Annotated in this window: 53 protein-coding genes and 1 tRNA gene (2 of these 54 running past the window's edge); 27 read left to right on the forward strand and 27 right to left on the reverse strand. The window is 64.6% G+C overall.

The window, feature by feature from the left end; all coding sequences use genetic code 11:
- On the forward strand, positions 1-484 hold the 3' portion of the coding sequence (lepB, locus tag GPL20_RS27270) for a signal peptidase I (protein WP_157333455.1). Its footprint begins 260 nt before the window's first position; the window shows 484 of its 744 coding nt (coding positions 261-744); its start codon lies beyond the left edge, outside the window; it ends in the stop codon at positions 482-484.
- A gap of 307 nt (positions 485-791) precedes the next feature.
- Here the strand turns inward: lepB and groL are convergent, their stop codons facing one another.
- Positions 792-2,432 carry a chaperonin GroEL gene (gene groL, locus GPL20_RS27275; RefSeq protein ID WP_157333457.1) on the reverse strand — a complete coding sequence of 547 codons (1,641 nt, stop codon included), beginning with the start codon at positions 2,430-2,432 and terminating at the stop codon, positions 792-794.
- A gap of 43 nt (positions 2,433-2,475) precedes the next feature.
- Entirely contained in the window at positions 2,476-2,790 is a 315-nt protein-coding gene (locus GPL20_RS27280) for a co-chaperone GroES (RefSeq protein ID WP_157333459.1), read from the reverse strand.
- A gap of 379 nt (positions 2,791-3,169) precedes the next feature.
- Between GPL20_RS27280 and GPL20_RS27285 the strand changes: the two genes are divergently transcribed.
- From GPL20_RS27285 to GPL20_RS27295, 3 genes are all read left to right on the forward strand, one after another.
- Positions 3,170-3,457, forward strand: coding sequence for an usg protein (locus GPL20_RS27285; protein WP_157333461.1), 288 nt, complete (start codon positions 3,170-3,172; stop codon positions 3,455-3,457).
- 149 nt (positions 3,458-3,606) lie between these two features.
- A complete protein-coding gene (locus GPL20_RS27290) occupies positions 3,607-4,134 on the forward strand; it encodes a cupin domain-containing protein (protein WP_157333463.1) in 528 nt (175 codons plus the stop codon).
- A 311-nt stretch (positions 4,135-4,445) separates the two neighbouring features.
- Positions 4,446-5,657: a rhomboid family intramembrane serine protease gene (locus GPL20_RS27295; RefSeq protein ID WP_246251027.1), complete on the forward strand. Its 1,212-nt coding sequence runs from the start codon at positions 4,446-4,448 to the stop codon at positions 5,655-5,657.
- Positions 5,658-5,787: 130 nt separating this feature from the next.
- On the opposite strand, the gene GPL20_RS27300 is transcribed toward GPL20_RS27295, so the two are convergent.
- The gene (locus GPL20_RS27300; RefSeq protein WP_157333465.1) at positions 5,788-7,038 is read right to left on the reverse strand and encodes a NupC/NupG family nucleoside CNT transporter; all 1,251 of its coding nucleotides are present in this window, start codon (positions 7,036-7,038) and stop codon (positions 5,788-5,790) included.
- A 223-nt stretch (positions 7,039-7,261) separates the two neighbouring features.
- Here GPL20_RS27300 and GPL20_RS27305 point away from each other — a divergent pair, with 223 nt between their 5' ends.
- On the forward strand, positions 7,262-8,482 hold the full coding sequence (locus GPL20_RS27305; RefSeq protein WP_254125064.1) for an MFS transporter: 1,221 nt from the start codon (positions 7,262-7,264) through the stop codon (positions 8,480-8,482).
- Positions 8,483-8,638: 156 nt separating this feature from the next.
- On the opposite strand, the gene GPL20_RS27310 is transcribed toward GPL20_RS27305, so the two are convergent.
- The 6 genes from GPL20_RS27310 to GPL20_RS27335 form a co-directional block, all read right to left on the reverse strand.
- Complete coding sequence (locus GPL20_RS27310; protein ID WP_157333467.1) at positions 8,639-9,397, reverse strand: SDR family oxidoreductase; 759 nt, start codon at positions 9,395-9,397, stop codon at positions 8,639-8,641.
- 26 nt (positions 9,398-9,423) lie between these two features.
- Entirely contained in the window at positions 9,424-10,182 is a 759-nt protein-coding gene (locus tag GPL20_RS27315) for a proteasome-type protease (RefSeq protein WP_157333469.1), read from the reverse strand.
- A gap of 218 nt (positions 10,183-10,400) precedes the next feature.
- Positions 10,401-10,808, reverse strand: a complete 408-nt coding sequence (locus GPL20_RS27320; RefSeq protein ID WP_157333471.1) for a carboxymuconolactone decarboxylase family protein — start codon at positions 10,806-10,808, stop codon at positions 10,401-10,403.
- 89 nt (positions 10,809-10,897) lie between these two features.
- A complete protein-coding gene (locus GPL20_RS27325) occupies positions 10,898-11,746 on the reverse strand; it encodes a transglutaminase family protein (RefSeq protein WP_157333473.1) in 849 nt (282 codons plus the stop codon).
- A 122-nt stretch (positions 11,747-11,868) separates the two neighbouring features.
- Positions 11,869-12,813 (reverse strand): alpha-E domain-containing protein, encoded by a 945-nt coding sequence (locus GPL20_RS27330; RefSeq protein WP_157333475.1) that lies wholly within the window; start codon positions 12,811-12,813, stop codon positions 11,869-11,871.
- A 4-nt stretch (positions 12,814-12,817) separates the two neighbouring features.
- The gene (locus tag GPL20_RS27335) at positions 12,818-14,236 is read right to left on the reverse strand and encodes a circularly permuted type 2 ATP-grasp protein (RefSeq protein WP_157333477.1); all 1,419 of its coding nucleotides are present in this window, start codon (positions 14,234-14,236) and stop codon (positions 12,818-12,820) included.
- A gap of 274 nt (positions 14,237-14,510) precedes the next feature.
- Here GPL20_RS27335 and GPL20_RS27340 point away from each other — a divergent pair, with 274 nt between their 5' ends.
- From GPL20_RS27340 to GPL20_RS27350, 3 genes are all read left to right on the forward strand, one after another.
- Complete coding sequence (locus GPL20_RS27340; protein WP_157333479.1) at positions 14,511-15,248, forward strand: competence/damage-inducible protein A; 738 nt, start codon at positions 14,511-14,513, stop codon at positions 15,246-15,248.
- Between the two features lie 36 nt (positions 15,249-15,284).
- Positions 15,285-15,812 carry a xanthine phosphoribosyltransferase gene (gene gpt / locus GPL20_RS27345; RefSeq protein ID WP_157333480.1) on the forward strand — a complete coding sequence of 176 codons (528 nt, stop codon included), beginning with the start codon at positions 15,285-15,287 and terminating at the stop codon, positions 15,810-15,812.
- A 106-nt stretch (positions 15,813-15,918) separates the two neighbouring features.
- Entirely contained in the window at positions 15,919-16,536 is a 618-nt protein-coding gene (locus GPL20_RS27350) for a hypothetical protein (protein WP_157333482.1), read from the forward strand.
- Between the two features lie 121 nt (positions 16,537-16,657).
- Here GPL20_RS27350 and GPL20_RS27355 read toward each other — a convergent pair whose 3' ends face one another.
- The gene (locus GPL20_RS27355) at positions 16,658-17,680 is read right to left on the reverse strand and encodes a methionine synthase (protein WP_157333484.1); all 1,023 of its coding nucleotides are present in this window, start codon (positions 17,678-17,680) and stop codon (positions 16,658-16,660) included.
- Positions 17,681-17,931: 251 nt separating this feature from the next.
- Here GPL20_RS27355 and GPL20_RS27360 point away from each other — a divergent pair, with 251 nt between their 5' ends.
- Together GPL20_RS27360 and GPL20_RS27365 are read left to right on the forward strand one after the other, a co-directional pair.
- On the forward strand, positions 17,932-18,540 hold the full coding sequence (locus GPL20_RS27360; RefSeq protein WP_157333486.1) for a 2-hydroxychromene-2-carboxylate isomerase: 609 nt from the start codon (positions 17,932-17,934) through the stop codon (positions 18,538-18,540).
- Positions 18,540-19,517: an NADPH:quinone oxidoreductase family protein gene (locus GPL20_RS27365; protein ID WP_157333488.1), complete on the forward strand. Its 978-nt coding sequence runs from the start codon at positions 18,540-18,542 to the stop codon at positions 19,515-19,517. Before GPL20_RS27360 ends, GPL20_RS27365 begins: the two co-directional genes overlap by 1 nt.
- Before the next feature lie 116 nt (positions 19,518-19,633).
- On the opposite strand, the gene GPL20_RS27370 is transcribed toward GPL20_RS27365, so the two are convergent.
- From GPL20_RS27370 to GPL20_RS27405, 8 genes are all read right to left on the reverse strand, one after another.
- Complete coding sequence (locus tag GPL20_RS27370) at positions 19,634-20,524, reverse strand: crotonase/enoyl-CoA hydratase family protein (protein ID WP_157333490.1); 891 nt, start codon at positions 20,522-20,524, stop codon at positions 19,634-19,636.
- A 117-nt stretch (positions 20,525-20,641) separates the two neighbouring features.
- Entirely contained in the window at positions 20,642-22,060 is a 1,419-nt protein-coding gene (locus tag GPL20_RS27375) for an amidase (RefSeq protein WP_157333492.1), read from the reverse strand.
- Positions 22,053-23,225, reverse strand: coding sequence for a M20 aminoacylase family protein (locus tag GPL20_RS27380; protein ID WP_157333494.1), 1,173 nt, complete (start codon positions 23,223-23,225; stop codon positions 22,053-22,055). The genes GPL20_RS27375 and GPL20_RS27380 overlap by 8 nt, the downstream gene beginning before the upstream one ends.
- A 13-nt stretch (positions 23,226-23,238) precedes the next feature.
- Positions 23,239-24,744, reverse strand: coding sequence for a M81 family metallopeptidase (locus GPL20_RS27385; protein WP_157333496.1), 1,506 nt, complete (start codon positions 24,742-24,744; stop codon positions 23,239-23,241).
- 258 nt (positions 24,745-25,002) lie between these two features.
- Positions 25,003-26,652: an ABC transporter ATP-binding protein gene (locus GPL20_RS27390; RefSeq protein ID WP_347340046.1), complete on the reverse strand. Its 1,650-nt coding sequence runs from the start codon at positions 26,650-26,652 to the stop codon at positions 25,003-25,005.
- Positions 26,653-26,785: 133 nt separating this feature from the next.
- Entirely contained in the window at positions 26,786-27,673 is an 888-nt protein-coding gene (locus GPL20_RS27395) for an ABC transporter permease (protein ID WP_157333500.1), read from the reverse strand.
- Between the two features lie 19 nt (positions 27,674-27,692).
- Positions 27,693-28,634, reverse strand: coding sequence for an ABC transporter permease (locus GPL20_RS27400; RefSeq protein ID WP_167533234.1), 942 nt, complete (start codon positions 28,632-28,634; stop codon positions 27,693-27,695).
- 214 nt (positions 28,635-28,848) lie between these two features.
- Positions 28,849-29,979, reverse strand: coding sequence for a M20/M25/M40 family metallo-hydrolase (locus GPL20_RS27405; protein WP_157333502.1), 1,131 nt, complete (start codon positions 29,977-29,979; stop codon positions 28,849-28,851).
- 267 nt (positions 29,980-30,246) lie between these two features.
- Here GPL20_RS27405 and GPL20_RS27410 point away from each other — a divergent pair, with 267 nt between their 5' ends.
- The 4 genes from GPL20_RS27410 (at position 30,247) to GPL20_RS27425 (ending at position 35,588) form a co-directional block, all read left to right on the forward strand.
- On the forward strand, positions 30,247-31,857 hold the full coding sequence (locus GPL20_RS27410) for an ABC transporter substrate-binding protein (protein WP_157333503.1): 1,611 nt from the start codon (positions 30,247-30,249) through the stop codon (positions 31,855-31,857).
- Between the two features lie 137 nt (positions 31,858-31,994).
- Positions 31,995-33,602, forward strand: a complete 1,608-nt coding sequence (locus GPL20_RS27415; protein ID WP_254125069.1) for an ABC transporter substrate-binding protein — start codon at positions 31,995-31,997, stop codon at positions 33,600-33,602.
- A 197-nt stretch (positions 33,603-33,799) separates the two neighbouring features.
- Positions 33,800-35,431, forward strand: coding sequence for a glycosyltransferase family 39 protein (locus tag GPL20_RS27420; protein WP_254125106.1), 1,632 nt, complete (start codon positions 33,800-33,802; stop codon positions 35,429-35,431).
- Between the two features lie 16 nt (positions 35,432-35,447).
- A complete protein-coding gene (locus tag GPL20_RS27425) occupies positions 35,448-35,588 on the forward strand; it encodes a hypothetical protein (RefSeq protein ID WP_157333507.1) in 141 nt (46 codons plus the stop codon).
- A 51-nt stretch (positions 35,589-35,639) separates the two neighbouring features.
- On the opposite strand, the gene GPL20_RS27430 is transcribed toward GPL20_RS27425, so the two are convergent.
- Positions 35,640-36,890, reverse strand: a complete 1,251-nt coding sequence (locus tag GPL20_RS27430; protein WP_157333509.1) for a multidrug effflux MFS transporter — start codon at positions 36,888-36,890, stop codon at positions 35,640-35,642.
- A 299-nt stretch (positions 36,891-37,189) separates the two neighbouring features.
- Here GPL20_RS27430 and GPL20_RS27435 point away from each other — a divergent pair, with 299 nt between their 5' ends.
- Positions 37,190-37,759: a TetR/AcrR family transcriptional regulator gene (locus GPL20_RS27435; RefSeq protein ID WP_157333511.1), complete on the forward strand. Its 570-nt coding sequence runs from the start codon at positions 37,190-37,192 to the stop codon at positions 37,757-37,759.
- Between the two features lie 57 nt (positions 37,760-37,816).
- Complete coding sequence (locus GPL20_RS27440; RefSeq protein ID WP_157333513.1) at positions 37,817-38,728, forward strand: oxidoreductase; 912 nt, start codon at positions 37,817-37,819, stop codon at positions 38,726-38,728.
- An 18-nt stretch (positions 38,729-38,746) separates the two neighbouring features.
- On the opposite strand, the gene GPL20_RS27445 is transcribed toward GPL20_RS27440, so the two are convergent.
- A complete protein-coding gene (locus tag GPL20_RS27445; protein ID WP_157333577.1) occupies positions 38,747-39,145 on the reverse strand; it encodes a winged helix-turn-helix transcriptional regulator in 399 nt (132 codons plus the stop codon).
- A gap of 123 nt (positions 39,146-39,268) precedes the next feature.
- On the opposite strand from GPL20_RS27445, the gene GPL20_RS27450 reads away from it, so the two are divergent.
- From GPL20_RS27450 to GPL20_RS27465, 4 genes are read left to right on the forward strand one after another with little or no spacing between them, the layout of a single operon-like run.
- Positions 39,269-40,117 carry an SDR family oxidoreductase gene (locus GPL20_RS27450; protein WP_157333515.1) on the forward strand — a complete coding sequence of 283 codons (849 nt, stop codon included), beginning with the start codon at positions 39,269-39,271 and terminating at the stop codon, positions 40,115-40,117.
- A 17-nt stretch (positions 40,118-40,134) separates the two neighbouring features.
- Positions 40,135-40,554 carry a DoxX family protein gene (locus GPL20_RS27455; RefSeq protein ID WP_157333517.1) on the forward strand — a complete coding sequence of 140 codons (420 nt, stop codon included), beginning with the start codon at positions 40,135-40,137 and terminating at the stop codon, positions 40,552-40,554.
- Positions 40,551-41,492, forward strand: coding sequence for an NAD(P)-dependent alcohol dehydrogenase (locus GPL20_RS27460; protein WP_157333519.1), 942 nt, complete (start codon positions 40,551-40,553; stop codon positions 41,490-41,492). Before GPL20_RS27455 ends, GPL20_RS27460 begins: the two co-directional genes overlap by 4 nt.
- The gene (locus GPL20_RS27465) at positions 41,489-42,418 is read left to right on the forward strand and encodes an alpha/beta hydrolase (RefSeq protein WP_157333521.1); all 930 of its coding nucleotides are present in this window, start codon (positions 41,489-41,491) and stop codon (positions 42,416-42,418) included. Before GPL20_RS27460 ends, GPL20_RS27465 begins: the two co-directional genes overlap by 4 nt.
- A gap of 122 nt (positions 42,419-42,540) precedes the next feature.
- Here GPL20_RS27465 and GPL20_RS27470 read toward each other — a convergent pair.
- A tRNA-Leu gene (locus GPL20_RS27470) sits at positions 42,541-42,629 on the reverse strand.
- Between the two features lie 173 nt (positions 42,630-42,802).
- On the opposite strand from GPL20_RS27470, the gene GPL20_RS27475 reads away from it, so the two are divergent.
- On the forward strand, positions 42,803-43,228 hold the full coding sequence (locus GPL20_RS27475) for a twin-arginine translocation pathway signal (protein ID WP_157333523.1): 426 nt from the start codon (positions 42,803-42,805) through the stop codon (positions 43,226-43,228).
- Between the two features lie 21 nt (positions 43,229-43,249).
- Here the strand turns inward: GPL20_RS27475 and GPL20_RS27480 are convergent, their stop codons facing one another.
- Positions 43,250-44,452, reverse strand: coding sequence for an FAD-dependent monooxygenase (locus tag GPL20_RS27480; RefSeq protein WP_254125071.1), 1,203 nt, complete (start codon positions 44,450-44,452; stop codon positions 43,250-43,252).
- Positions 44,453-44,471: 19 nt separating this feature from the next.
- Entirely contained in the window at positions 44,472-44,717 is a 246-nt protein-coding gene (locus GPL20_RS27485; protein ID WP_007602543.1) for a zinc-finger domain-containing protein, read from the reverse strand.
- A gap of 308 nt (positions 44,718-45,025) precedes the next feature.
- Between GPL20_RS27485 and GPL20_RS27490 the strand changes: the two genes are divergently transcribed.
- On the forward strand, positions 45,026-46,162 hold the full coding sequence (locus GPL20_RS27490) for a hypothetical protein (protein ID WP_157333526.1): 1,137 nt from the start codon (positions 45,026-45,028) through the stop codon (positions 46,160-46,162).
- Positions 46,163-46,286: 124 nt separating this feature from the next.
- On the forward strand, positions 46,287-47,042 hold the full coding sequence (locus tag GPL20_RS27495; RefSeq protein ID WP_157333581.1) for an alpha/beta fold hydrolase: 756 nt from the start codon (positions 46,287-46,289) through the stop codon (positions 47,040-47,042).
- Here GPL20_RS27495 and GPL20_RS27500 read toward each other — a convergent pair.
- Positions 47,028-48,404 (reverse strand): hypothetical protein, encoded by a 1,377-nt coding sequence (locus GPL20_RS27500; RefSeq protein ID WP_167533235.1) that lies wholly within the window; start codon positions 48,402-48,404, stop codon positions 47,028-47,030. The two genes, GPL20_RS27495 and GPL20_RS27500, sit on opposite strands and share 15 nt — an antisense overlap.
- Positions 48,405-48,680: 276 nt before the next feature.
- Here GPL20_RS27500 and cysE point away from each other — a divergent pair, with 276 nt between their 5' ends.
- On the forward strand, positions 48,681-49,505 hold the full coding sequence (cysE, locus tag GPL20_RS27505; RefSeq protein WP_157333527.1) for a serine O-acetyltransferase: 825 nt from the start codon (positions 48,681-48,683) through the stop codon (positions 49,503-49,505).
- Positions 49,506-49,628: 123 nt separating this feature from the next.
- A complete protein-coding gene (locus tag GPL20_RS27510) occupies positions 49,629-49,847 on the forward strand; it encodes a DUF3126 family protein (protein WP_007602550.1) in 219 nt (72 codons plus the stop codon).
- Between the two features lie 463 nt (positions 49,848-50,310).
- On the opposite strand, the gene GPL20_RS27515 is transcribed toward GPL20_RS27510, so the two are convergent.
- From GPL20_RS27515 to GPL20_RS27525, 3 genes are all read right to left on the reverse strand, one after another.
- Entirely contained in the window at positions 50,311-52,080 is a 1,770-nt protein-coding gene (locus tag GPL20_RS27515; RefSeq protein WP_157333529.1) for a caspase family protein, read from the reverse strand.
- A 124-nt stretch (positions 52,081-52,204) separates the two neighbouring features.
- A complete protein-coding gene (locus GPL20_RS27520) occupies positions 52,205-54,031 on the reverse strand; it encodes a caspase family protein (RefSeq protein WP_157333531.1) in 1,827 nt (608 codons plus the stop codon).
- A gap of 310 nt (positions 54,032-54,341) precedes the next feature.
- Positions 54,342-55,049 carry a hypothetical protein gene (locus GPL20_RS27525; RefSeq protein ID WP_157333533.1) on the reverse strand — a complete coding sequence of 236 codons (708 nt, stop codon included), beginning with the start codon at positions 55,047-55,049 and terminating at the stop codon, positions 54,342-54,344.
- 221 nt (positions 55,050-55,270) lie between these two features.
- Between GPL20_RS27525 and GPL20_RS27530 the strand changes: the two genes are divergently transcribed.
- Together GPL20_RS27530 and GPL20_RS27535 are read left to right on the forward strand one after the other, a co-directional pair.
- Entirely contained in the window at positions 55,271-55,600 is a 330-nt protein-coding gene (locus tag GPL20_RS27530) for a DUF6949 family protein (protein ID WP_157333535.1), read from the forward strand.
- 97 nt (positions 55,601-55,697) lie between these two features.
- Positions 55,698-55,947: the start of a gamma carbonic anhydrase family protein gene (locus GPL20_RS27535; protein WP_157333537.1), read on the forward strand. It continues 281 nt past the right edge of the window; only the first 250 of its 531 coding nucleotides appear in the window; its start codon is at positions 55,698-55,700; its stop codon lies off the right edge, out of view.

A 55,947-nucleotide genomic window follows, 5' to 3' on the forward strand; every position in this document is an offset into this window, starting at 1 on the left:
CATCTTTGCCGCCGAGCCCGAATATGGCGACATCGTCGTGTTCCGGACGCCGAAGGACACCTCGGTCGACTACGTCAAGCGCGTGGTCGGGCTGCCCGGCGACCGCATCCAGATGCGGCAGGGGCAGCTCTTACTGAACGACAGGCCGGTGACGCGCGTCGCGCTCGAGATGGGGCTCGCCGGCACCGCCTGTGGAGGCGACCTCAAGGTCAAGCGCTGGCGCGAGACGCTGCCGAGCGGTGCGTCTTATGTAACCTACGACTGCGTCGACAACGGCTTTCTCGACAACACGAACGTCTACACCGTGCCTCCCGGCCATTTCTTCGTGCTCGGCGACAACCGCGACAATTCCACCGATAGCCGCATGGCGTCGTCCATGGGATTCATCCCGATGGACAATCTCGTCGGCAAGGTGACGCGGATCTTCTGGTCGCTCGACGAAGACGGCGAGCCGCACATGGAGCGGCTGGGGAAGGTGGAATGAGGGTCCGGCTGTCATTCCGGGGCGGCGCGAAGCGCCGAGCTATGGTGCGCAATTGCGCACCTGAGAATCCATAACCACAGGCGGATGGAATGGCCCACTATGTCCATCGTCCGCGGCTGATCGAGGAGCAGAACCCGAACTGGGATGATCTCTACCCCGGGATAACCAACTGAGGTTCGTGGTTATGGATTCCGGGCTCGCGCGCAAGGGGCGCGCGCCCCGGAATGACGGGAGGAGAGCGTTTGCCCCCAAAACAAAAACCCCGGCATCGCTGCCGGGGTTTCGTAGTCCTTGAGGTGGCCGGACCTTAGAAGTCCATGCCGCCCATGCCGCCGCCCGGGGGCATTGCGGGGCCGGCGCCGCCCTTCTTGGGCAGCTCGGCGACCATGGCTTCCGTGGTGATCAGCAGAGCTGCAACCGAGGCTGCGTTCTGGATCGCGGTACGGACCACCTTGGTCGGGTCGATGATGCCCTTCTTGACGAGGTCGGCATAGTCGCCGGTCTGGGAGTCGAAGCCGTAATTGTAGGCCTTGTTCTCCAGGATCTTGCCGACGATCACCGAGCCGTCTTCACCGGCGTTGATCGCGATCTGGCGGGCGGGTGCCGACAGCGCCTTGCGCACGATCTCGACGCCGGTCTTCTGGTCGTCGTTCTTGGTGCGCAGGCCCTTGAGCTGCTCGGAGGCACGGAGCAGGGCGACGCCGCCGCCCGGAACGATGCCTTCTTCCACAGCCGCACGGGTCGCATGCATCGCGTCATCAACGCGATCCTTGCGCTCCTTCACCTCGACCTCGGTCGCGCCGCCGACGCGGATCACCGCGACGCCGCCCGCGAGCTTGGCGAGACGCTCCTGGAGCTTCTCACGGTCGTAGTCCGAGGTGGTCTCCTCGATCTGCGCCTTGATCTGGGCGACGCGCGCCTCGATGTCGGCCTTCTTGCCGGCGCCGTTGACGATCGTGGTGTTCTCCTTGTCGATCATCACCTTCTTGGCGCGACCGAGCATGTTGAGCGTGACGTTCTCGAGCTTGATGCCGAGATCTTCCGAGATCGCCTGGCCGCCGGTCAGGATCGCGATGTCCTGCAGCATGGCCTTGCGGCGATCGCCGAAGCCCGGAGCCTTGACGGCCGCAACCTTCAGGCCGCCGCGCAGGCGGTTCACGACGAGGGTGGCGAGGGCTTCGCCTTCGACGTCCTCGGCGACGATGACCAGCGGCTTGCCGGTCTGCACCACGGCCTCGAGCAGCGGCAGCAGCTCGTTCAGCGAGGAGAGCTTCTTCTCGTTGATGAGGATGTAGGCGTCGTCCATCTCAACGCGCATCTTGTCGGCGTTGGTGACGAAGTAGGGCGAGATGTAGCCGCGGTCGAACTGCATGCCCTCGACGACGTCGAGCTCGGTCTCGAGCGACTTGGCTTCCTCGACGGTGATGACACCCTCGTTGCCGACCTTCTTCATGGCGTCAGCGAGGAACTTGCCGATCTCCGCGTCGCCGTTGGCCGAGATGGTGCCGACCTGGGCGATCTCGTCGTTCGAGGTGACCTTCTTCGAGTTCTTCTCGAGGTCGGCCACGACGGCCTCGACCGCGAGGTCGATACCGCGCTTGAGGTCCATCGGGTTCATGCCGGCGGCAACCGACTTGGCGCCTTCCTTCACGATCGCCTGGGCCAGCACGGTGGCGGTGGTGGTGCCGTCGCCGGCCGCGTCAGCGGACTTGGAGGCGACTTCGCGCACCATCTGGGCGCCCATGTTCTCGAACTTGTCGTCGAGCTCGATCTCCTTGGCGACGGTGACGCCGTCCTTGGTGATGCGAGGAGCGCCGAACGACTTGTCGAGCACGACGTTGCGGCCCTTCGGACCGAGCGTGACCTTCACCGCGTTGGCGAGAACGTCGACGCCGCGCAGCATCTTGTCGCGCGCCTCAACCGAGAATTTGACTTCTTTGGCTGCCATCTGGATTTTTCCTTGAGGATTGACTGGAGGGAGGGAGGGGCTCTTAAGCCGCCTTCTTCTTGGAATCGCTGACCTCGAGAACGCCCATCACGTCGCTCTCCTTCATGATCAGCAGGTCCTGGCCGTCGATCTTGACCTCGGTGCCGGACCACTTGCCGAACAGCACGCGGTCGCCGACCTTCAGGTCGATCGGGATCAGCTTGCCAGCTTCGTCGCGGCCACCCGGGCCAACGGCGACGATCTCGCCCTGGGAGGGCTTTTCCTTGGCAGTGTCGGGAATGATGATGCCGCCAGCGGTCTTCTCTTCTGCGTCGATGCGCTTGACCACGACGCGGTCGTGAAGCGGACGGAATTTCATGCAGTCCTCCTAAACATTTGCACGAGTTGAGGATTTTGGATTATTAGCAGTCGATGCCCACGAGTGCTAGCGCGCAGGCGAGGCAGAAATAGGACAGGATTTTTGCGGGGGCAAGGGCTTGTAGCAGAAAAATCAGCAGTCGAAAGCGCGGAGTGCCAGGTTCTCTCCCGCATCGTTAACCCCGAGTCCGGCCCCGTATTAGCACGGTGTCGCCTCTGCTGCTAACGCATTGAATTTCAACAGCTTGTTAAACTTTTGGGCTTGAGATGAATTGTCAGTTTGCGTCACATTTCTCTCATGTGAGCGCATCGTTTCCGGGTGGCTCCCCGGGGCACGGATCAAGCCACCCCCTGAATGCGCTCCTGCAAAGGAGGTTGGCATGGGACTGCGAGTTGGGGGCGTTTCTGATGACTTCCGGAAACAAGTGCTGGGTTACGGGCTGACGACGGCGCAAATTCTCTACCGGATGCCGGATCATCCCTCGCTGCTCCAGACCTATGTCTGGCAGAACTACGATCTCTTCCCGAAATTCCCGGCGCTGACCGATTTCCTGGCCTTCTGGCAGGAGAAGCTCGACGGCCCGCTGTTCTCGGTGACGGTCGCGCATTCCAAGCTGATCAAGCCGGCCGAGCTGCGCGCCGTGGACGGCGTGTTCCGGCTGCATTGAGGCGGGATGCGTAGGGTGGGTTAGCGCAGCGTAACCCACCACTGTGTGTCTCCGCGGAAGCGAAAGAGGTGGGTTACGCCTGCGGCTAACCCACCCTACGCAAACCATTCTGTGCTAACCTCTCCCCATAACAACAACGGGAGGCGGGCATGGCCAAGAAAACAAAATCGCGCAGCGCAGCGCAAGCCGCAGTGAAGAAGCGGAGCGGAGCGAAGGCCGCGGCACGATCCCCGGCGCGCAAGGCGGTGAAGGCGAAGGCGCGCACGGTCGCTGCGAAAAAGCCCGCCCGCCCGAAGCAGCGCATCGCCATCAGCCATCATCGCGACGAGGATTTCAAAGCCGACGGCCTGCGCGCCTACGCCAAGTACCGCGACCTCGGCATTGCCGATGCGACGCACGGCCTCGCGCAAGCGCACGTCATCCGCCTGCAAGGCCCCTGCAATCCGGACGAGGTGTCCAAGCTGCACTTCCACGACGTCGAATTCCAGATGGTCTACGTCCTCAAGGGCTGGGTGAAGACCTACATGGAGGGCCAGGGCGAGACCCTGATGAAGGAGGGCAGCGCCTGGACCCAGCCGCCGAAGATCAAGCACATGATCCTGGATTATTCGGACGATGTGGAGCTGCTGGAGGTGATCCTGCCGGCTGAGTTCAAGACGGTGGAGCTGAAGGCGTAGGCGCTGTCGGGAGAGGCGCGCACGCCTCTCCACTCGTCATTGCGAGGAGCCCGCGACAAAATTGCGAAGCAATTTTGCGCTGGCGACGAAGCAATCCAGATTATCTCCGCGGATGCATTTCTGGATTGCTTCGCTTGGCTCGCAATGACGGCGGAGAGATTTACGGGACATACGATCTCTAAAAATCGACCGATCCGCGAAACCGGGAAGTTACCCCTCGGATGGTTTCAGCCGCTCCACAGGGCGGCGCTAACCAGTCGAAAACATCCTTCGCGTCAACTCAGGGCTGTGAAAATGCAGGACATGCTTTCATGGCAATCAACACGTTTGGCCGACGCGGCGTTGTGGCGCCGCCTCCAAGAGGGGCGTTGCAACCTGCATCGTTTCAACCGGTCGCCGCGCCGATCGCTCCCCGGCCCTTGTCCACCGAGGGGACGCTCTTTCGCGACAACAAGCTGCTGGCCGATATCCCTTTCCTCACCATTGGCCTGATCTTCGGTCTGCTGCTGATCTTCGCCCTGCAACGCAGTCTGGCCATCGACATTGCGCCGGACGGTTCACTCAATGTCCGCTCGCTGATAGCCCAGGGCGCGTCCGGTTACGATCTGGTTGTCGAAAGGGGAGAGTGGTGGCGGATCGGCCTTGCGCCGCTGCTGCATGGCAGCGGGTGGCACCTCATCAGCAACTGCGTTGCGCTGTTCATCGTCGGCGTCAGGCTCGAGAGCCTGATCGGTCGCGGCTGGTTTTCGCTGATCTTCGTTGCCAGCGCCGTGGCCGGTGAGGCCGGCTCGCTGCTGGGCAATGGCTCCGGCACGGTGGGCGTCGGCGCATCCGGCGCCATTACCGGGCTCATCGCTGCGCTGTTCGTCGCGAGCTTCGATCCCGAAGCGGACGCCGATCAAACAATATCGAGATTGAAGACGTCGCTCTTCTTCGGCGTTCCGGCGCTGCTGCCGCTGGCCTTTGGAGCCTCCGGCAACGTCAACTATTATGCCCATGCAGGTGGTGCTCTGGCCGGCGCCGCGCTTGCCATCATGCCGTGGCTCGCCTTCTGGTCCTATGACAGCCTGCCGCGGAGTGCCAGCATGACGCTGCTCGCAGGATTCATCGGATCTCTGATCTGCGCCGGCTTCGCCGCCGCTCATTATTCGTCCTACATGGCCGATGCCGTGCACTATATCCGCGCGTCGGAAGTGCCGTCGAAGGCTGACGAGATAGTCAGTCGGTCTTCCGATCTCGTCACCCGCTACCCGAAAGATCCGCGGGCTCATCTGTTCCGAGCGATCTCCTTCCTTGAACAAGCGAACCTCAGTGCCGCCGAGACGGAAACACGAACCGCGATGTCGCTCGCCGCTTCGGATGTGGCGGGCGGGCCGGTGCGCGTCGGGGCGCAGGGCTTGATGGCAGTGTTGATGTGGGCGCAGGGACGAAACAGCGAGGCGAAAGCCATGGCGGTCGAGCCGTGCCGTGCCAAGCTGGCCGACGTGCGTCGCATCTTGCAGAAGCAGAAGCTGTGCGGTTGAGCGGGACGGTAGAGGCCTAGATCTCGCCGCATCGTCATTGCGAGCGCAGCGAAGCAATCCAGAGTCTTTCCGCGGAAAGTTTCTGGATTCCTTCGTCGCAAGGGCTCCTCGCAATGACGAGCGGAGAGAGTCAACTCAGCACCCCCACCACCGCCCCCATCAAGCACGTCGTCAGCGTCCCCGACACGATCGACTTCAGCCCGAGCGCGTTGATCTCCTGGCGCCGCTCCGGGGCCATCACGCCGAGACCGCCGATCATGATGCCAAGGCTGGCGAAATTGGCGAAGCCGCACATTGCGTAGAGCATGATCAGGCGCGAGCGCGCATCCAGCGCCTCGGGCGCCAGCTTCGAGAAGTCGACATAGGCGATCAGCTCGTTGAGCACGGTCTTGGTGCCCATCAGGCTGCCGGCGGTCACCGCCTGCTCCCAGGGCAGCCCCATCAGCCAGCACACCGGCGCCATCAAGAGACCAAGCAGGCGCTGCAAAGAGATCGCGGCGCCGCCGATATTCGGCAGCAGGCCGAGGATCGCATTGACGAGATAGACGAGGGCCACCAGCACCAGCAGCATGGCGACGATATTGAGCAATAGCTCGAGACCAGCGGTGGTGCCCTTCACGATCGCGTCCATCGTGCTGGCGACCTCCATCTCCGGGTCCTCCAGCGCGCCGCCGGTGCGCTTGTCGGATGTCTCCGGCACCATGATCAGGCTGACGAGGATCGCGGCGGGCGCGCCCAGCACGGAGGCGATGACGAAATGCGCGGCGGCGTCGGGGATGAGGGGAGCAAGGAGCGTCGCATAGAGCACCAGCACCGTGCCGGCGATCCCGGCCATGCCGCCGGTCATCACCAGGAACAGTTCGCTGCGGGTCATCTGCGCCAGATACGGCCGCACGAACAGCGGAGCCTCGACCATGCCGAGGAAGATGTTGGCGGCGGTCGACAGCCCGACCGCGCCGCCGACGCCAAGCGTGCGCTCGAGCAGCCAGGCCATGCCGCGCACGACCGGCGGCAGCACCCGCCAGTAGAACAGCAGCGTCGTCAGCACGCTCATCACCAGCACGATCGGCAGCGCCTGGAACGCCAGGATGAAATCGGCGCCCGGCACCTTCAGATCGAAGGGCAGGGGGCCGCCGCCGATATAGCCGAACACGAAGGCGGAGCCGGCGCGCGAGGCCGCCGAGATCGCGCCGACGGCGTCGTTGATGGTGCCGAAGGCATGCGCAACCACGGGCAGCTTCAACAGCACGATGGCGGTGACGAAGGTCACGACGAGGCCGATCGCCGCCTGCCGCAGCGACACGGCGCGACGATTCTCTGCCAACGCGAAGGCGATCAGCAGCAATGCGAAAATGCCGAGTGCCGATTGCAGCCGCAGCATGATGTCCCCAATCCCTCAATGATTATGGCCGCGCCTGCGTTGCAAACGCAATGCCGGAACACCATCGAAGCCGTCCGCTGTTGACAAGCAGGTCCGCCTCAGTCACGCGGGGGCACGTCGAGATCAGGGGGCGATCGGTCCGGGGGTGACCCAAGAGGCGGTCCAAGAAACGGTCCAAGAAACGGTCCAAGTGACGATCCAAGAGGCGAAGCCAGAGCAGCCAGTGTCAGCGAATCCGCCGGTCAGTGCCCGCGCGCTCCTTGCTCATCGCGCCTTCCTGTTCTTCCTGCTCTCGCGCAGCCTGTCGCGCTTCTCCAGCCAGATCGCGGCGGTCGCGATCGGCTGGCAGATCTACGATCTCACCGGCTCGGCCTTCGACCTCGGCATGGTCGGCCTCGTGCAGTTCCTGCCCACGGCGCTGCTGGTGTTCGTCGCCGGCCATGCCGCCGACCGCTATGAGCGCAAACGCGTGGTCCAGCTCTGCCAGCTCGTGGAAGCAGCCACTGCGCTCTATCTCGCCGTCATCACCTATCTTGGCCTGGTCAGTGAAGTTCAGATCTTCATCGCGACCTTCGTGCTCGGCATCGCCGGTGCCTTCGAGAGCCCGACCACGGCGGCGCTCCTGCCGCTGATCGCGCCGCAGGGCTCGCTCCAGCGCGCCACGGCGGTTTCCAGTGGCGCGGCGCAGGTTGCGACCATCACGGGGCCGGCGCTCGGCGGCTTCGCCTATGCCGTGGCGCCGCATCTCGCTTATGCCGTGATGGTGCTGTTCTGGATCGCTGGGATGATCCTGACCGGCTTCATGCGGCCGCGCCCGCAGGCGGTCGCCAGGGATTCGGGCACGGACAATATCTTCGCCGGTGTCCGCTTCATCCGCCGCAATCCGGCGATCCTCGGCACCATCTCGCTCGATCTGTTCGCGGTGCTGTTCGGCGGCGTCACCGCGCTGCTGCCGATCTACGCCCGCGACATCCTCCAGACCGGTCCGGTCGGGCTCGGCGTGCTGCGCGCCGCGCCTGCGGTCGGCGCGCTGCTGATGACCATGGTGCTGGCGCGTCACGCCATCTCGCGGCACGTGGGTCTGCGTATGTTTCAGGCCGTGATCGTGTTCGGCGTCGCCACGATCGTGTTCGCGCTGTCGTCCTGGATGTGGCTCTCGGTGCTCGCGCTCGCCGTGCTTGGCGCGGCCGACACGATCAGCGTCGTGATCCGCTTCTCGCTGGTGCAGCTCTCAACCCCCGACGAGATGCGCGGCCGGGTCGGCGCGGTGAATTTCCTCTTCATCAACGCCTCCAACCAGCTTGGCCAGTTCGAGAGCGGGCTGACGGCCGCCCTGTTCGGCGCCATGCCCGCCGCCGTGCTTGGCGGCGTCTGCACCGTCGCGGTGGCGCTCTTGTGGATGAGGCTGTTCCCGAGCCTGCGGAAGGTGGAGAGTTTGGAATAGGGGTTCCTTCGCCTCTCCCCGCTTGCGGGGAGAGGCCGACACGCGAAGCGTGGCGGGTGAGGGGGATTCTCCGCGAGTCCAATTCTCACCGTGATTGCGGCAGCAGCCCCTCACCCCAACCCTCTCCCCGTAAGAACGGGGAGAGGGAGAGGACCTTCAGCCCCGCCCGACGAACGGCATCTTCGTCGCCATCACCGTCATGGTCAGCACGTTGGCGTCGAGCGGCAGGCCGGCCATGTAGGCGACGGCATCGCCGACCGCCTTCGCATCCATGCGCGGTTCGTGCTTGGTGGTGCCGTCGGGCTGGAGCACGCCGGGGCCGTTGACCATGCGGTCGGTCATCGGGGTCGCGGCATTGCCGATGTCGACCTGACCGACCGCGATGTCGTACATGCGGCCGTCGAGATTGGAGGCCTTGGTCAGGCCGGTGATGGCGTGCTTGGTCGAGGTGTAGGCCGCCGAGAACGGCCGCGGCGCATGCGCCGAGATCGAGCCATTGTTGATGATGCGGCCGCCGCGCGGGGTCTGGTCCTTCATGATGCGGAAGGCGTGCTGGGTGCACAGGAACGGGCCGGTGAGGTTGGTGTTCACCACGGCCTGCCACTGCTCGAGGCTGAGATCCTCGAAGTTCACGGCGGGCGCGCCCATGCCGGCATTGTTGAAGAGCACGTCGAGCCGGCCATAGGTCTCCTTGACCTTGGCGAACAGCGCGGCAATCGAGTCCGACTTGGTCATATCGGCGGTGACGCACAGGCTTTTTCCCGCAGGGCCGAGCTTCGCGGTCTCCTCCAGCATGTCGAGCCGGCGGCCGGCGAGCACCACGGTGAAGCCGGCGTTCATCAGCGCCAGCGACGCCGCGCGCCCGACACCGGTGCCGGCGCCCGTCACCACTGCGATCTTCTTTGCTTCACTCATCGTTTCCTGCCTTTTCTCTTGAGCTGTCAGGTTTTGGGTTCTTTTTCGTTCTTGTAGGGCGGCCGCGGAATGTTCTGATGCGCCGCGCGCAAGGCCGCCGACCAGCGCGAGCGCAGATCGTGGAAATAGGGCTCGCCCGCCTCGATGCGGTGGTTGAGATCGGCATCGCAGGCGTCGCTGCGCACCACCAGCACGTCGATCGGCAGGCCGACACCGAGATTGGAGCGCATCGTCGAGTCCATCGAGATCAGGCCGGTCTTCAGCGCCTCGTAGAGCTCGACGTCGTAGTGCATGGCGCGGTCGAGCACGGGCTTGCCGTATTTGTGCTCGCCGATCTGCAAGTAGGGCGTGTCGGTGGTGCACTCGATGAAGTTGCCGGCGGTGTAGATCATGAACAGGCGCATCCGGGAGCCCTTGATCTGGCCGCCGAACAGGAAGGAGACGTCGAACGAGACGTCCTCGGATTTCAGCGCCGGCCCTTCGGTCGCGTGCACCGCCCGGATCGCCCGGCCTATGCGCTGGGCCGCCTGGAACATGGTCGGCGCGTTCATCAGCGTCTCGACCTCACCCGTGTTGGGGTCTTCCAGGCCCTCGGTCAGCGTGGACAGCACCGACTGGCTGATGGCGAGGTTGCCGGCGCTGGCGATCGCCATGATGCGCTCGCCGGGCTTGGAGAAGATGTGCAGCTTGCGGAAGGTCGAGACGTTGTCGAGGCCGGCATTGGTGCGCGTGTCGGCGATCATCACCAGACCGTCCCGAACCAGGATTCCGCAACAATAGGTCATTTCCAGTCCCCGAACGCGTTTGCGCGGAATTACTAGCCAATTTCAGGGGCCGCTCCAACCCCCGATTCCAGCGGGGAAGTCGTCATTCCGGGGCGCGCGCCAGCGCGAGCCCGGAATCCATTGGGCGGCAGAGTCGGTGGATGAATGGATTCCGGGCTCGCGACTTCGTCGCGCCCCGGAATGACAGGTGAGTTCTGCCGCCGCGACCGCGATGACCCTCAATCAGCGGCATCGACGAGGAACGCCTCGTCGACGGGCACGCCGAGCGCCGTGACCAGCCGGTTCGTCTCCGCGGCCATGCCGACGATGGCGAGCAGCTCGCCATACTCGGCCTCCGTCATGCCCTTGGCTCGTGCGCCGGCGGTGTGCGAATGGATGCAGTAGCTGCAGCCATGCGCGATCGAAACCGCGACATAGAGCATTTCCTTGACCTTGGGATCGAGCGCGCCGGGAGCCATCACCTCCTTGATGCTTTCCCAGGTCCGCCGCAGCGTCTTCGGATCATGCGCCAGCGCGCGCCAGAAATTGTTGACGAAATCCGACTGCCGCACCTTGCGGATGTCGTCGAAAACGGCGCGCGCTTCGCCGGAGAGCTCATCATCCGAAAGCAGTTTCACAGTCGCCATGGGTCACCTCGCAGGTCTGGTCTGATCCTGCGACTGTAGCACGCCCCGTGTGGTCAATCGGCGGCGCCTCGTGGCGCGTGCGGCTGCTGCTAGCTCTGTCGTTGTGACTGCGACTGCGATTGCCCGCCGCGGCCGGCCTGCTCGACCTTGACCGCAACCGTCAGCGTCTCCGTGCCGCCGCCATAGCGGGTGCCACGCACCGGGGCTGCGCCGAGGTAGTCGAGCCCGATCGCGACGCGGACATGGGCGTCGGTGGCGCAGATGCTGTTGGCGGGATCGAAGCCGACCCAGCCGAGATCGGGCACGTAAGCCTCGGCCCAGGCATGGCCGGCGTCCTGGTGCACCGTGCCGTCGGAGCGCAGGAAATGGCCGGAGACGAAGCGCGCCGGCACACCGCCGGTGCGGGCGCAGGCGATGAAGATATGCGCGTAGTCCTGGCAGACGCCGCGCTTGAGCGCGAAGGCTTCGGCCGCCGATGTGCCGCTATTGGTCGGGTCCTCGTCGAAGGTCATGTGCTCGCTGATCTGCGTCATCAGTGTGTGCAGGAAGCCGAGCGTGTCGCTCTCGGCCTCGCTGCGCAGCTGCCGTGCGACCGCCGCCATCGCCGGATTGACGGAGGTGAGGTCGGTGGCACGCAGAAACATGCCGGCCGGAAAGCGCTCGTCCGCGCCGCGCAGCACGCCGCCGGTGTCGTGGGTCTCGATCAGGCCCTCGGCGGTGATCTTGATGTCGCCGACCGGTCCGCAGGACAGCACGTGGGTGACGTTGCCGAAGGCGTCCTCATGCGTGTCGAGCCTGGTGTCGGTCGAGACGTCGATCTGCCAGTCCGCCACATATTGCCCGTCATGGCTGCCGGGCGTCATGCGCAGGATCTGGATCACGCTGGTGGCCGGCGGCTCGTAGCGATAGGTCGTGGTGTGCAGGATTCGCAGGCGCATGGTGATTAACTTGCTCCGTCATTCCGGGATGGTCCGAAGGACCAGACCCGGAATCTCGAGATTCTCAGGTGCGCAATTGCGCACCATAGTTCACCCTTCGGGTGCCCCGGAATGACCGAAGGTCAGATCAAATACTGCTTCGTGATGATTTCGCCCAGCCTGGAATTGTCCGCGATGAATTCCTGAATGAATTCATGCACGCCATGCTGGAAAATGTCGTTCATATTGCTGTGTTCGAGTCGGTTGCGGATGCCGCGGGCGTGGCGCTGGGCCGGGCCCTGGCGGCCATAGGCGACGCCGATCTGGTCCAGGTTGCGCACGAGATTGCCGTAGCAGCTCGCCAGCGAGCGCGGCAGGGTGTCGTTGAGGATCAATAGGTCCGCGATCAGCCAGGGTTTCAGCGTCTCGCGATAGACCCAGTGATAGGCGGTCAGCGCCGAGACCGAGCGCAGGATCGAGCTCCACTGATAGAAGTCGAGCGGGCCGCCGACATGCTCTTCCTCGGGCAATAGCACGTGGTACTTCACGTCGAGAATGCGCGCGGTGTTGTCGGCCCGCTCCAGATGCACGCCCATCCGCGAGAACCAGTAGGCGTCGTTGCGCAGCATGGTCCGGTAGGCGGAGCCGTCGAAGCGTAGCGAGGTCTCCTGCACGAAGCGCAGGAATTTTGCCAGATCCTCGCGCGTCGAGGCGCCCTTGCTCCAGGCTGCCTGGAGCTCGATCCAGGCCGAGTTGATGGTGTCCCACATCTCGCTGGTCAGCGCCGTGCGCACCGAACGCGAGTTCAGCCGCGCGGCCTCGATGCAGTTCCTGATCGAGGACGGATTGTTCGTCGAGAACGAGAGATAGTCGACGACGTTGTGCTCGTTGGCTTCCTCATACTGCTGATAGAAGCTCGCGGCGACGCCGGCGGTGAGCAGCGCCGAGTCCCATTCATTGGTCTTGCCGATATAGGCGGCGGGAAGCGCGGTGACGCGCAGCGTCGCATCGATGGTGCGCGCGAGGTATTCGGCCCGTTCGACGTAGCGGGCGAGCCAGTAGAGGTTTTCGGCGGTACGCGACAGCATCTGTCTACTCGTCCAGGATCCAGGTGTCTTTGGTGCCGCCGCCCTGGCTCGAATTCACCACCAGGGAGCCTTCCTTGAGCGCGACGCGGGTCAGCCCGCCAGGCACGATCGTGGTGCGCTTGCTGCCGGTGAGCACGAACGGCCGCAGGTCGACGTGGCGCGGGGCGAGGCCGCTTGCGGTGCAGGTCGGGCAGGTCGAGAGCGCCAGCGTCGGCTGGGCGATGAAGCCTTCCGGCTCGCGCTTGAGCTTCTCGCGGAAGGCCTCGATGGTGGCCTTGGTCGCGGCGGGGCCGATCAGCATGCCGTAGCCGCCGGAGCCGTGAACTTCCTTGACGACGAGCTCGCCGAGATTGTCCAGCACATAGGCGAGATCCTTCGGCTCGCGGCAGCGCCAGGTCGGCACGTTCTTCAGGATCGGCTCCTCGCCGAGATAGAATTTCACGATGTCCGGCATGTAGGAGTAGATCGCCTTGTCATCGGCGATGCCGGTGCCGACCGCGTTGGCCAGCGTGATGTTGCCGGCCGCATAGGCGGACATCAGGCCGGGCACGCCGAGCACGGAATCGGGGCGGAAGGTGAGGGGATCGAGGAAGTCGTCGTCGACGCGGCGATAGATCACGTCGACGCGCTTCAAGCCCTCCGTCGTGCGCATGAACACTTCGTTGTTCTTGACGATGAGATCGCGGCCCTCGACGAGCTCGATGCCGAGCTTGTCGGCGAGGAAGGAGTGTTCGTAATAGGCGGAGTTGTAGACGCCGGGCGTCAGCAGGGCGACCGTCGGCTCGCTCGAGGCACTCAGCGGCGCGACCGAACGCAGGGCCGCGAGCAGCTCGTCCGGATAGCGCTCGACCGGCGCCACCTTGTGGCGGGCGAACAGATCCGGAAACAGCCGCATCATGATCTCGCGGTTTTCCAGCATGTAGGACACGCCCGATGGCGTCCGCGCGTTGTCCTCCAGCACGATGAAGTCCTCGGCGTCGACCCGGACGATGTCGATGCCGGCGATGTGCACGTAGACGTCGTGCGGCACCTGCTGGCCGTTCATCTCTGGGCGGAACACCGGGTTCTGGAAGATCAGATCGTCGGGCACGATCTCGGCACGCAGGATGTCGCGGCCGTGATAGATGTCGCGCAGGAACATGTTGAGCGCGCGCACGCGCTGCTTCAGGCCCTTCTCCAGCAGCGCCCATTCCTTGCCGGACATGATCCGCGGGATCACGTCGAACGGGATCAGGCGCTCGGTGGATTCGGAGTCCCCATAGACCGCGAAGGTGATGCCGATGCGGCGGAACAGGAGCTCGGCCTCCTGTCGGCGATATTCGAGCGCCTCGGGAGGCGTCTCCTTGAGCCAGCGTGCCAGCTCCTGATAGGCAGGGCGAAGGTCCCCGCCGGGAATATTCATTTCATCAAACGCGACTGCCATAGATCCCGACTTGTCTCCGCAAGGCGTTGCGCCATTGGACAGGTCGCCAAGCCCTTTGAGACCGCAACGTCCTGGCCATGCGGCAAGAGTGCATGACTCTGGGGAGGTAGCAAGGGCCGGGCCAGCGCGATAAGCATGGACTGGCAGCATTTGCCGGGGATAGCCGGCAGCATGCCTGAAAAAATGGCTGAGGACTGCTTATTTCGGCAGCAAAACCGCGTGACTTCAACGCGTTACCTCGGCAAAGTCGGCGCCACAGGTGAGGGATAGTTTTATGAGCGAGATCGTCACGGCGGGCATTCTGGTCATAGGGGACGAAATCCTGTCCGGCCGGACCAAGGACAAGAACATTGGCTTCATTGCCGAATATCTGACCAATATCGGCATCGACCTGAAGGAGGTCCGGGTCGTCTCCGACGACGAGGACGACATCGTCGCCGCATTGAATGCATTGCGGCAACGCTACACCTATGTCTTCACCACCGGCGGCATCGGCCCGACCCATGACGACATCACCGCCGACAGCGTCGCCAAGGCGTTCGGCGTCGGCATCGATCATCACCCGGAGGTGGTCGCGCGCTTCCGCGAGCGCTGGAGCGAGCAGGACCTCAACGAAGCCCGCCTGCGCATGGCCCGCATTCCCGATGGTGCCGAGTTGATCCAGAGCGCGACCATCCTCGCCCCCGGCTTCAAGATCGGGAATGTCATCGTGATGGCGGGCGTACCCTCGATCATGCAGGCGATGATGGACATCGTCTCGCCCAAGCTGAAATCCGGCGTGCGCATGCTCTCCGATTCGGTCCGCGCCAATGCACGGGAAGGCGACATCGGCGGCCCGCTGCGGGCGATCGCCGCCGCCCATCCGGACACCATCATCGGCAGCTATCCGTTCATGGACGAGGACTCGAGGCCGAACACCAATCTGGTGGTGCGCTCGCGCGACGCGGACAAGCTCGCGGCGGCGATGGCCGCGGTGAAGGAAATGCTGGCGGGATTGAACATCGCCCGTTAGCACAGACCTTGTCGGCAGACGAAGCAGGAGACGACAATGGCTGGTGAAGCACCGGAACCGAATGCACAGGAGAAGGCGGGCAAGGCCTTCCCGGTTTCGTGGGATCAGTTCCACCGGGACTGCCGGGCGCTGACCTGGCGGCTCAACGAGGTCGGTCCGTTCCATGCGGTGATCGCGATCACCCGCGGCGGTCTGGTGCCGGCCGCGATCGTGGCGCGCGAGCTCGGCGTGCGCGTGATCGACACGGTCTGCATCGCGAGCTACGACCATACCAAGCAGGGCGACCTCCAGGTTCTCAAGGGCATTTCCGAGGCCGCGATGAAGCTCGGCGGCGGCACCGGCAAGGGGCTCCTGATCGTCGACGACCTCGTCGACACCGGCAAGACCGGCAAGCTGGTGCGCGAGATGCTGCCGGACGCGCATTTCGCCACCGTCTACGCCAAGCCGAAGGGGCGACCGCTGGTCGATACCTTCATCACGGAAGTCTCGCAGGACACCTGGATCTTCTTCCCCTGGGACACTGCGCTATCCTACCATCCCCCGCTCCGCGACGGGGCGGCGTAGTAATCACCGTCATTGCGAGGAGCGAAGCGACGAAGCAATCCAGACTGCCGCGGTGGAGACGGTCTGGATTGCTTCGCTTCGCTCGCAATGACGGGTGGAGGCAGCCATGCCCCTGCAAAACCGCGTCACACCGACCGGCGACATCATCGCCACGCCGCATCGCGGCCTGTTCACCGGCAATCGCGGCATCATCCACGATCCCGCGACGAAGACGCTGCTGCGAAAGCGCTGGTCGTCGCCGGCCTGGCTCACCTGCACTTGCGAATTCCGCGGCCGCCGCCGCGAGGTGATGGCACAGCGAAGCTGGACCGAGCTGTTCTTTCTGGACGAGGCCACCGCGCTCGCCGCCGGCCATCGCCCCTGCTTCTATTGCCGCCGCGACGATGCCAATCGCTTCCGGGCTGCTTGGGAGAAGGGCAATCGCGTGCATGACGTCCGCATGCACGACATCGACACGGTGCTGCATCACGAGCGGCTCGATCATGGCAGGAAACGGCTGCACGCGCTGCTGGTGCCGCTCGAACAGCTACCCGACGGTGCGATGGTTCAACAGGGCGACGAGAGCATTCTGCTGACGCAGGGCAGGGCGCTGTTGTGGTCGCCGGCAGGCTATATTGCGCTCGAGCGTCAGCTTGGCGACGCGGCGTTGCTGACGCCGCCCTCGACGCTGCGCGCGATGAGTGCTGGCTACGCGCCAGTGCTGCATCCGACGGCGTTGCCTTAGAGCATGATCCGGAAAAGTGCGCAGCGGTTTTCCGAAAAGATCATGCTCAAACAATAACCTAAAGCGCGATGACGATTCATCCTAAACTCATCGCGCTTTAGCGCAGCGCTCGCCCTTGCCGTTATCCCAGCGTCTCGCGCGCCAGTGCTACGCCGGCGCCGAGCGCCATCAGCTTGGCTTCCGCAATGTCCCGCCGCATCGGCGCCATACCGCAATTGGTGGTGGCGATGATGTTGCTCTTGGGCACGAATTTCGACACCGCGTCGATCACCTGCACGACGTCCTCGGCGGTCTCCACCGTGTCGCTGGCGACGTCGATCACGCCGGCCTGCACGATCTTGGTCTTGAGCAGCGCCAGCAGGTCGAGCGGCACCTTCGAATTGCGGCACTCGATCGCGACCTGCTGGATCGGGCTGGCGTCGATCGCCGGAAAGATCTGCTCATACTGCCGCCACTGCGCGCCAAGCGTCTCCTTCCAGTCGGTGTTGGCCTTGATGCCGTAACCGTAACAGATGTGCACGGCGGTGGCGCAGGTCAGGCCTTCCGCGGCGCGTTCCAGCGCCTTGATGCCCCAGTCGTTGACCTCGTCCATGTAGACGTTGAAGGCGGGCTCGTCGAACTGCACGAGATCGACGCCGTCGGCTTGCAGCGCCTTGGCCTCCTGGTTCAACAGCTCGGCGAAAGCGAACGCCATCTTGACGCGGTCGCCATAGTAGCGGTCCGCAATCGTGTCGATGATGGTCATCGGGCCGGGCAGGGTGAATTTCAGCTTCCTCTTCGTGTGCGTGCGGGCAACGCCTGCCTCGAAGTCGTGGACCCGACCCTTCAGCCGGAGCGGGGCGACCACCTGCGGCACCATCGCCTTGTAGCGGTCCTTGCGGATGCCCATCTCGACCTTGTGGGCGAAGTCGATGCCTTCGACCTTCTCCAGGAAGCCGTGCACGAAATGCTGGCGGGCCTGCTCGCCCTCGGTGACGATGTCGATGCCGGCGTCCTCCTGGATCTTCAGCCAGATCAGCGTCGCGTCGCGCTTGGCGTGCAAGAGCTCATCGCCTTGCGACTTCCAGGGCGCCCACAGCATGTTGGGCTCGGCGAGCCATTCCGGCTTCGGCAGGGAGCCGGCGATCGTGGTTGGAAACAGCATGGCGGCTCTCCCGACGGGGTTGTGATTGCGCCCCTTCCTGCCATGTCCTAACGTCGAGGTACAGAACAACAAAAGTCGCCCCCTGGAGCACGATCGGGAAGCGTGACGCTTGGGGCCGACGCAGGGAAGTTTCGAAGAGGCAGTCGTGCCACCTCCATTCGTCATTGCGAGCCAACGGGTCCGCGCGAAGCGCGGCCCCGTTGGCTCGCAATGACGGAGGAGAGAGCAAAGTAACAAAACAAGGAAACGCCATGATCGAATTCTTCTTCGACTGTTCCAGCCCCTGGACCTATCTCGCCTTCCACAACATCCAGCCGCTGGCCAGGGAGCTCGGGGCCGAGATCATCTGGCGGCCGATCCTGGTCGGCGGCATCTTCAACACGGTCAACCCGAGCGTCTATGCGCAGCGGGAGACGCCGGTGCCGCTGAAGGCGCGCTACATGAAGAAGGACCTCGCCGACTGGGCGCGCTCGGCGGGGCTTGCGATCAAGATGCCGCCGACGGTGTTTCCGGTGAACAGCGTGAAGGCGATGCGCGGCTGCATCTGGCTCGGCAACGACATGGTGCCGTTCGCCACCGCCGTGTTCGAGGCCTATTGGAGCGAGGACAAGGATATCTCGCAGGACGCGGTGCTTGCCGGAATCTGCAGGAAGATCGGCATCGACGAGCAGAAATTCCTTGCAGGGATTTCGGAACAGGAGATCAAGGACCAGCTCAAGACCAACACCGAAGAGGTCGTGGCGCGCGGCGGCTTCGGCTCGCCGACGATCTTTGTCAACAAGACCGACATGTATTTCGGCAACGACCGTCTGCCGCTGATCCGCGAGGCGCTTAAGCGCAGCAGGGCGAGCGCAGCCTGATGGTGCGGGCCGTCGTCTGCCGCGCGCTCGGGGCGCCCGAGCGTTTGCTCCTGGAGCAGTTTCCGTCGCGTGCCCTGCAGCCCGGCGAGGTGCGCGTCGCGATCCGCGCCGCCGGACTGAACTTTCCGGACGTGCTGATGGCCGCCGGCGAGTATCAGCTCAAGCCGGAGTTGCCCTTCACGCCCGGCATGGAAGCCGCCGGCGATGTGACGGAGGTCGGTGCGGAGACCTGTGGCGTCGCCGTCGGCGACAAGGTCATCGTGAAGATGCGTCACGGCGCGTTCACGGATGAAGCTGTCGTCACGCCCTCGCAGCTCACGCCGATGCCCTCGACCTTCGACTATGCGGAGGCTGCGACCTATCTCGCCGGTCACGGCACCGCCTATCACGCGCTGATCGATCGCGGCCGGGTGGAACCGGGCGAGGTGCTGCTGGTGCATGGCGCTGGCGGCGGCGTCGGCCTCGCGGCGGTCGAGATCGGCAAGATGCTGGGCGCGACCGTGATCGCGACGGCGTCCAGCGACGAGAAGCTTGCCATCGCCAAATCACGCGGCGCCGATCATCTCGTGCGCTACGACCGCGAGCCGTTTCGCGATGCCGTCAAGCGCATCACCGACGGCCGCGGCGCGGACGTCGTGTTCGATCCGGTCGGCGGCCAGGTTTTTGAGGACTCGATGCGCTGCATCGCCTGGGGCGCGCGGCTGCTGGTGATCGGCTTCACCGGCGGCATCGGCTCGGCCAAGACCAATCTGCTGCTGATCAAGGGCGCCAGCGTGCTGGGCGTGCGCGCCGGCGAAGCGGTGCGGAGGAATCCGGCGCTCGGTGAGGTTCGCCTGAAGGCACTGCTGCAATGGGCGGAGCAGGGCAAGCTGCGCCCCAACGTCTCGCACCGCCTGCCGCTGAAGGATTACGCAAAGGCGATGCGGCTGCTGATCGAGCGCAAGGCCATCGGCCGGGTGGCACTGGTGATGGAGTAATCTCTACCAACGTCATTCCGGGGCGCCCGAAGGGCGAACTCTGGTGCGCAATTGCGCACCAAAGAATCTCGAGATTCCGGGTTCTCGCTTCGCGAGCCCCGGAATGACGCTTCGCGTCACTTATACTCCCGCTCGGTCCACCACGGGAAATAGTCCGGCATATCGCTGGACACCTTGTTCTTGAACTGCGCGGGACGCTTCTCCAGGAACGACACGACGCCTTCCTTCACGTCGTCGGAGCGGCCGCGGGCGTAGATGCCGCGGCTGTCGACCTTGTGGGCTTCCATCGGATCGTCCGCGCCCATCATGCGCCACATCATCTGCCGGATCAGCGCCACCGACACCGGCGCGGTCTTGGCCGCAAACTCCTTGGCGAGCGCGCGTGCGGTCGGCAGCAGATCATCCGGGGCGACGACCTTGCTGACGAGGCGGCCGGCGAGCGCTTCCTGCGCCGGGAAGACGCGACCGGAATAGCACCATTCCAGTGCCTGCGAGATGCCGACGATGCGCGGTAGGAACCAGCTCGAGGCGGCCTCCGGCACGATGCCGCGCTGGGAGAACACGAAGCCGAACCGCGCGGCCTCGGACGCGATGCGGATGTCCATCGCGAGCTGCATGGTGACGCCGATGCCGACCGCGGGGCCGTTCACCGCGGCGATGACAGGCTTGAGGCATTTGAAGATGCGCAAGGTCACCTGGCCGCCGCCGTCGCGCACCTGCGGGTCGCTGTAGTCGACCTTGCCGTCGGCGAAGCGCTTCACCGGCCCGCGCCGCGCGTCGCGGTCAAAGGTGTCGGCGCCGGAGGAGAGGTCGGCGCCTGCGCAAAAGCCGCGGCCGGCACCGGTGACGATGATGGCGCGGACGTTGTCGTCCTTGTCGGCGGCGTCGAACGCGTCGATCAACTCGGCCTGCATGTGCGCGTTGAAGGCGTTGAGCTTGTCGGGCCGGTTCAGCGTGATGGTGAGGATCTGCTCGGCGACCTCGTACTTGATCGTCTCATACGCCATGGTGGTTTCCTTCCCTGGTATTCTTGAATCAATTCTGTCATTGCCGGGCTTGACCCGGCAATCCATCTTCTTGAAGAGGATGGATGCGCGGGTTGGGCCCGCGCTTGTGCTGAGACGCTAGCGCGCTGGCGGGCTCGGCCACGGCCGCTGCGGACCGCGCAGGCCTTCGAACGCCTTGGCCATGCCGAGCACGCCGATATCGTCGAAGCGGCGGCCGACGATCTGCACGCCGATGGGAAAACCCTTGGCGTCGAAGCCGCCGTTGAGCGCGATCGCGGGATTCTCCGACATATTCCACGGCACGGTATAGGCGATGTGCTCGAACGGCTTCATGGGATCGTTGGTCGGCGAGGCCCATTCAGCCGAATAGTTCACGTTCGGCGCGGTCGGCGAGATCACATAGTCGAGCTCGCAGAACAGCTTTCCCGCTGCGGCACGGATCGCCATGGTCTGGTTGAAGCCGCGGATGACGTCGACGCCCGACAGCTTTGCGCCGGACTCGCCCCATTTGAAGATGTAGGGCAGCACCTTTGCCTGTTCGGCCGGAGTCAGCTTGGACAGATCGTCCCACATCCGCGCGCGCCAGAAATTGTCGAGGCCGTCGAGCATCTCGCGCGTGAGGATGCCGTCGACCTCGGTGACGACGGCGCCGGCGGTTTCGAACGCCTTGGCCGCTTTCACCGCGACTTCGCGCACCGGTTTCTCCAGCGGCAGGCCGACGCCGGGATCGAGCATCAGGCCGATGCGCAGCTTGCGCTGGGACTTCTCCAGCCCTTTCCAATTGAGAGGCTCGGCGGGCAGGCTCATGCCGTCGCGCCGGTCGGGTTTTGCGATCACGCTCATCATCAGCGCGCAATCGTCGACCGTTCGCGTCATGGGGCCGGCGACGCGGCCGACATAGGCGGGGTCGATCGGCACGCGGCCGAAGCTCGGCTTCAGGCCGACGAGGCCGCACCAGCCCGCGGGCAGGCGCACCGAGCCACCGATATCGGTGCCGAGATGCAAGGGACCATAGCCGGCCGCCGCGGCAGCGCCGGCGCCGGCGCTGGAGCCGCCAGGATTCTTGGAGAGGTCCCAGGGATTGCGCGCGAGCGCGTGGAAGCTGGAGAGCCCGGAGGACAGCATGCCGTAATCGGGCATGGTGGTCTTGGCGAAGATGATCGCGCCGGCCTCGCGCAGCCGCGCCGCGGGTGGCGCATCCTTCTCGGCCGGAACCAGCTTGACGCTGGCGGCGCCGAGCGGCACCGGCACGCCCTTGGTCGCGATGTTGTCCTTCACCGTGACAGGCACGCCGTCCAGCGCGCCGGACGGCTCGCCGCCGGTCCAGCGCGCGGTCGAGGCCTTGGCGGCCTCGCGCGCGCCGTCGGGATCGAATGCATAGAGTGCCTTCAGATGCGGCTCCCACGTGGCGACATGCGCGAGCACGTCCTCCAGCACCTCGCTCGGCGAGAATTGCTTGGCGCGATAGCCCGCGATCAGATCGACCGCGGCGAGATCGTGCAGCGAGGTGACCGCCTCTGCGGCGCTCTTATGCATTGCTGCCTACCGGCATGCGGGTCTCGATGATCCGCGCGAACATGCTGGCGCCGATCGGCAGGATCTTGTCGTCGAGCACGAAGCCGGGATTGTGCACGGGCACCGAGCCGTCATGGCCGACCCAGAAATAGGCGCCGGGAATGGTCTGCAGCATGTCGGCAAAATCCTCGCTGCCCATCTTCGGCTGGGTGCGGGTGATCACCTTGGCGGGATCGACGACGGTGCGCGCGACCTCCTCGACCACCTTGGACTGCTCGACCTGGTTGACCAGCACGCCGAAGGTGTCGCGGATGTCGACCTCGATCTCGCACTGGTAGGCGCTCGCGATGCCGGCGCAGATCGTGCGGATGCGCTCGCTGATCAGGGCGCGGACTTCGTCCGAGAAGGTGCGGATGGTGCCGCAGAGATGCGCATCGCCGGGAATGACGTTATAGGCCGAGCCGGCATGGATCTGGGTGATCGAGACGACCGCGGCCTGCAACGGGTCGACGTTGCGGCTGACGATGGTCTGGATCGCCTGCGCCAGCGTGGTCGCGATCACCACCGCGTCCTTGGAGCGCTCGGGCATCGCGCCATGCGCGCCATAGCCGGTGATGCGGAGGTCGAAGAAGTCGGCGCTGGCCATCGCCGGGCCGGGCAGGATCGCGATCTCGCCGTGGTTGAGGTCGGGCGCGTTGTGCAGGCCGTACAGTTCGTCGCAGGGGAATTTCTCGAACAGCCCATCCTTGATCATCGCGCGGGCGCCGCCGAGACCCTCCTCGGCCGGCTGGAAGATCAGGTGCACGGTGCCGTCGAAGTTCCTGGTCTCGGCGAGGTAGCGCGCGGTGCCGAGCAGCATGGTGGTGTGGCCGTCATGACCGCAGCCGTGGAAGCGGCCGGGAATGGTCGAGCGCCATTTCAGATTGGTGTTCTCTTCCATCGGCAGCGCGTCCATGTCGGCGCGCAGGCCAATGCGCTTGCCGCTCGTGCCCTTGCCCTTGATGACCCCGATCACGCCGGTGCCGCCGAGACCGCGATGCACCTCGATGCCCCAGCTCTTCAGCTTGTCGGCGACGATGCCGGAGGTGCGCACTTCCTCGAAGCCGATCTCGGGATGGGCGTGGAGGTCGCGGCGAATGGCGGTGAGTTCGTCGGCATAGCCGTCGATGCGGTCAATCGTGGGCATGTGTCCTGTCCGGTTAGCGTGAAGGAGGATTGAAGACGGGGCCGTTCGGCTTGATGCGGATGCCCGGCCGCAGGCGCGTCCAGGGCAGGGAGGCAGTGTCGGCCGGCATCGCGCCGGGCGCAGCGCAAATCAGCAGCTGTTCCGCGATCGGCTCGAAATCCGCGCGGAAGTGCACCGAGCTCTTGTTGACCAGGATCTTCTGCTCGGTCGGCTCGATGCCGACATAGCGGTACATCGCCTGGTCGGCGAGCTGCGCCTTGTGCGAGGAGACGACGACGCGGACGTCGCCGATGCGCAAGGCCGCGGACGGGCCCATCTCCATCTCGCGGCCGCCATAGTAGGGACCGGGCGCGATGAAGCGACCGTCGGAGAGCTTTTCGACGACGAAGGTCTCGCGATAGGGCTCGTCGCCGGGAATGCCGGACTTGCCGCCGAGCGACAGCGTTACTGTCGCGCCGACGCCGGCCGCATGCGCGGCCTTGGCCGAGACCGGATCGTAGATCGCGCCGGTGGCGGCGCTCGCCTTGTTGCGCACCAGCGCGCGCAGCATGCCGGTGGTGTCGGAATCGCCGCCGGCGCCGGGATTGTCCTGGGTGTCGGCGATGATGATCGGCTTGCTTGCGCCCTTGGCAAGTTCCATCGCGTGGCGCACGCCGTCGTCGGGCGACCAGATCTTGCCGTCGAAATCGTCCTCATGGCTTTCGATCAGCTTGACGATCGCATCTGCCGCACGGTCTGCGTCGGCTTGGGTCCTGCCATAGGCGAACACGCTCGGCCCGCAGTCGCGGAAATCGGCGGCCGGGAAGCCCGGCGCGAAGGACAGAGTCGGAACCGCATCGCTCTCCAGCGCGGCGAGCTGTTCGTAGATGCCCTTGGTCGGCTGGTCGTTGGTGCACTGCCAGCTGATCGGGATCAGGAACGGCACCTGCCGGAACGCCTTTGCAAAGCGCTGCTTCGTCTTCAGCAGCAGCGCCAGATGTCTGGCGCAGGCGCGGCCGGTCTCGGCCATATCGACATGCGGGTAAGTGCGATAGGCGATCAGCGCATCGGCATGCGCGATCATCTCGGGCGTGACGTTGGCGTGCAGGTCGAGGCTCGTGACCAGCGGAACATCCTTGCCGATGACGCGGCGCACGCGCGCCAGGATTTCGCCTTCGCCGTCGTCGAGATGCTCGGTCACCATGGCGCCGTGCAAGTCGAGATAGACGGCATCAAGCGGCCCGGCGGCTGCGATGCCGTCAACCATGACCTTCACGATGCGCTCGAAGGCATCCCTGGTGACATGCGCCGACGGGCTCGCACCGCAGGCAATCGTCGGAACGAGTTCCCAGCCGTTGGCCTCGGCGCTGTCGACGAAACCGGCAAGGCCGACATTGATGCGCCGCATCACCTTCAAGACGTCGGCGCCCTCGGTCATCGCCGGCCAGCCGCCGCCATGCTGGAAGTCCGCGAAAGTGGCCTTCGTCGGAGCGAAGGTGTTGGTCTCGTGCAGGAAGCCGCCGACGGCGATACGGGTCATTCAATTCAGTCCCAGGCAAATGATGCGTGCGCGACGTTAGCCTTGGCCTTGCTGCGAGAGCAAGGCGGGAAGCAATCGCGCCATGCATAGGGTCAAGACGTTTTGGGAATGCTGCGGACGCGCGCGCGAACTCTCTCCGCCGTCATTCCGGGGCGCGCCTCTTGGGCGCGAACCCGGAATCCATCGCGCGACAGTCTCTGCGGCTCGATGGATTCCGGGCTCATCGCTTCGCGATGCCCCGGAATGACAGTGGGGAGGCTACAGCGTCGCCACCACGCCCTCCGACACCGGCCGGAAGTTCGCAAAGTCCCAGTTGCGGCCGGGGGCGGCGTCGAGAAGCGCCTTGGTATAGGCCTCCCTCGGATGCGTCAGCACTTCGGCAGCCGGGCCCTGTTCGACGACGCGGCCGTGCTGCATCACCACGACCTCGTCGCAGATCTGCGCGGCGACGCGCAAATCATGGGTGATGAACAGGATGGCGATGCCGAGCCGCTTCTGGATCTCGTCGAGCAGCTCCAGCACCTGCGCCTGCACCGAGACGTCGAGCGCCGACACCGCTTCGTCCGCGACCAGCACGTCCGGATCGAGCGCGAGTGCGCGGGCAATGGCAATGCGCTGGCGCTGGCCGCCGGAGAACTGGTGCGGATAGCGCGACACGGCATCGGCCGGCAGGCCGACCAGCTCGAGCAGCTCGCGGGCGCGCTTCATCGCGTCAGTGTGCGCCACGCCGTAATTGATCGGGCCTTCGGCGATGCTCTCGCCGACGGTGACGCGCGGGTTGAGCGAGCGGTAGGGATCCTGGAACACGATCTGGATCTTCTGCCGGTGCGGCTGGAGCAGGCGGCGCGAGATGTCGGCGATCTCGCGGCCGGCGAGGCGCACGCCGCCGGAGGTCGGATCGATCAGGCGCACGATGCAGCGCGCCACGGTCGACTTGCCGGAGCCGCTTTCGCCGACGATGCCGAGCGTGCGGCCCTTGCGCAGCGTCAGCGTGACCTTGTCGGCAGCGACGACCTCGCGGCCTTTGCCGAAGAACGCGCGCTCCTTGTAGACCTTGCCGAGTTCGTTGGCCTCGAGCACGATGGGCTCGCGGCTCTCCTCGCGCGGCGGCCGCGGCACCAGGCTCGGCACCGATGCGAGCAGGTTGCGGGTGTACTCCATGGTCGGATTGCGCAGGACAGTTTCAAGCGGGCCGGTCTCGACCAGCCGGCCCTGACGCATCACCGCAACGCGGTCGGCGATCTCGGCCACCACACCCATGTCATGGGTGATGAACAGCACGGCCGTGCCGTGATCACGCTGGAGCTCGCGGATCAGGGACAGTATCTGCTTCTGCGTGGTGACGTCGAGCGCGGTGGTCGGCTCGTCCGCGATCAGCAGCTTGGGCTCGAGCACGAGGGCCATCGCGATCATGATGCGCTGGCGCTGGCCGCCGGAAAGGCGATGCGGATAGGAGGCGAAGATGCGCTCGACCTGGGGCAGGTGGACCTGCTCCATCATGTCGAGGATGCGCTTCCTCCGCGCCCTGGCGTCGAGATCGGTGTGGGCGCGCAGCACCTCGTCGATCTGGCGGCCGACCGGGACCACCGGATTGAGCGCGGTCATCGGCTCCTGGAAGATCATCGCCATCTGGGTGGCACGGAGCTGGCGCAGGCGGCGGTCGGTCGCGGTGAGCAACTCCTCGCCGACCAGCTTGATGCTGCCAGAGGTCGGGACCAGCGTGCCCTTCGGCAACAGGCCCATCGTGGTGAGCGAGGTCACCGACTTGCCCGAGCCGCTCTCGCCGACGAGGCACAGCGTCTCGCGCTCGCGCACCTGGATCGAGATGCCGTCGATGATCTTTGGTCCGCCCGGCTTCTTGCCGACGGACACGACGAGGTTGTTGATGTCGAGGACGGTGTTGGTCACGTCGATTCTCTCCGCCGTCATTCCGGGGCGCGCGTAGCGCGAGCCCGGAATCCATTGGGCCGCAGTGTCGGTGGTGAAATGGATTCCGGGTTCGCGACTTCGTCGCGCCCCGGAATGACGAAACTGAGGATACTCACTTCCCCTCCCGCTGCTTCATGCGGGGATCGAGGGCGTCGCGGGCGGCATCGCCGATCAGGTTGATGCTGAGAATGGCGATCGAGAGCAGAAGGCCCGGCCAGAAGATCAGCGACGGCTTGATCTGGAAATACTGGCGGCCCTCGGCCATGATGTTGCCCCAGGTCGGCGTCTCCGGCGAGATGCCGGCGCCGAGGAAGGAGAGGATGGCCTCGGTGAGGATCGCGGAGGCGCAGACATAGGTGCCCTGGACGATCAGCGGCGCGATCGTGTTCGGCATCAAATGCCGCCACATGATCTTCGGCAGGGACGAGCCGACCGAGATTGCCGCTTCCACGTAGGGCTCTTCGCGTGCGGACAGCACGACCGAGCGCACCAGGCGTGCCACGCGCGGGATCTCGGGAATCGTGATCGCGATCAGCACGGTGGAGATGCTGGCCCCGGACAGCGACACCACGGCGATCGCGAGCAGGATGCTCGGCATCGCCATCAGCCCGTCCATGATGCGCATCATGACGGCATCGATCAGCTTGAAGAAGCCGGAGACGAGGCCGATCGCCAGCCCGATGGCGACCGACAGGATTGCCGAGCCGATTCCGATCAGGAGCGAGACACGGCCGCCATAGATGACGCGCGATAACAGATCGCGGCCATAGGCGTCGGTGCCGAGCAGGAACTGCGCCGACGACGGCTTCAGCCGTTGCGACGGCGCCAGCTGGATCGGATCGTGCGGCGCGATCAGCGGCGCGAGGATCGAGATCAGCACGATCAGCGCGAGGCAGATCGTTGCCGCCGCGATGATCGGCGTAGAGGTGAGGAATCCGAAGCGCGGCCGCAGCGGCGACGTGATCGGAATGGAGGACTGGGGAAGGCTATCGACCGACATTCTTGTTCTTATCCTTGGCTCAGTACCGGATCCGCGGATCGAGCAGGGTGTAGGCGACGTCGATGAGAAGGTTGACGACGACGTAGATCAGCGACGTCAGCAGGATCATCGCCTGGATCACCGGATAGTCGCGCGCCAGCACGGCATCCACCGTGAGGCGGCCGATGCCGGGGATGTTGAACACGCTCTCGGTGACGACGACGCCGGAGATCAGAAGCGCAAAGCCGGTGCCGATGACGGTGATCACGGGCACCGCGGCATTGCGCAGCGCATGCCGCATCATCACCGCGACCTCGTTGATGCCCTTTGCGCGCGCGGTACGGACATAATCCTCACCGAGCACGTCGAGCATTGCCGCCCGCGTCATGCGCGCGATCAGCGCGATGTAGATGAAGGAGAGGGCGCAGGTCGGCAGGATCATGCGCTCGAAGAACGGCCCAAAGCCGTTGAAGATGCTGCGGAAGCCTTGCACCGGCACCCAGCGCAGGTCGATGGCGAATACTTCGATCAGGATATAGCCGACCACGAACACGGGCACCGAGAAGCCCAGCACCGACAGCCCCATCACGAAGCGGTCGATCCAGGTGCCGTGCTTCCAGGCCGCGATCACACCCAGGGGAACGGCAACGATGACCGCGAGGATGATGGTGCACAGCGCGATCGAGATCGACGGCTCGACGCGCTGGCCGATCATCTTCATCACCGGCAGGTTGGAGATGAGCGAGGTGCCGAGATCGCCGTGCAGCAGCTTGTTCACCCAGGTGATGAACTGCACGATCAGGGGCTCGTTGAGGCCGAGCGAGGCGCGGATGCGCTCGAGCCGCTCGGGTGTCGCGTTGTCGCCGGCGAGAATCGCGGCGGGATCGCCCGGCGTCAGCCGCAGCAGCAGGAACACGAACAGCGCGACGACGCCCATCACGGGCACGGCGGCGAAGATTCGGCGAACGAGATATCCGAGCAAGTTGGATCCGTCAGATTAGAGTCAAATCGTGGCAACGCGTTCAGCAGGTTGCCATCAGCCTAACATTTCAGCAATTCCCGTGCCATCCGGGTCGGAACCTCGGACGGTCGTCATGCCCGGGCTTGACCCGGGCATCCATCTTTCTTCGTGTTCGGTCGCAAAGGCGTGGATGGCCGGGTCAAGCCCGGCCATAACGGGGGTGTCCGCGGTGTCCTCACTCCAGCGTCGCCAGCAGTCCCGCCATCAGCCGGCCGCGTTCCACCAGGCTTTCGACCTCGATATACTCTTCGAGCGTGTGGCCGTTGCCGCCGCGCACGCCCAGGCCGTCGAGCGTGGGAATTCCCATTGCGCCGGTAAAGTTGCCGTCGGAGCCGCCGCCGGAACTCGCATGCGGCAGCTCAGTGCCGAGTGCCTTGGCGATGCCGCGGGCCTTTTCGTAGAGCGCCAAGGTGCCGGCATCCGGCTCCCACACCGGACGCGTCACGCCGCGCGTCACCTTGAAGGTGACATCATTGGTTGTGCCTGACAGCGCCAGCATCCTCTCGACGCCGCGGTCGAGGTCGGCCTGGCGCTTGGCCATCGAGAGCGCTTCGCCGGTCGCGGTCGTGGCGACGCAATTGACCCACTGTCCGCCATGCACGACGCCGACCGAGAAGGTGCAGTCGTCCGTGGTCATCGCGTCGATGGCGAGGATCTGCCGCGCCATCTCGCGGATCGCCGAACGGCCCGCCGACAGCGTCGCGCCGGCGTGGCTGGGCCGGCCCGTGGCCTCCAGGTTGAAGCGCGCGATGGCATATCGGCCCGTGGTGACGCCGTTATCGGCGCGCCCGGGCTCCGGCACCAGCACATACTTGTTGCGCGCGGCCTCCGCCTCGATGATGTCGCGTGTCGAGGGCGTGCCGACTTCCTCGTCCGGCGTGAACAGCACGGTGATCGGCAACGGCGTCGTGAAGGAGGCACGCGCCAGCTGCCGGATCGCTTCCAGCGAGAGATAGTTGCCGCCCTTCATGTCGTAGATGCCGGGCCCGTAGCATCTGTTGCCCTCACGCCGCCATTTCAGCTTCTCGATGGTGCCGACCGGATGGACCGTATCCATGTGTCCGGCGATCAGGATGCCCGGCTCGCCCTGTTTCGGGTGCGGGAAGCGCGCGCGGATCACGCCGCCAAAGCCCTGGCGGCCGGCGATGCGCTCGATCGTCGCACCCATGATCGCCATATCCCGCGCTGCGATATCGAGCATGCGGTTCACGGCGCTCGCGTCCCAGGTCGGGCTCTCGCACTCCACCCAGCCGCGCAGGCCCTCGAGCATTGCCTCGGAATCGAAGGGAAGATTGGCTGGATTCATCTTGATGTCTCTCAGGCTTCGAAAGATGGAACGCGCATTGCATCGCGCGGGCAGGATGAGCGGAGAGTGTTGTAGAGCTAAACCGAACTTTGTGGAGCCCGTGCGGACGCCGCGAGGGGCTGCGGCGAAACCGGATTGACGCGCTCGGCACTGTCTGCAAGTCTCGAAAGATAAAGGCATTGCATGAGGTTAGTTCGCCCAAGGAACGAACCGAATGCTCAACCAATAATCTGCCTTTGAACAGTTTCACGTCAGGAGAAACTTTCCATGTTCCACTTCATGCGCCGGGGGTCTCGCGCGTTCGCCTCCAAACTCGCGCTGTCGGTCGTCGCGCTTTCGGTCGGCCTGGCCTCGCCAGTGCTTGCCGCCGGCAAGACCATCACGGCGGTGATGCATTCGGACCTGCGCATCATCGACCCGATCTTCACGACCGCCTACATCACGCGTGACCATGGCTACATGGTCTACGACACGCTGGTGGCCACCGATTCGAACTTCAAGATCCAGCCGCAGATGGCGGACTGGAAGATCTCCGACGACAAGCTCACCTACACCTTCACCCTGCGCGACGGCCTGAAGTGGCACGACGGCGCGCCGGTGACGGCGGAGGACTGCGTCGCCTCGCTCAAGCGCTGGGCCGCGGTCGACGGCATGGGCCAGAAGCTTATGGACTTCACCGCCAGCATCGAGGCGACCGACGCCAAGACCATCACGCTGAAGCTGAAGGAGCCCTACGGCCTCGTGCTCGACTCGATCGGCAAGCCGTCCTCGCGCGTCGCCTTCATGATGCCCAAGCGCCTCGCCGAGACGCCGCCGGACAAGCAGATCCCGGAGCAGATCGGCTCGGGTCCCTTCAAGTTCGTACAGTCGGAATTCCAGCCCGGCGTGAAGGCGGTCTACGTCAAGAACACCGACTACGTGCCGCGCAAGGAGCCGGCGAGCTGGACCTCCGGCGGCAAGGTGGTGAAGGTCGATCGCGTCGAGTGGATCACCATGCCGGACTCGCAGACCGCAGTGAATGCGCTGCAGTCGGGCGACATCGATTTCATGGAAAATCTGCCCTACGACATGCTGCCGGTGGTGGAGGCGAACAAGGAGCTCACGGTCGAGGTCTCGAACAAGTTCGGCTTCCAGACGCTCGGCCGGATGAATTTCCTCCATCCGCCGTTCGACAACGTGAAGGTGCGCCGTGCGGCCTTCCTGGCGATGAACCAGAAGGACGTGCTCGACGCGCTGGTCGGCAATGCCAAGTATCAGAAGATCTGCGGCGCCTTCTTCATCTGCGACACGCCGCTGGCGACCGAGGTCGGCGCCGAGACCCTGGTGAAGGGCAGTGGCATGGCGGAAGCCAAGAAGGCGCTCGCCGAGTCCGGCTATGACGGCACCCCGGTCGTGGTCATGGCCCCCGGCGATGTCACGACGCTCAAGGCACAGCCGATCGTCGCGGCCCAGCTCCTGCGCGAGGCCGGCTTCAAGGTCGACCTGCAGGCGACCGACTGGCAGACGGTGGTGAGTCGCCGTGCCAGTCAGAAACCGCCGAAGGAAGGCGGCTGGAACATGTTCTTCACCAACTGGGTGGCGGCCGACGTCTCCAACCCGATCGCCAATCTCTCGATCGGCGGCCAGGGCAAGAAGGGCGGCTGGTTCGGCTGGGCGGAAGACGCCAAGATCGAGCAGCTCAAGGACGCTTTCGTCCGCACGTCCTCGGCCGACGAGCAGAAGAAGATCGCCGCCGACATCCAGAAGGAAGCCTATGAGCAGGTGATCTACATCCCGCTGGGCCAGTATCTGCTGCCGAGCGGCTGGCGCAAATCGCTGACCGGCGTGCTCGACGGTCCCGCAACGCCGCTGTTCTGGAACATCGACAAGTCCGAGTGAGGCGAGGGCGCATCAGCGCGCCGTTCATCCAGATGGTCACGCGGCGCCGCTGCTATCAGCGGCGCCGTTCGCCAAAAGAACTGCCCAGGAGAACTGCCTAAGAGAACTCCCCAAGAAAACTTTGCAGGAGAACTTCAGTGTTCCAACTCGTGCGCCGAGGACGTCGGACGTTCGCCTCCACACTTGCGCTGTCGGTCGTTGCGCTTTCGGCGCTGGCCTCGCCAGTTCTCGCCGCCAGCAAGACCATTACCGCCGTGATGCATTCGGATCTGCGCATCCTCGATCCGATCTTCACCAGCGCCTACATCTCGCGTGATCATGGCTACATGGTCTACGACACGCTGATCTCGACGGATTCCAACTTCAAGATCCAGCCGCAGATGGCGGACTGGAAGATCTCCGACGACAAGCTGACCTACACCTTCACGCTGCGCGATGGTCTGAAGTGGCATGACGGCACGCCAGTCACCGCGGAAGATTGCGTTGCCTCCCTGAAGCGCTGGGCCGCCGTCGATGGCATGGGGCAGCAGATGATGCTGTTCACCGCGAGCATCGAGGCAACCGACCCGAGGACCATCACGCTGAAGCTGAAGGAGCCGTACGCGCTCGTGCTGGAATCGATCGGCAAGCCGTCCTCGCGGGTCGCTTTCATGATGCCGAAGCGTCTTGCCGAGACGCCGGTGGACAAGCAGATTCCCGAGCAGATCGGCTCCGGCCCCTTCAAGTTCGTGCAGGCTGAATTCCAGCCCGGGGTGAAGTCGGTCTATGTCAAGAACACCGACTATGTGCCGCGCAAGGAGCCGGCGAGCTGGACCGCCGGCGGCAAGGTGGTCAAGGTCGACCGCGTCGAATGGATCACGATGCCGGACTCGCAGACGGCGTTGAACGCGCTTCAGTCGGGCGACATCGATTTCATGGAAAATCCTGCCATCGACATGTTGCCCGCCATTGAAGCCGACAAGGACCTCAAGCTCGAGATCCTGAACAAGTTCGGATTCCAGACGGGTGCACGGATGAACTTCCTTCATCCGCCGTTCGACAACGTCAAGGTCCGCCGCGCAGCATTTCTGGCGATCAAGCAGAAGGACGTGCTCGATGCGCTGATCGGCAATCCCAAGTACTACAAGACTTGCGTCGCGGTCTTCATCTGCGACACGCCGTTCGCGGCAGAGGTTGGCGGTGAGACCCTGGCGAAGGGCGGCGACATCGCCGCGGCCAGGAAGGCGCTCGCCGAGTCCGGTTACGACGGGACACCCGTCGTGCTCATGGCGCCGGGCGACGTGCTGTTGCTGAAGGCCCAACCGATCGTGGTGGCCCAGCAATTGCGCGAAGCCGGCTTCAATATCGACCTGCAGGCCACCGATTGGCAGACGGTGGTGAGCCGGCGCGCCAGCCAGAAGCCGCCGAAGGAGGGCGGCTGGAACATGTTCATCACCAACTGGGTCAGCGCCGACGTGGACAACCCGATCTCCAACGTCGCCGTCGGCGGGCAGGGCAAGAAGGGCGGCTGGTTCGGCTGGGCGGAGGACGCCAGGATCGAGCAGCTCAAGGACACCTTCGTTCGTGCTGGCTCGCTTGACGAGCGGAAGAGGATCGCGACCGAGATCCAGAAGGAGGCCTACGATCAGGTGCTCTACATGCCGCTCGGCCAGTATCAGGCGCCCAGCGCCTGGCGCAAGTCGCTGACCGGTGTGATCGACGGTCCGGCCACCCCGGTGTTCTGGAACATCGACAAGACCGAATAAGGAGAGGGCGCGCCCCGCGCCTTGCGTCTCGACCATCGCGCGGCGCCGCTGTCACCAGCGGCGCCGTTGTCGTTTGTCGGCCTCGTGTCAGCCCGAGCAGGCGGCGCGACCTTTTAGCTCTTCCAGTTTCCGACCGTTGCTATTTGTTTCCATCCTGAAATAGATACGTGCAACTCGCACGTCACTCTCGTTTCTCGATTAATCCCTTGCCGATTGATTTTGCATTCCAGGCGCTGGCCGAACGGTCGGATCGCGCGCCAGCGCGATGGCGCCGGCCGTTCCTGCGCTGGCTCGATCATGTTGAGGCGGGCTGGGCAGTGCCGCTTCTCATTGCCTGTTTCGTCGCGATCTGGACGCTCTATCTGGCCGTCGCCTATGCCGGCGGTGGCCTGCATCCCGATACGCTCGAGGCCTGGACGCTGGGACGCCATTTCGCGTGGGGCTATCACAAGCATCCGCCGCTGATGGGCTGGATTGCGGCGGCCTGGACCTCTGTCTTCCCGACGAGCGACTGGTCCCTGCAATTGATGGCAATGGCCAATGCGGGCCTCGCCCTGTTCTGCGTGGACCTGGTCTCGCGCCAGTTCGTGACGGGGCACAAGCGCATCCTGGTGCTCTTGCTGCTGATGCTGACACCGGCCTATCAATTCCACGCGCAGCGCTTCAATGCCAATTCGGTGCTGCTGGCAGCCTGGCCGCTGGCGACCTGGTGCTTCCTGCGGGCATTCGAGACCCGCCGCGCCGTCTGGGCGGTCGCGGTTGGAGGCACGACGGCGCTGGCGATGGTCGGCAAATACTATTCCATCTTCCTCGTGACGAGCTTTGCGTTCGCCGCGCTGGCTCATCCGGCGCGAGGTGCCTATTTCCGTTCTGCCTCGCCCTGGATATCGGTCGTCACGGGTCTCGTGGCGCTGTCACCGCACATCTACTGGCTCGCGACCACCGGCGCCTCGACCTTCACCTATGCATTGAACCACGCCAATGGCGACGTCGCGACCTCGCTTGGCGACGTGAGGAATTTTCTCCTGGGCCTGGCGGCGGCCATGGGCGTCTCGGCCGTGCTCTGGCTGCTCATCGCCGGCACGCGGTTGAAGCGGGTGCCGGCCGACTTCGCGGCAATGAGCCCGGGGCTGAGGCTTCTGTTCTACATTGCAATCGGCACCGTCACGCTGCCGGTTCTGACATCGCTGGCCATGGGCACGGATCTGCCGTCGCTATGGGCGCTCCAGGGACTGTTCCTGTTCGTCGTGCTCGTGGTCTGCGGTACGGGCTACCCGATCGAGCGGTTCCACACCGTCAATCTCACGGTCATGGTGGCCGGTGTCGCCATGACCGCCGTCCTGGTCGCAGCGCCCATCCATGCCGTTTACCGCAACACCCATGGCTACGAAGAGGGGCGGAATTTCTATGCGCAGGCCGCCGTTGAACTCACCCGGCAATGGCGCGAACTGACCGGCCAGCCGCTCGCCGCCGTGAGCGGTGACGATTCGCTGGCCTTCGCGACGGCCTTCTACAGTCCGGACCATCCGCACTATGCGCGGCCATTCGCGTACCAGCACACCTGGGGCCTGCCGCGCAGGACGACGCTCGACCGCGGCTGGGCGGCGCTGTGCTTTCGCGATCAGGAAAATTGCGGCAGGTGGGTGGAGGGGGTCTCCGCGCGGGCCGGGCATTTCGTCAAGCGCGAGTTTACCGTGCAGGCGACGCTGTGGGGCCGGCCTGGCGTGACGCGGGACGTGGTGGTGCTGCTGGTGCCGCCGCGCGAAAGCCGCGCCGCGCCTGAGAGCGCCGCGGACGATTTCAGCGCCAACAGACGCGCGCCGGAGTAGATTTTCGCAATCAGCAGTGGCTGTCGCGCACGCGCTCCAGCCCTTCACTGGCGAAGGGAGTGGGGAGGGCAGCCTGTTTGGCGTGCTGTTCCGAACGTTCCGCCTCCTGTTCCTGATCAGGAGCGTGACGATCTTCGCGGTGTTCCGATTGCATTAAGGCGACCTCTCGAATTGCTGCAGTACAACATTGAGTGCGCCGGTAAGTTCCTCACGCGATGGGGCGATGATGCGGCCTGAACAGCCGTCCCTTCTCCACCACCAGCACAATCGCAAACGCCGCGAGCGTCGACAGGAAGAAGCCGACCGAGAACGGCAGCAGCGTGCCGTCGAAGCTTTGCCCGATCGCCATGCCGACGACGATGCCGATCAACGTCGTGATCGAGCCGTAGAGCGATGAGGCGGTGCCGGCGATGTGACCCTGCGGCTCCATCGCGAGCGCGGTGAAGTTCGCGACCATCATGCCGAACGAGAACATCATCAGGGCGGAGAGCACCATGAACAGGGAGAGCGGCAGCATGCCGAGGCATTCCGTCAGCAGCATCACGCCGGCGACCGCGGTGTAGAGCGTCAACGCGCCGTGCGAGATCACGCGCATGCCGAGCCGCCCGACCAGCCTCGCATTGAGGAAGCCGGCAACGGCCGTGCCGGCCGCGATCGCGGCGAAGGCGAGCGGGAAGTAATGGCCGAGGTGATAGATGCCGGTGAAGACCTGCTGAGCCGAGAAGACAAAGGCAAAAAGCGCGCCGATGACGCTGCCGGCGGCCGTGGCATAGCCGATGGTCTGGCGATTGGTCACGGTCTGCCGGAATGCCGAGAGCACGTCGGCGGGCGCCAGCGATCTGCGTTCGGTCTCGGGCAAGGTCTCCGGCAGCCGCAGCACGCACCATGCGAGCGCGAGCAGGCCGTAGAGCATCAGCACGACGAAGATGCCGCGCCACGCCGTCACCAGCAGCACCGCCTGGCCGAACGAGGGCGCGATCACGGGCACCGCGATGAACACCATCATCGCCAGCGACATCACGCTCGCCATGCGGCGGCCGACATAGCAGTCGCGCACGATCGAAGTCGCGATCACGCGCGTCGCCGAGGTGCCGAGCCCCTGCAGCGCGCGCGCCAGCAGCAGCGTCTCGAACGAGGGGGCTGCGACCGCCAGCACGCTCGCCACCGCATAGACCGCCATGCCGCCGAGCAGCACCGGCCGCCGGCCGAAGCGGTCCGATAATGGACCCATGACGAACTGGCCCGCGCCGAAGCCGATCAGGAAGGTCGACAGCACGAGCTGGAGATGGTTGGCGACGGGAATCTTGAAGGCCGCCCCGATATTGGGCAGCGCCGGCAGCATCATGTCCATTGCAAGCGGATTCAGCGCCATGATGGACGCGATCACGATGACGAATTCGGGAAAACCCATGGGACGGTGTCCGGAGGACACCCAATCGTCGGCATTGACGTCGGACAAGAAGCTCACCTCTGAAATGCAGAGGCTTTAGTTAATGCCGATGCTGCGATGCACAACCCATATTTCGGGATGGCAGGCAGGCGGGGGCGGTGCGGACAGCCATAGCTACCCCGAGTGGCAGTACTTGCGATTTGTGCTGCGATTCATGTCTGCTCACTACCGGGCCATTCATCGGCACCTCCTTCAGGACGTCTATGACTGGGCGGGGAAGATCCGCACGGGAGCTTGACCCGACTGGCCTTGACATCTGCTCCCTAATAATTGAGTATGTACTCAGTCAATTATGGAAATACAGAGCAATGGCCAGGCCCCTCAGTGAACAGAAGCGCGAAGCGATCTTGGCGGCCGCCGCTGAGTTGGTCGCGGCTGTCGGGACGGGTGCCTCAACGGCGAACATTGCAAAAGCGGCGCGCGTCTCGGAGGGCACACTTTTCACCTACTTCGCGACAAAGGACGAACTGCTCAACCAACTTTTCGTCGATATCGAAACCAATCTCGCCGAGACCGTGTTTGCTGCAGTCTCCACCAATGCAGATTCGCACGATCGTGTTCGCCGCATCTGGGACTGCCTGGTGGAGTGGGGGATTGCGAACCCCACATGGCGGAAGGCCTTGCGACAACTCAAGGTGTCCGACCGCATCAGCGACGAGAGCAGGAAGCGCTGTGACGCGTTGTTCGGCGAGAGTCGCGAGATGATCGAACGGAGCCTTGCTGGACATGTCGATCCTAAACGGGCGGCTTTCTATATCGGCACCGTGCTGATGGGGTTGGCTGACGTCACCATCGAGGCGATCGCGACGAATCCGAAGAACCGCGAACACCTCAAGCGAGCCGGTTTTGATCTGTTCTGGAAGGGCACTGCCGCATGATTTTCGCAAACCGAAAAATGAGCGCGTGCTCACTCAATAAATGAAGGAGAATGAAACATGTCCGGATTTACCGAAGCCAACGTCCCTAACCAGTCGGGAAAGGTCTTTATCGTTACAGGCGCCAACACCGGGATTGGCTTCGAGATATCCCGTGTCCTGGCGGAACGTGGAGCACGGGTGTTGTTGGCCTGTCGAGACCAGGTAAAGGCCGACGCCGCCATGGCGCAGATCAGGCAGGCGACGCCACACGCCAATCTCGCCTTCCTGCCGCTTGACCAGGCTGACCTCGCAAACGTCCGCGCGGCGGCCGAATTGGCGGCGAAGGAGCCGCGCATCGATGCCCTCATCAACAATGCTGGCGTGATGACCCCGCCATTGATGCGCACCAAGCAGAACTTCGAGCTCCAGTTTGGCGTCAATCATCTTGGCACCTTTGCCTTCACCTCCTTGCTCCTGCCGAAACTGGCTAGAACTGGTGGAGCCAGGGTCGTCGTGACCTCCAGCATCGCTCACAAGGGCGCGAAGATCGAATGGGACGATCTCGATGCCAACAAAGGCTACAACCGCTTCGAGCGCTATGCCGCCAGCAAATTTGCCAATGCGCTGTTCTTCTTTGAACTGGACCGTCGCCTGCGCGCGGCCGAATCGCAGGTGACGGCGGCTGGCTGTCATCCGGGCATGGCCGCGACTGATCTCGGCCGTTACATGGGAGCGTTTCAGATTCTGAACCCTCTCGTCAGGGTGGTTCTCAACAGTGCCGCCAAGGGCGCATGGCCTGCACTGCAAGCGGCGACGGGGCAGATCAAGCCGGGTGGCTATTACGGCCCGACACAATTCGGCGGCGTCAGAGGTGCTTCAGGTGAAGCGTCTCGGTCAGCCGAAGCGCAGGACCCTGCGCTCGCTCGTCGGCTCTGGGATGTATCAGTCGCCATGACCGGTATCGATCCCGGTCTGCCGCCACTAAGCTGAGGCACACAGGCATCACTCCTAGGCTGCCTGCGCCTTTGCTTTTTCGAACTTCGCCCGCGCCTTCTCCATGACGGGGCGATTCCGCACGGCCCAGGCGCCAAGCACGCGCAAGGGATCAATCAGCGAGCGACCGAGCTTTGTCAGTTCGTACTCCACCTTCGGCGGAATCGTCGCATACGCCGTACGCGTCACCAGCCCTTCGCGCTCTAGGGCGCGAAGGGTGAGCGTCAACATGCGATGGGACACGCCGCCGATCTCGCGCATGATGGCGTTGAAACGAAGTGGCCCGTTCGATAGAGCGCCCACGACCATGACCGTCCACTTGTCACCGATAAGATCGATGATCTGGCCGACAGCCCGGCAGTCCTCGGGGTCGTGCTCTACAAACGCGCCCTTGCGGGCTGCAGAAGGTGTCATCTGATTTCCTTTCAAATCGCCACGAACATTCGTGTTCGCGGCGCACATTCCTGTGCATTCTTGTTGTAACTCGATATCCATCTTATCGTCACGTACAAATTGTACGTTTGAAAGGATATCGTAATGAGAGTTGGAGTCAGCGGAGCGAGCGGGAAGCTCGGCCAAGCTGTTGTTGCAGAATTGATCGCTCGCGGAGGCGGGCATCAACTGGTTGGAATTTCTCGTACGCCTGAGAGCGTGCAAGGCAGGATCGAAGCGCGGCTAGGCGACTACGACCACCCGGATACACTCGTACGGGCGTACACGGGGCTCGATCGGCTGCTGATCATTCCAAGCTCGGAGCTGCAGCCGGGCGTTCGCGGCAAGCAACTCACAGCGGCCATCGATGCGGCCCGGCGCGCTGGGGTTGGCCACGTCTTTCTGGTTTCGGCTGCCGGGACACACGAGGAAAAGGGTCATGGCCTCGGCGAGGCCTATTGGATGGGCGAGCAGCACCTCATCAAGACCGCTGCGCACTGGACCATCCTGCGCATGAATTACTACTCCCAGTCGATGGCCGAGGAAATCCAGATGTCCTTGGGCCAGGGCATGCTCGCCGGTCTCGGTGATGAGCGTGTCGCATATGTTTCTCGCGATGACCTTGCGGCCGCCGCCGCTGGTGCGCTCCTCGGCGAAGGCCACGCGGGCGCGATCTACAACCTGACCGGACCTGCGACCATCAGTGGCGCCGAACGCGCCAAGTTGGTGGCTGACATTCTCCGAAAGCCTTTCAGCTACGCAGCAATCACGGAAGCTCAACTGCGTGCTGGCCTGTCTCAGGCGGGCCTGCCCGACCTCATCATTGAGGCGATGGCTGAGATCAAGCGCACCTTCGTCCAGGGGAAATTCGATATCGTGACCGGCGATGTCGAGCGTCTTTCGGGCCGTCCCCCGAAATCTTTGCGCGACATCCTCGCTCAGCAATTGAGCTAAGCGGGACTTCTTCTAACATGCTCAAGAAATACGCTTATTGGAGCAGCACGGGACTTCTGTGCCTGCTCTACCTCGCTTCGGCGACCATGTACCTGACGATGGGCGATCAAGTGCGCCAGTCGCTCACGGCGCTCGGCTATCCCGCCTATCTCAGGGAAGTCCTCCTGGTCGTCAAGATTCTGGGGGTCGCCGCGATCCTGTCACGCCTGAGCGTGCGGCTCAGCGACCTCGCCTATGCCGGGATGTTCTACCACCTGCTGCTTGCCTTCTCGGCGCATATCAACGCCGGAGACGGCGGTTTCGTGCCAGCCGTCGTGGGCTTCGCAGCGTTGATCGTCTCGTTCCTCACGCAGAACGCGGCACGGGCAAAGAAGTCGCTTTACGCGCCGCTGCCAGCCTTGCCGGAAAACGCCAAATCTCCCGGGAGGAAGCAATGAAAAGAATCCAGTTCCACCGGTACGGCGGCCCGGACGAGATGAGGGTCGAAGAGTATCGGCTGCCCAAGCTGAGCGACGACGAGATCCTGGTCAGGGTCAAGGCGGCATCCATCAATCCTGTCGACTGGAAAATCCGGCAGGGGGCGATGAAGATCATGACCGGTCGCAGGTTTCCACGAGGCATGGGCCAGGACTTTTCAGGCATTGTCGAAGGTGTCGGCCGCAGCGTGAAGCGATTCAAGATCGGCGATGAAGTCCTGGGGGCGACACCGGTTAAGACGTCTGGTTCGTTTGCCGAAACCTTGATCACCAAGGAAGCGCTTGCGTTCGCGAAGCCCGCCGCGCTGTCCCACGAAGAAGCCGCCACATTGCCGGTGGCCGCCTCGACGGCCTGGGTCGCGCTGGTGCAGAAGGCCGGGTTGAAGCCCGGACAGTCCGTCTTCATCAACGGCGCCTATGGCGCAGTCGGGCAAGCGGCCACGCAAATCGCGAAGGCGTTGGGAGCATCGGTGGCGGGACGGGTCGCCGCAGATTGTATCGACGCTGCGAAGGGCATCGGTGCGGATGTCGTTCTCGACTACAGGCAGCCGATTCCGCCCGGTCTTTTCGGGACGTTCGACGTCGTTTTCGATACCCATGGCAGCCTGACCCTCAAGGATGGCAAAGCGCTTGCCAAGCCTGGAGGGACGATCCTCGATATCAATCCTTCACCGTCGAAGATGCTTCGCATCTTCCTCTCTCGCGCCCGCAAGTTCGTGATGGGCAAGCAGGATGAGGCGACGCTGCGGGAAGTGGTCGCGCTCGCGGCGAAAGGAAAGCTGAAAATCTCCATTGGCCGGGTGGCGCCGCTGAACGAGGCCAGCGATCTGATCCGGAAGTTGGAGGCAGGAGAGCGCATCCGTGGCAAAGGCTTGATCGTCATGGGGCCCCGGCCATGAAGATATCCCTCGTCGCGCCGGAGCTCCAAAAGCTAGCAAAGCGCAATTCCGTGCCGCTTCCGATGGGAAACGCACTTGGACGCCGCGTCTTGCGCGCGCTCGGCCGATTGGTTGCACCGAACCCAAAGAAGCTCCACGGCATTACACTCGAAGTGCGGCCGGAGACCCGGCCTCCTATGCGCATCTACCAACCGCAGGAGCGGAAATCCGAGGCGGCGCTGCTCTGGATACATGGTGGCGGCTTCGTTCTGGGCAACGCTGCTCTGGATGACCGGTTCTGCGCCTTTACAGCGCAAGCCCTGGGGATTGTCGTTGTCTCCGTGGACTACCGGCTCGCGCCCGAGAATCCCTTTCCCGTTCCGCTGGACGACTGCCACGCTGCCTGGACATGGATGCAGGAAAATGCGGCATCGCTGGGCATCGATCCGAAGCGCATTGCGATTGGCGGGCAAAGCGCAGGCGGAGCTCTCGCCGCTAGCCTTGTGCAACGCGTGCACGACGAAGGTGGCAACAAAGCCGCCGCGCAATGGCTGTTCTGCCCGATGCTGGATGATCGCACGGCGACACGCCAAGAACTCGATGCGATGAAGCACTGGGTCTGGACCAGCCGCTCCAATGCGACCGGCTGGCGACTGTACCTGTCCAAGCCGCCTGGTTCAGCCGCGTTTCCGCCTTATGCCGTACCGGCCCGGCGGGAGGATCTGCGCGGATTGCCTCCGGCGTGGATCGGCGTTGGAGATATCGATTTGCTCCACAACGAATCCCGAAACTTTGCTGGTCGCCTCCAAGCCTCAGGGACCGACACCAGGTTCGTTTCGGTTCAGGGCGCGCCCCACGGTTTCGAATCCTGGGCGTTCGATACGAAGATGGCCCAGGAGTTTATCGCAGACGCGCAACGCTGGCTGCGGCAAGCGCTGCGAATGTAAGTGGGAGTTTCTCCAATAGGCGCCGTTCCGCATTTTCGGGCATGGGTTATTGGCCCACATCGCGGCCTTGCAGGGCTTGATTGGGCAAGGCCGATGATGGCAGAGGGGACCGGCCGGTCTCGTGGTGCGGGCAGCCGGGGTCGAACCGGCACAGCGCTTGCGCGCCGAGGGATTTTAAGTCCCTTGCGTCTACCAATTCCGCCATGCCCGCTTGATCCAACGAGATCAATCACTTAAGTCCACGTCCGGCCGTCTGGAATTGGCGCTTTGCGGGCCGGATGGGCGGTTCTTCCTTAAGCGAGCCGGCCGCACAAGGCAAAGCCTCAATCCGGACACCTGTTGCTGCTTTAGGCATTCTCAATCCACGGGGACTATTCATCCGGCATGGCTGCTTCGCTCTCACATCGCCTGCGCTGCTGCGGCGGGCTTTCCGCGCTGCTTGCGGCCGGCCTTGCGCTGTCCGGCTGCGCCGGCATGAGCGAGACGGTCGCTACGGCCTTCGCCGATCCCGGCAAATACGAATTGTACGACTGCAAGCAGCTCGAGGCCGAGCGCAAGACGCTCGCCACCCGCACCGAGCAGTTGCAGAAGCTGATGGACAAGGCGGAGACCGGGGCCGGAGGCGCCGTCGTGTCCGAACTCGCCTATCGCAACGACTACATTGCGGTGCGCGGGCAGGCTCAGTTCGCCGAAGAGGCCTGGCGCCGCAACAGGTGCCGGGAGACGCCGCCCAATGCGACGCCGCAGGCGTCCGCGCCACAGCCGCCGATCATCAAGCCCGCCCCGAAATCCGGCAGCGCCGCGCGCTGAGCCGATGGAACTGCGCCCGCATCACGGCCGCCAGCCGTAGATCCAGTCCTGCCGCGCCAGCATGCGCTCCGGACCCAGCGCGCGGATCGCAAGATCGCGCGCGATCGCGAGCGGCCCGCTGAAATGATAGATGCGGCCCTGCTGCCGCGCGGTTCGCTGCACCCGCTGCACGCGCGCCTGGCGCGCGCGTCCATATTGCTTCAGCGCAGCCGTGATGCCGGCCGTGCTCTCGGCGGCCTCTAGGCTCAGGTGCCGGGCGAGCACGGCCGCGTCCTCGATCGCCATGCCGGCCCCCTGCGCTGCAAACGGCAGCATCGCATGCACGGCGTCGCCGAGCAGCGCGACGGGACCCTTGCTCCAGGGGCAGCCCTCCGGCACGCCGAACAGGGCCCATTTGCGCCAGGTGTCGACCGCGGTCAGCATCATCCTTGCCGACGTTGGCCAGCGCGGCGCGGCGAAGGCGTCCATCACCTCGAGGGCATCGCCGGGCGTGCTCCAGCCCGGCCTGTTCCAGGTGCCCGGCAGCACCGCGACCACGTTGATCTGGCGTCCGCCCGCGATCGGATAGGCGACGAGATGGGCATTGGGTCCCATCCAGAGCTGCACGCGCCGGCCGGTGTAGTCCTTCGGCAGTTGCGTGGCATCGAGCGTGCCGCGCCAGGCGATCAGCCCGGAGAAGCGCGGCTGCACCTTGGGAAACAGATGCTGGCGTACCGTCGACCAGATGCCGTCGGCGCCGATCAGCGCACTCGCGAGGTCGTTGCGGCGTATCGTGCCGCTGCGATGGACGATGGTCAGTCCCTTGGCGTGGGGGGCGACATCCTCGAAGGTCGCGCCGAGTTTCAAGTCGATATCGGGATGGTCGGCGACCGCGCCGGCGAGCGCGGATTGCAGGTCGGCACGGTGCACCACCCAATAGGGGGCGCCGGCGCGCATCGCGGCGGCTTCACCGAGCGGCATGCGCAACAATTCGCCGCCGGCGCGGGCGCTCATGACGCAGAGCGCTTCCGGAGTCACGGCGCGCAGCTTGAGGCGCTCCGTCAGGCCGAGCTCGACCAGCACGCGACTGGCATTGGGGGAGAGTTGCAGCCCGGCGCCGACTTCCTCGAGGCGCTCGGCCTTTTCCAGCACGACGATGCGGAAGCCGCGGGCCGCAAGCGTCAGCGCGGCTGTCAGTCCACCGATGCCGGCACCGGCGATGACAATCGTTCGGGAGAGCGCCACCCCTGACCGAGGAAAGCGGTCAGGCCACCTTGTCCTTCAGCACGCATTCCGGCGGGCGGGCTTCGCCCGCCTTGAGGTCGGCAGCGAAACGGTACAGCGTCGAGCAGTAGGGGCAGATGATCTCGTTGTCGTTGCCGAGGTCGAGGAAGACGTGCGGATGATCGAACGGCGGATTGGCGCCCACGCACATGAACTCTTGCGAGCCGATCTCGATGACGGGAACACCGGCATCGTTGTGGAAGTGCGGGACGACATGGTCGGACATCGTAGTTCATCCTGGAGTGGCAATGGCGGCAGACACAATCAAAAACTGACGCGGCATCTTTAAGGCGCCGCGGACCATACTGGTGGGTGCAGATGATTGCTAGTCCAGCGGAACCGAAAGGTTCGCAATTGCCCCATGCTCATTTGCTCATGCAAATTCGACACAATCTTGCGGCCTGAGAGAAGCCCTTCTTTCGTCGGGGACGTTGTGTCGCAATTTTGGCATACTATGTCTGTGGGCGTGCAGTAGTTGCGACGAAAGACGGATCATCAGGCGCAAATGATTTCAGGACCGTCCAGGCTTTCGGCATGAAGTGGCTGCGAATCAGCACAGCGTTGACCGGTATTGCCGCGTGCAGCTTCATGCTCGCGCAGGTAGCGCCGCATGCTCGCGAGGCCGGCGCGATCCTGGCCGGGCAGGATGATCCGGCCGTGCTCTCCGAGCTCCGGCTGGACGGGCTACTGCGGCAAAACGACCGCCTGATCCAGGACAACATCGAGGCCGCGCTCGCCGCTGATGATGCCGATCTCGCCGACAGTTTTGTCGCGCTCGCACGCGACCGCAACATCGCTCTGCCCGACGACCTGCTCACCCGCGTGAGCGATGCGGTCAAAGAGGAAAACTCCACCTCGCATTTCGCAAAGCGGTTCGCCACTGGGCTCGTCACCGGCAACGCGGACGATGTCGCGAGCCTGTCGGGAACGGTGGCCGGCGATCTCTTCGTGATCGGCGACATCAGGGATGTGGTCCGCGAGGGCAAGCATCTTGCCATGGGCGAGGATACCGACCGCCTCGTGCTCGGGCTTGCGGCGGCCGGCCTTGCGGTGACGGCGGCGACCTACGTCTCCGTCGGCGGTGCCGCGCCGGTGCGCGCCGGGCTGACGCTGGTGAAGGATGCACGGAAAGTCGGCCGGCTCAGTGAGGGGCTTGCCGCATGGGCGGGCCGGTCGGCGCGCGAAGTCGTCGATACGCCGATGCTTCGGAACGCGGTCGCGAAGGGTTCGGTGCTGCGGCCGGGCGAGACCGTGAGCGCGATCAAGGCTGCGTTCCGCGCCGAGAAGGCCGGTGCGCTGGTCCGGCTCGGCAAGGACGTCACGCGCGTTGCCGAAAAGACCGGCACGCGCGGTGCGATGGAGACGCTGCGGATCGCCGAAGGCCCGAAAGATGTTGCGCGGGCGGCTCGGCTTGCGGAAGCGCAGGGCGGCAAGACCCGTGCGATCATGAAGCTGCTCGGCCGTGGCGCGCTGCTGCTTGCGACTGGCGCGTTCAATCTGACACTCTGGCTGTTCGGCGCGGCCCTGACGCTGTTTGGGCTGTTGTCCTCGATCAAGGCGACCACGGAGCGCCTGACCCAGGCCTGGTGTGATCGCAGACGGGCGCGGCGGATCCGCCGCGCGCAGATCGCCGCCGAAGCCGCGCTGGCGGATGCGGCCCTCAGGGCCTGAAGCGCGATGATCGTCGCGCCTTAGATTATCGTTTGGAGCATGATGTTGCCGGAAAGCCGCTGCACACTTTTCCGGATCATGCTCTAAGATCGACCTTTCCCCCTCAAGACCCGCGGAACTGATGATGCCGAGCTTCCACAACGGCGCCGTTGAAATTGCCTATCTCGACGAAGGCGAGGGCGATCCGATCATCCTCGTGCACGGCTTTGCCTCCAGCAAGAACGTGAACTGGGTCTATCCGACCTGGGTCTCGGAGCTGCGCAAGAACGGCCGCCGCGTGATCGCGCTCGACAATCGCGGCCATGGCGAAAGTGCAAAGCTCTACGAGCCTGCGCAGTACTCGATCCCGACCATGGCCGGCGACGTGCTCGCGCTGATGGATCATCTCGCGATCCCGCAGGCCGACATGATGGGCTATTCGATGGGCGGGCGCATGACGGCCTGGCTCGGCCTCAACGAGCCGCAGCGCCTGCGCTCGGCGATCCTGGGCGGTATCGGCATTGGCGGCCTGATCGAAGGCACCGGGCCCGGCGAGAACGTGGCGAAGGCGCTGGAGGCGCCATCGCTCGACGACGTCACCGATCCCGTCGGCCGCACCTTTCGCGCGTTCGCGGACCAGACCCGCTCCGACCATCGCGCGCTTGCCGCCTGCCTGCGCGGCACGCGCGATCTCATGACGAGGGAGGAGGCCGCGCGCATCGACGTGCCCGTGCTGATCGCGGTCGGCACCACCGACGACGTCGCAGGTTCCGCCGGCGCGCTCGGCGCCATCATCCCGGGCTCGGAGGTGCTGGACATTCCAAACCGCGACCACATGCGCGCGGTCGGCGACAAGGTCTACAAGACCGGCGTGCTCGATTTCCTCTCACGCCGCGGCTGAGGTCTCGTCATCCGGCTGATCGTCGCCGAAGCGGCGCGCCAGCGCCATCAGCACGACGAAGGTTGCAACCCACGCCATCCGCGCGCCATAGCGGTCGTGCGGGCCGGAGATCACGCCGCAGATGAAGGCGTTGCCGAGCAGGCCCAGCGCGATGGTCGCCGCCAGCAGCGTCAGGTCATCCAGCCGGCGGCTCGCCAGCGCCTGCGCGAGCAGCACGACCAGCGCCAGCATCGAGGCCAGCGCGACCGGAACATGCAGCCAGTTGACGTAGTCGAAATTGACGTTCCAGTGCTGCTGGCGCGCCGCGCGCATCGGCGCCACTTGCGAGGGGATGTAGCGCTCGATGATGCCGTAGGTGTGCGGGATCCAGCCATTGGTGCCTTCGCCGGTCGCCACATGCAGCAATTGCTGCCCCATTGCCCGCAGCGCCGCACCGGCCTGCCATGCCGGATAGTCGGCCAGCGAATGCACGACGATGTAGCTCATCTCCTCGTTCATGCCTTCGAAACGGCCGAGCTTGTTGAACATGCTCTTGCCCCACAGGAACTCGTCGGCGCTCGCCGGCAAGTCGTTGCGATAGGGACAGAGCTTGTAGCGTTCGCGCGGGCAGTGGTCGCCGAGATAGCGCGCGACGATGCCGTCCTGCATCATGCGGCCGAAGGCGACACCGTAGCCGCCGGGCGTCCAGGCCCATTGGCCTGACAGCGCGTGGTTCGCAGACACCAGCATCACGCCGCCCGCAACGATGCTCAGGCTCGCCTGCGCCAATCCGGCAAGCGGAAGGCGCGCGCCCAGGAGCGGCCGCACCATCCAGCCGGCGGCACACAGTCCGAGCAGCACGCCGAGCGTGGCGCTGTGGGTCGCGGCGGCAAAGGCGGTGAAGACGAACAGCGAGATTTTTTCGAGCACCGACGTGCGGCTGCCGCCGACCACCAGCAGGAACAGCGACAGCATCGAGAGCCCGGCAAAGATGTCGGTGAGCAGCATGCTGGCGAGCCAGGGCAGCGCAGTCGACAGGACCAGGAGCAGGCTGATCGCGACGAAGCGGAACGTCTGCATCTGCCCGAGCACGCGCAGGGTGAGTTGCAACAGCCACAGCGTCGCCAGCGACTGGACCGCGAGGTTGATCCAGAAGCCGAAGCTCTCGCCATAGTGCAGGTAGATGCCGAACACGGTCGAGCGGCTTGGGACGAGATAGCCTTCGTACCAGCGTGCCAGATAGCCGCCGGTATCCCATTGCAAGAGCGGGTAGCCGTTCCAGAACGCCGGCGCGATCATCAGGAGGGGCAGGGCCACCGCAGCCAGCCGCAGCCAAAACGAGCCCGCGGCGCGTGCGCGCAATTGTTCGGTGGTGATGCTCAAATCTGCTCTGCCCCCGCTCGGATCATGCCTGCAATAACGGTTGGGGGAGAATTCACCAATAGTTTGACGCCGCCCCGCTTGAATTTGGCAAAATCCTGACCACTTTGAGCCGACCTTGCCGACCGGGGGCGTCAGAAGAAAGGCTTGTGTATCAATGCTTTGGCTTGCTCTCCCTGGGCAAGGCACTATTCACTCTCAGGCAAGCCCGTCAGGACTTTGTCGCCTAGACTATGCTATAGAGCCAACAAAACGAGCCAATTCGAAAGAGCAGATCCCATGGCAGTGCATCAGGTCAATCCGGGAGGAAAGCTCGCGGCGCTCGATCCGATCTGGGACCGGATCCGGAGCGAAGCGGAGGACATCGTCCATCGCGAGCCGGAGCTTGCGACCTTCATTTATTCGATGGTGCTGCACCACAGCCGCCTCGAAGATTCCGTGATCCACCGTCTCGCCGACCGCCTCGACCACTCCGCGCTGTCGGGCGATCTCGTGCGCCAGACCTATGACGAGGCGCTGCGCGACGATCCCGATCTCGGCAATGCCTTCCGCGCCGATCTCGTCGCCGTCTACGACCGCGATCCTGCGACCTCGCGCTTCATCGATCCCTTACTCTACTTCAAGGGTTTTCACGCGATCCAGACTCATCGGCTGGCGCACTGGCTCTATTTGAAGGGCCGCAAGGATTTCGCGTATTATCTCCAGAGCCGCGCCTCTGCGGTGTTCCAGACCGACATCAATCCCGCCGCGCGCATCGGCCGCGGCATCTTCCTCGACCATGCCACCGGTTTCGTCTGCGGCGAGACCGCGGTGATCGAGGACGACGTCTCGATCCTGCACGGCGTCACGCTCGGTGGCACCGGCAAGGAGAACGAGGACCGTCATCCCAAGATCCGCCACGGCGTCCTGATCGGTGCCGGCGCGAAGATCCTCGGCAACATCGAGATTGGCCATTGCGCGCGCATTGCCGCCGGCTCGGTCGTGGTCAAGCCGGTGCCGCACAACGTGACGGTCGCGGGCGTGCCCGCCAAGATCGTCGGCGAAGCCGGCTGCGCCGAGCCGTCGCGCACCATGGATCAGATGATCAACGCGATGGGGCTTTGATCTCGTGAGAAGTGCCGGATTCTCCGGCGCTTCTCGTCCCCAAATTCTTTGGCAATTCATGCTGGCGGTTCGTCGCGTCTCGTCCTAAAACCCCGCCAACCAGATTTCGATTGGAGACTTGCCGTGGACGTCAAGGAAGTGAGAAAGCTCGACGCGTATCTGAAGCGCGTATTCGGCAATCCCAAGATCCGCGTCGTGCCGCGGCCGAAGAAGGACGATTCCGCCGAGGTCTATATCGGCGAGGAGTTCATCGGCGTGCTGTTCGTCGACGATGAGGACGACGATCGCTCGTTCCAGTTCCAGATGGCGATCCTCGAGGACGATCTCGTCGATCAGGAGTAGCGGTCGATCTTACCGCGCCCCGCTTGCGGCGCGGGGCAATCGTATATGAGAGCGGTTTCCCTGCGGCCATCCTTCGAGACGCCCGCTTTAGGCGGGCTCCTCAGGATGAGGACGGAGCGCGCGGCAGCAGTTTCAACGGGCACCGATGCCGATCAGCCTCATCCTGAGGAGACCGCTGGAAGCGGTCGTCTCGAAGGACGAGGCGCGCGCTCAGGCGCAGCGCCAAACGGCCACATGCGATGACCCTGGCTTGCGGGTGAGGGGGAGTCTCCGCGAATCCAACTCTCACTGACCCCGTGGAGGGTCCCACTCACCCCGCAAGCGGGGCGAGGGAGCGCAGCGGGGATTCTGGATTGCTTCGCGATGCGTGCCGGTGCGGTGCTGCGGCGTCGTTCCACCGGCGATGGTCCGTCGGCCGATATCACCCTACGCGCTGATCGGGCGGGGCACGTCTCAGGCAAAATCAGTTGCAAACTTCAGCCTGCGAGCTCCCACTAGGGCCGATAAACCCTGGCGCGCCGCGCTCAAGCCTGCATCCCGGGCGCACCGGCCGACACCCGGCGGCCGAGCAGAACATTTGAGCCGAGGACTTTGCTTGCGGCTTGGGTGGAGTTGCCTCCGTCTGTTGGCGCTCCCTGTCGCGCGCCTTTGACTCGTCGCGAGTGGCGACCGGCTTCTTGTCCTGGACCTTCTCGCACTCGTTATCGTCGTTGACGCGATAGTCGGCGCGGCATGCGATCTTCACGCAAGCATCGCCGTCGGCCTTGAAGCCGTGATCGCACACCAGCGGGCAGACCCGGCCCGGCTTGGCCCTAATGGCGTCGAGCGCGTCGAAGCTCGCCAGCTTGGTGTCGAACTTCGTTCCCGCATATTTGTTGAACAGCGTCAGCGAGCGTTGCGATGACGCATTCCAGTCGCCGTCGGCAGCTGCGGTCAAGCAGCCGACGCGGCGCAACTCCGACTGTACCAGTTTCGCTGTCTCCTGCGGAGACAGGCTCGGCTGCGCTGGCGCGGGACTTACGGCCGCCACCTTCTGCTCATTCTCGGAAGACTGCTTGTCGGCCGTCGCCTTCGCCGCTGCGGCCTCGGCGTCCTTCCGCCGCTGCTCGGCGGCGGCCGCCTTGGCCTCCTCGATCTGCTTGGCCTTTTCCGCCGCGGCCTTGGCGTCTTCAGCGGCCTTGGCGGCCGCAGCCGCTTTTTCCTGTTCGGCTTTCTTGGCTCGCTCGGCCACGAGCCGAGACTTCTCGTCCTCGGCCTGCCTGGCCTTCTCCGCTGCGGCGGCGCGGGTTTCTTCGGCGGCGATCTTGTTCAGCTGGCCTTTGGCGAGATCGGCATAGAAACCGCTGGGAAAGCGGCTAAGGAAGGCTGTCCATCCGTCACGCGTACCCAGTTGAAGCGCCAGTTCGTAATCGCGTCGGATTTCGCTGTCCGGGTTGGCCTGCGGGCCCGGCGCTGCTGCCGGCTTGGCAGGGACGAGCGCCACGTCATCGCCGCCGAGCGAGCCGTACACATACGGTTCCTGCTTGTAGCCGGTGGTCTTGAGGACGTCGTCGCGCACGAAGCCGAACGCCTTGCGCAGGTCGAGGCCCGGCGTCGGCAGGCGCTCGGCCAGAGCGGTGGCAAACGGGCTGTTCTTCGCGTCACCATCCGAGGCGGTCGAGCCCGCCTTCGCCGCGTAGGCAATCATGGTGTTCGGGCTGGTCGGCTCGACCTTGGCGAGGCCGCGGCCGATGGCACGCGAGGCGACCGTCCGCTTCATGGTTTTGGCGAACGGATTGTCGCGGCAGGCGTCCAGGATGACGAGCCGGAGCTGCTTGGCCGGCTCGACAGCGAACAGCGCGCGGTCGAGCGCAACCGTCTCGTCGAGCACGTCGCCGTCGGTTTCCAGCGCAGCATCGGTGGGAATGAGGTAGTTCGTCCCGTCGAGTTCGATGCCGTGCCCGGCATAATAAATCACGGCAACCTCGGCATCGCGGGTCCGGCCCGCGAACTCGCGCAACGACCTGCGCATGTCGGCGGCGTTGAGGTCGAGCCTGACATCGACATTGTCGAAACCCGCCTTCTTGAACATGCCGCCGATCAAGGTGGCATCGTTCGCCGGGTTGGTCAGTTTAGGCACGCTCTTGTAGGCGGAATTGCCAATCACCAGCGCGACACGCTTCTCGGCCTGCGCCGATCCGCTGCCAAGCCAGACCGCAAGAATGATCATACCAAGAAACCGAAGCGCGCCCATTGCAGCCCCAAATCATAAAGTGACCAGCGTCGTCAGAGTGCAGCCGAGAGCAACTCCATTTGCGTGACCATCGTCACAACGGCGTGCCACGATTGAAGAAGCCACGGCACGCGTGAGCTTGTCCTCAGTTGCAGACCTCGACGTTGCTCGAGCCTTTTTGCTCAAGCCGACAGCCGGAGCGAACGGGGCGACAACCCACTGTAGCGGCGCAATATATTTGCCCGCTCGTCTGAGGCTTCGCTGGTTTGGATTCGATCTGCTTCCGCTCCGCATCCCGCGTGTTGGCATCCTCGCGTCTCACAACCGGCTTCTTGTCTTGGATCTTCTCACACTCATTATCGTCATTGACGCGATAACCGGCGCGGCATGCGATCTTCACACATGCGTCGCCATCGGCCTTGAAGCCGTGATCGCACACCAGTGGGCAGACCCGGCCCGGCTTGGCCTTGATGGCGTCGAGCGCGTCGAGGTTCGCCTGCTTGGCGTCGAACTTCGTTCCCGCATATTTGTTGAACAGAGTCAGGGAGCGTTGCGATGACGCATTCCAGTCGCCATCGGCAGCGGTCGCCAGACAGCCGACGCGGCGCAGTTCGGACTGCACCAGCTTCGCCGTCTCTGCGGGGGACAGGGTGGGCTGTGATGAGGTCGGCGCAACGGCTGCAACTCTCTGTGCGCTGTCGGCCACTTGCTGTTTCTCGGTCGCCTGCTTCTCGGCGGCAGCCCTGTCGTTGGCCAGCTTGTCGGCCAGCGCCTTCTCGGCGGCCTGCTTGTCGGCGAGCGCCTTTGCCGCTGCGGCCTCGGCGTCCTTCCGCCGCTGCTCGGCCGCGGCCGCCTTGGCCTCCTCGATCTGCTTGGCCTTCTCCGCCGCGGCCTTGGCGTCTTCAGCGGCCTTGGCGGCCGCAGCCGCTTTCTCCTGTTCGGCTTTCTTGGCCCGTTCGGCCACGAGCCGGGACTTCTCGTCCTCGGCCTGCCTGGCCTTTTCCGCAGCGGTGGCGCGGGTTTCTTCGGCGCCGATCTTGTTCAGCTGGCCTTTGGCGAGATCGGCATAGAAGCCACTCGGAAAGCGATTGAGGAAGGCCGTCCATCCGTCACGCGTACCCAGCTGAAGCGCCAGTTCATAGTCGCGACGGATTTCGGCGTCGGGGTTGGCCTGCGGTCCGGCGACGACCGGCTTCGCTGCAACCAGCGGCACGTCATCGCCACCGAGCGAGCCGTACACATACGGCTCCTGCTTGTAACCGGTGGTCTTGAGGACGTCGTCGCGCACGAAGCCGAAGGCCTTGCGCAGATCGAGGCCCGGCATCGGCAGACGCTCGACCAGAGCGGTGGCAAACGGGCTGTTCTTGGCATCACCGTCCGAGGCGGTCGAGCCTGCCTTCGCGGCGAAGGCAACCATGGTGTTCGGGCTGGTCGGCTCGACCTTGGCCAGGCCGCGGCCGATGGCGCGCGAGGCAACCGTCCGCTTCATCGACTTGGCGAAGGGATTGTCGCGGCAGGCGTCCAGGATGACGAGGCGCAGTTGCTTGGCCGGCTCGATGGCAAACAGCACCCTGTCGAGCGGGAACGCCTCGTCGAGAACATCGGTATCGGTCTCCAACGCGGCATCGGTCGGGATCAGATAGTTGGTGCCGTCGAGCTCGATGCCGTGGCCGGCGTAGTAGATCACCGCGACATCGGCCTCGCGGGCCTTGCCGCCGAATTCGCGCAGCGCCTTGCGCATCTCGACCACGTTCAGGTCGAGCTTGACGTCGACCGTTTCGAACCCGGCCTTCCGGAACATGCCGCCGACCAGCGCGGCATCGTTCGCGGGGTTCGCGAGCCTCGCCACGTTCTTGTAGGCCGAGTTGCCCATGACGAGCGCGACGCGCTTCTCGGCCAGCGCAGAGCTGGTCCCAAGCCCAGTCGAAAGCCACGTCGCAAGAATCAATAAAACAAACAGCCGAAGCCGCATTCCAGCCCCCGAATGCAATAGCGTCAGATTATTCGCAGAATGACCAAGTGCAAATCTACGATCAGTGATGTCAGTCACACATCGGTGCGGGGCGATCCGGGCAATTCCGGTACCGGGTGGAAGATGCGCAACCGCATCCATTCAAATCGATCTCCCCCATGATGCCCATTGTGCCCCTGTTTTGCCCGACGGGTCAAGGTGTAATTCGAAAAATACGAAAATGCTCGATGCCGCCAATGCTTGGCTACTGTGCATGGGGTTGTTTTCGAAGTTTTTTATTTTGGAGGCCGCGGCAGGCAGAAGGCCGCGCTCAGCCCTTCGGCCCGCGCAGCTGCGCCGTCAGCCTGTCCATCGCCTCCGCCAGGTCGCGCCATTGCGACAGCCAGCTCCGCGGAAAGCGGAAGGTGAGGTCGGCGCCGCCGACGCGGCGCTCGGAGAGGCACATGCCGGGCGTCGCCGCATCGCGCGTGCAGCGCGCGGTCAGCGCGGGGCTTGCGGCGGAATAGAGGTCCTCGCTGCCGTAAGGGGTGTCGGCGCGGAACATCCGCATCGTCAGGCCTTCCTCGGGCTGGGTTGCGGCCTGGTCGAGATAGCGCGGATAGATCGTGGCTGTTCGCTGCTCGGGCGGGAGCGCATCGTGATGGGCCGCGATCGACAGGAAGATGCGGTCGATCGGCTGCATCGCCGCATCGACCGTCTCGGCGGTGACGTGCTTCGGAGCGCCCGGCGGCTCCAGCGAGGGATAGAGGAAGTCGAGGTCGAGGCGCTCCTGCGGCCCGGAGTGGCGCTGGATCTTCATCCGGATCGCGGATATCGGCAGGTTGAACAGCGTGCCGCCGACGCTCACCGGCAGCTTGTCCGGCGCGTTGGCGCCCCTCGTGGCCCAGGTCGGCCACAGCAGGTAGGCGACGAGCGCAACCGCGCTCACCGCGGCTGCGCTGCTGAGCAGGATCGGGACGAGATGCGCCCGAGTCTGCGTCCCGCGGGACCGGGGGGAGGTTGCCGAAAACACCGTCATGAAGCCGCACGCGTGAGGTCGAAGTCGGCCTGTGGCCGACGAATCAGCGCGAATATGCCACGCGACGGCCAATTCGCGCAGCGTTCCGCCAGTCGGGAACAGGAGAGGGCCCCTGCGTGGAGCGGCTGCCGTCGTTAACCTTCCCTTAAGGATAATGTAGCGTTAACCCGCACTCTTTGTCACAGGAAGGCTCTGGCGTTGCGTAAGGGCGGACCGTTCCGATGACACCTGAAGCTCTCAATACTTTCTTCGCGATCGGTATCGGCTTTGCGCTCGCGGGCGCGCTCGTGAACGGATACCAGGCGGTCGCGCAGCGGCCCGCCGGCTTCGGCCTGTTGCAGGACGGCGTGGCCCCGAAGACTTTCGCGGCGGTGCCGTTCCTGGTGTTCGCCGCGCCCTTCATCATCATGCGCAACACGCTGCGCGGTATGCGGGTGGAAAGCCGCCGCGTCGAGTTCGTGATGATGGCAACCCTCATCGCGGGCTTCTGGAGCATGATGAGCGGCACCTTCTTCCTGATGACGCTGCGCGCGGCCGGCGTGCTGGCCTGACCGCAGCCCTTGCGGGCCGCACGGCCCTTTGCGTCCAGTCCCTTTGCGTCCAAGCCATCGTTTCGCTATGCCAGGATCGTCCTGACAGGAGACCTCCATGGCGATCTACGAGCTCGACGGGCAGGCGCCCGATCTTCCCGCCGACGGCGATTATTTCATCGCGGAGACCGCCACCGTGATCGGCCGCGTGCGCCTGAAGGCCGGCGCCAGCGTCTGGTTCGGCGCGGTGCTGCGCGGCGACAATGAGTGGATCGAGATCGGCGAGGGCGCCAACGTGCAGGACGGCTCGACCTGCCACACCGATCTCGGCTTTCCGCTCGTGATCGGCAGGAACTGCACGGTCGGCC

Source organism: Bradyrhizobium cajani (genome assembly GCF_009759665.1).
Classification (GTDB): domain Bacteria; phylum Pseudomonadota; class Alphaproteobacteria; order Rhizobiales; family Xanthobacteraceae; genus Bradyrhizobium; species Bradyrhizobium cajani.

Excerpts from the sequence above, each read along its gene's own strand:
- GPL20_RS27370 (WP_157333490.1), bottom strand. The coding sequence starts at position 20,524 with ATGGCGTATGAGACGATCAAGTACGAGGTCGCCGAGCAGATCCTCACC.
- GPL20_RS27385 (WP_157333496.1), bottom strand. The coding sequence starts at position 24,744 with ATGACCCGTATCGCCGTCGGCGGCTTCCTGCACGAGACCAACACCTTC.
- groL (WP_157333457.1), bottom strand. The coding sequence starts at position 2,432 with ATGGCAGCCAAAGAAGTCAAATTCTCGGTTGAGGCGCGCGACAAGATG.
- GPL20_RS27340 (WP_157333479.1), top strand. The coding sequence starts at position 14,511 with ATGAGCGAGATCGTCACGGCGGGCATTCTGGTCATAGGGGACGAAATC.
- GPL20_RS27290 (WP_157333463.1), top strand. The coding sequence starts at position 3,607 with ATGGCCAAGAAAACAAAATCGCGCAGCGCAGCGCAAGCCGCAGTGAAG.
- GPL20_RS27285 (WP_157333461.1), top strand. The coding sequence starts at position 3,170 with ATGGGACTGCGAGTTGGGGGCGTTTCTGATGACTTCCGGAAACAAGTG.
- GPL20_RS27280 (WP_157333459.1), bottom strand. The coding sequence starts at position 2,790 with ATGAAATTCCGTCCGCTTCACGACCGCGTCGTGGTCAAGCGCATCGAC.
- GPL20_RS27440 (WP_157333513.1), top strand. The coding sequence starts at position 37,817 with ATGTCCGGATTTACCGAAGCCAACGTCCCTAACCAGTCGGGAAAGGTC.
- GPL20_RS27325 (WP_157333473.1), bottom strand. The coding sequence starts at position 11,746 with ATGCGCCTGCGAATCCTGCACACCACGACCTATCGCTACGAGCCGCCG.
- GPL20_RS27465 (WP_157333521.1), top strand. The coding sequence starts at position 41,489 with ATGAAGATATCCCTCGTCGCGCCGGAGCTCCAAAAGCTAGCAAAGCGC.
- GPL20_RS27380 (WP_157333494.1), bottom strand. The coding sequence starts at position 23,225 with ATGCCCACGATTGACCGCATCGACGGCTATGCCGACGAACTCACCGCC.
- GPL20_RS27315 (WP_157333469.1), bottom strand. The coding sequence starts at position 10,182 with ATGACCTATTGTTGCGGAATCCTGGTTCGGGACGGTCTGGTGATGATC.
- GPL20_RS27395 (WP_157333500.1), bottom strand. The coding sequence starts at position 27,673 with ATGTCGGTCGATAGCCTTCCCCAGTCCTCCATTCCGATCACGTCGCCG.
- GPL20_RS27320 (WP_157333471.1), bottom strand. The coding sequence starts at position 10,808 with ATGGCGACTGTGAAACTGCTTTCGGATGATGAGCTCTCCGGCGAAGCG.
- GPL20_RS27410 (WP_157333503.1), top strand. The coding sequence starts at position 30,247 with ATGTTCCACTTCATGCGCCGGGGGTCTCGCGCGTTCGCCTCCAAACTC.
- GPL20_RS27360 (WP_157333486.1), top strand. The coding sequence starts at position 17,932 with ATGATCGAATTCTTCTTCGACTGTTCCAGCCCCTGGACCTATCTCGCC.
- GPL20_RS27490 (WP_157333526.1), top strand. The coding sequence starts at position 45,026 with ATGAAGTGGCTGCGAATCAGCACAGCGTTGACCGGTATTGCCGCGTGC.
- GPL20_RS27375 (WP_157333492.1), bottom strand. The coding sequence starts at position 22,060 with ATGCATAAGAGCGCCGCAGAGGCGGTCACCTCGCTGCACGATCTCGCC.
- GPL20_RS27520 (WP_157333531.1), bottom strand. The coding sequence starts at position 54,031 with ATGCGGCTTCGGCTGTTTGTTTTATTGATTCTTGCGACGTGGCTTTCG.
- GPL20_RS27445 (WP_157333577.1), bottom strand. The coding sequence starts at position 39,145 with ATGACACCTTCTGCAGCCCGCAAGGGCGCGTTTGTAGAGCACGACCCC.
- GPL20_RS27475 (WP_157333523.1), top strand. The coding sequence starts at position 42,803 with ATGGCTGCTTCGCTCTCACATCGCCTGCGCTGCTGCGGCGGGCTTTCC.
- GPL20_RS27460 (WP_157333519.1), top strand. The coding sequence starts at position 40,551 with ATGAAAAGAATCCAGTTCCACCGGTACGGCGGCCCGGACGAGATGAGG.
- GPL20_RS27485 (WP_007602543.1), bottom strand. The coding sequence starts at position 44,717 with ATGTCCGACCATGTCGTCCCGCACTTCCACAACGATGCCGGTGTTCCC.
- GPL20_RS27435 (WP_157333511.1), top strand. The coding sequence starts at position 37,190 with ATGGCCAGGCCCCTCAGTGAACAGAAGCGCGAAGCGATCTTGGCGGCC.
- GPL20_RS27365 (WP_157333488.1), top strand. The coding sequence starts at position 18,540 with ATGGTGCGGGCCGTCGTCTGCCGCGCGCTCGGGGCGCCCGAGCGTTTG.
- GPL20_RS27455 (WP_157333517.1), top strand. The coding sequence starts at position 40,135 with ATGCTCAAGAAATACGCTTATTGGAGCAGCACGGGACTTCTGTGCCTG.
- GPL20_RS27495 (WP_157333581.1), top strand. The coding sequence starts at position 46,287 with ATGCCGAGCTTCCACAACGGCGCCGTTGAAATTGCCTATCTCGACGAA.
- GPL20_RS27515 (WP_157333529.1), bottom strand. The coding sequence starts at position 52,080 with ATGGGCGCGCTTCGGTTTCTTGGTATGATCATTCTTGCGGTCTGGCTT.
- GPL20_RS27355 (WP_157333484.1), bottom strand. The coding sequence starts at position 17,680 with ATGCTGTTTCCAACCACGATCGCCGGCTCCCTGCCGAAGCCGGAATGG.
- GPL20_RS27530 (WP_157333535.1), top strand. The coding sequence starts at position 55,271 with ATGACACCTGAAGCTCTCAATACTTTCTTCGCGATCGGTATCGGCTTT.
- GPL20_RS27525 (WP_157333533.1), bottom strand. The coding sequence starts at position 55,049 with ATGACGGTGTTTTCGGCAACCTCCCCCCGGTCCCGCGGGACGCAGACT.
- GPL20_RS27330 (WP_157333475.1), bottom strand. The coding sequence starts at position 12,813 with ATGCTGTCGCGTACCGCCGAAAACCTCTACTGGCTCGCCCGCTACGTC.
- GPL20_RS27335 (WP_157333477.1), bottom strand. The coding sequence starts at position 14,236 with ATGGCAGTCGCGTTTGATGAAATGAATATTCCCGGCGGGGACCTTCGC.
- cysE (WP_157333527.1), top strand. The coding sequence starts at position 48,681 with ATGGCAGTGCATCAGGTCAATCCGGGAGGAAAGCTCGCGGCGCTCGAT.
- GPL20_RS27450 (WP_157333515.1), top strand. The coding sequence starts at position 39,269 with ATGAGAGTTGGAGTCAGCGGAGCGAGCGGGAAGCTCGGCCAAGCTGTT.
- GPL20_RS27350 (WP_157333482.1), top strand. The coding sequence starts at position 15,919 with ATGCCCCTGCAAAACCGCGTCACACCGACCGGCGACATCATCGCCACG.
- GPL20_RS27405 (WP_157333502.1), bottom strand. The coding sequence starts at position 29,979 with ATGAATCCAGCCAATCTTCCCTTCGATTCCGAGGCAATGCTCGAGGGC.
- GPL20_RS27300 (WP_157333465.1), bottom strand. The coding sequence starts at position 7,038 with ATGCTGCGGCTGCAATCGGCACTCGGCATTTTCGCATTGCTGCTGATC.
- GPL20_RS27310 (WP_157333467.1), bottom strand. The coding sequence starts at position 9,397 with ATGAGTGAAGCAAAGAAGATCGCAGTGGTGACGGGCGCCGGCACCGGT.
- gpt (WP_157333480.1), top strand. The coding sequence starts at position 15,285 with ATGGCTGGTGAAGCACCGGAACCGAATGCACAGGAGAAGGCGGGCAAG.
- GPL20_RS27295 (WP_246251027.1), top strand. The coding sequence starts at position 4,446 with ATGGCAATCAACACGTTTGGCCGACGCGGCGTTGTGGCGCCGCCTCCA.